Below are 53595 nucleotides of genomic sequence, written 5' to 3'. Positions count from 1 at the left end.
CCCTGCCGGCCAGCAGGCCCAGGTGCAGACCGCCTCCCTGACACAGCAGGCGGACGCCCAGGCCTCGCAGGCGAACGCGGCGGCGAAGAAGTCCGCCGAGGAAGCCGCCCGCGTCCGAGCCGCACAGGACGCCAAGGCCAAGAAGGACGCGGCCGACAAGAGCAAGGCGGACGCGGACAAGGAGAAGGCCGACAAAGAGGCCAAGGACCGCGACCTGAAGACCCAGGCCGCCAGCCGCTCGGCGGACCGGACCACCTTCCAGACCCAGAGCTCCTACTCGGTGTCCGACGTCCAGGCGATCGCCCGGCAGATCATCCCCGCCGACCAGTTCCAGTGCTTCAGCAACATCGTGAACAACGAGTCGAGCTGGAACTACCGTGCCACCAACGGCAGTGCCTACGGTCTCGTCCAGGCGCTGCCCGGCTCCAAGATGAGCAGTGCGGGATCCGACTGGCAGAGCAACCCGGCCACCCAGATCAAGTGGGGCCTCAACTACATGAACCAGCGCTACGGCAGCCCGTGCGGCGCCTGGTCGTTCTGGCAGTCGCACAACTCGTACTGAGACGCTCCGGCGGGGCGGGACACGAGGCGCGGGCTTCAGGCGTCCAGGCGGCGCGTGGCGAGCCAGGTGACCATCTCGGGGTCGCGGTGGTCGAAGAACAGTGAGCTGCCGGTGTCGAGGGTGGCGATCCGGGCCAGCTGTTCCTCGGTGAGCCGGAAGTCGAGGACGTCGAAGTTCTCCGCCATGCGCTCGGCGCGCACCGACTTGGGGATGGCCACGACGCCGCGCTGGGTCAGCCAGCGCAGCACGATCTGGGCGACCGTCCTGCCGTGCTCCTGGCCGATCTCGGCCAGGAGGGCACCTGCGGGACCTCGCCGCCCGAGCCGCGCGCTACGCGCCAGACCCGCCGCCCGCACCCAGCCGTGCCGTACGCCCCCACCTCAGGCCGCTGCTCGACTCACTGCGCCCCAACCCGGCCTGCGTCATCAGCCGCAGCTTCGACGTGTCGGCACCCCGCGCACGCGCCCGAGGCGACCACCCTTTTCGGAGTCGGGGATTGCCGACCGGCCGTAAGCAGGCGCCTCATGGCTCAGCGCGCGACCCCCGTGTGAGGGTTGCGCGCTAATCGGGTCGGTGGGTTTCCCTTGTCCTGGCTTGGTGTCGGCGCGCCTTGAGCCGGTTTCCGCAGGTCTTCATGGAGCACCATCGCGCGGTGTTGGCACGGCTGCGGTCCAGGAGGAAGAGGCGGCATTCAGGGTTTTCGCAGGGCCGCAGACGGCCGGGCATGCGCTCTTTGACGTCCGCCCACGCGAGAACCAGTTCCACCGCGAGCCGGCGCTCCGGCGCCACGTCCAGGTGCCAGACGATGCCTGCCGCGCTGGGCTCCGGCGTCCTGCGAGCACCGGCCAGCACGCGACGCAGACGGGACTCCGCCGCCGCGCCCGACTCCACCGCCTGGAGCGCGTCCCGGGCACTGCGAAGCCACCGGCGCTCCTCTTCGCCGCCATGACCGCCGTGCTTCCGCGCCCACCCGTCCACGTCATGGTCCGCGCGCCACAGATCCTGGCCTTGGCCATCCACGACAGGAGTGCTGTTCAGCGCCTCCATCAGGGCCTGGTCGTCCAGCACGGCCTCCACCTTCCCCACTAACTCCATCAAGTCGATTGACAGGTTACTCCTCCAGGCGTCTACTGGACATGCACAGGTAACCGCCATAGGTGACTGAAGGGGTTAGTCATGGTTGAGATCCGGCACCACTACGCGACCGTGGATGGACATCGCGTCTTCTACCGCGAGGCAGGTTCCCGCGAAGCACCCACCCTCCTCCTCCTGCACGGGTTCCCCACCAGCTCACGCATGTTCCGCCGGCTCATTCCGGAGCTGGCCGACCGGTTCCACGTCATCGCGCCGGACCACCTCGGGTTCGGCAACTCCGATGCCCCGTCCGTCGACGCGTTCACGTACACCTTCGACTCGCTCACCGACATCACCGAGGCCCTGCTGGCCCAGCTCGGTGTCAGCCGGTACGCCGTGTACGTCCAGGACTACGGCGCGCCCATCGGCTGGCGCCTCGCGCTGCGGAACCCGGAGGCGATCACCGCGGTGGTCACGCAGAACGGCAATGCCTACGAGGACGGCTTCGTACCGGATTTCTGGAAGCCCGTGCGGGCCTACTGGGAGAACCCGGGCCCCGACACCGAGCCCGCCGTCCTTGGCGCCCTCTCACTCGACGCGATCCGCTGGCAGTACCTCAACGGAGTGGACCGGCCCGAGCTGGTCGACCCCGACACCTGGGCCGCCGACCACCGCGAGGTGAGCCGACCGGGCAACGACCGCGTACAGCTCGCACTGTTCGGCGACTACGCCACCAACCCGCCTCTCTACCCGCAGGTGCACGCCTACTTCCGCGAACGCCAGGTGCCGCTCCTCGCGGTCTGGGGCGCGGGCGACGAAATCTTCGGCCCGGCCGGAGCACGCGCCTTCTCAAGGGACCTGCCGGACGCGGAAGTTCACCTCGTTCCCGGCGGCGGCCACTTCCTCCTGGAGAGTCATCTCGACACCGTGGCCGGGTACATGCGGGGGTTCCTGAGCACCCATGTCCCCACTCCCTCGGAAAAGCCTTCGGTTTGAGAGGGAGCGCGGGCCGGGAGGATGAGACCCATGGCGGCTCCGTCCACCGTCGCGAGGGCCCGGACCTCCCGCTGTGTACGGCCGTCATGCCCGACAACGACGGCGTGGTGCGGGCGCGTTGGCGACCCGCACCGGAAGCGGGCTGACACCCCTCGGCCCCCTAGGAGCCGGAAGGCGTGCCGGACTTGTGGGAGGTCTTGCGCAGGCGGCTGAGCCAGGAGCCTTTTGGCGCCGGCAAGTCATCGGTGGGGCGTGGCTCTCGGGCGCTCTGGCCGCGGGCCTCGCGCCACTCGCGCAGGAACGCGTCGATGTCGATCGCCGCGCGGCCCAACGGCGGCCCCGGCGGCGGCATCCGCAGATTGGCCGCGATCTTCTCGTTGACCGGCTCCAGGATGGCCCGCACCCGGCGCTCCGAGGGGGCGGCGGCCGCCTCCGCCAACGCGTCCTCGGCCTCCTTCCGCAGGCCGAGCGAGCCGGAGGCCACCACGGAGAGACCCTCTTGGGTCATCTTCCGCTTCATCCACCACAGCTCGTCGTACGGCGCCCGTTCGTCGGGCAGGGGCTCACCGATGCCAGGAAGGCGGGTGAAATCGCCGCGCTCCTCCGCCTCCCGGATCTGCCGATCGACCCAGGACTCAAAACTCATCCCCGAAGGCTTGCGTTGAGTCATGAAGCCATTTTCTCACGGGCCGGATTCAGCGCGCGGGCCCCTCACCTTGCGCCAGTCGGCGGCCGCGGGCGTCCCGAGAAAGTTCCGACTCGATGCAACCCGGCACCGAACTCGTGCGTATAGGAGGCGATACCGCACTTCACCTGGGGGAACCTCATGCACCTGGACCGTTCGAACGCCCGGACCGCCGGCCGTCTCGGCGCCGCCGTCACGGCCTCTGTCGCCCTGCTCTCGGCCGTCGGGTGCTCGGCCGGACAGGGCGCCGGCGTTGCGGCTGCCGCCGGCCCAGCCGATGTCCGGGCCTCGGCGCCCGTCCAGGCCAAGGCGGACCAGGCATCCGACGACCGTCCTGCCGCGTCCGCACCGGAGCCCGCCGCGCTCGCGGGGGCGCAGGTCCACATATCCGACGGCCAGACCGTCGGCGTGGGCATGCCGATCTCCGTCACCTTCCCCCGGCCCGTTCCCGTCACGGAGCGCAAAGCCGTGGAGGGCGGGCTGCGCGTCCAGACCTCGTCCGGCACGACCGGCGCCTGGAGCTGGGTGAAGGACCAGAACCTTCTGGACGGGCAGCGGGTCGACTTCCGGCCGAGCACCACGTACTGGTCCCCCGGAACCAAGGTCACTCTTCACCTCGGCTCGCACGGCGTCCGCCGGTTCAGCATCGGCCGGTCGCTGATCGCCACGGTCGACACCAGCACGCACACGATGACCGTCAACACCGAGGGGAAGACCCGGCGCATCCCCATCACCGCCGGACGTCCGGGCCTCGACACGTGGAACGGGACGATGGTCGTCATGGACAAGGCACCCAAGGTGCACATGGACTCCCGCACGGTGGGCCTCGGCGACGCGTACAACGGCGACTACTACTGGGCCGTGCACCTGACGACGTCAGGTACGTATGTGCACCAGAACGAGCGGGCCGACACCGAGGCCGGGCACCGCAACGTCACTCATGGCTGCGTCGGCCTCGCCACCGACGGCACGGCCAAGAGCTTCTACGACGAGGTTCAGGTCGGTGACGTCATCACCGTCACCGGAACCGACAAGGCCGTCGTCGCGACCGGAAACGGCTACGGCGACTGGAACCTGACGTGGGCGAAGTGGCTCTCACACAGCGCGGCCGGAGTGACGACGACCGCCTGACCACGGCAGCCAGGTGACCGCGGCCGCGTGCCCCTGATCAAGCGGCCACCGCTTGATCATCACCGGCCTCCGTCCCAGGCCCTTCCCCGCACGACTTCACCATCGCACCGACGACACCACGCGCCCCGCGCCGTAAGAAGAGAGCACGACAGGGTGACCGAGGACGAGTTCGACCTCTTCTACACGGCTGCCTACCCACGTCTGGTCGGCCAGCTGTACGCCCTGACGGGCGACCACGCCGAGGCCCAGGACGTGGTGCAGGAGGCGTTCGTACGCGCCTGGGACCGGCGTTCGTCCGTCCTGACCGGCGAGCAGGCTCCGGAGGCGTGGATCCGCACCGTGGCCCATCGGCTCGCGATGAGCCGTTGGCGGCGGACACGTCGCTGGTGGGAGCTGGTCCGGGACGGGCACACGGCCCAGGCCGCGCCCGAACCCAGCCCCGATCACGTGGCCCTGGTCTGCGCTCTGCGGCGGCTGCCCGAGGCCCAGCGGACCGCCATCGTGCTGCACCACCTGTGCGATCTGAGCGTGGAGCAGATAGCCGCCGAGACCGGTACGGCCCTCGGCACCGTCAAGGCCCGCCTGTCACGCGGCCGTTCGGCGCTCGCCGCCCATCTGGCGAGCGAGGAACCCCACCCGACGGAGGAAACCCGTGTCTGATCAGCCGTCACCCCCCGCACTGACCGGGGCGGAGCTGACCGCAAGGCTCCACGGCCTGGCCGAGCACGCCGCGATGCCGGCCCCCAACTCGGGTTCAGGGGTGCGGAGCCGGGCCGTACGGCGTCGTCGCGGTCGACACCTTCTGCTTTCCGGAGGCGCGCTGGCCGCAGCGACCCTCGCCGTCCTCACCTCCGGAGCCCTCGATCCCCATGCGGCACCGGCAACACCCGCAACTCCCGCTTCTCCCAAGCCTGTTCAGCAGGTGACGGTCGATCTGGACGCCCACACCCTGACCATCCAGGGCCGGACCGTGCCCATCGCCTCGCCGAACCCGCACTGCCCGATCGGCGAGACGGCGGTGACGGTCACCGGTAAGTACCCCGTCGCGAACATCCCTCCCGGCAAGCAGGACATCGGGCGCTGGGGCCCCCGGAGGTGGGCGGTCACCTTCACCGGTCGCGACCACCAGCAGCGGCTGCTGCTGTTCGCCCTGGACGCGGCCGATCCGCCCTCCGTCGGCAAGGACCTCATCCTCGGCGCCATCGCCCTCACCCCCGATTCCGGCAAGTGGGTGTACGACGCCATCAGGCTCGGGGCGCAGGTACGGATCGAGGGCCACCAGTCCGAGCGCACGCTCTCGGACTCCGCGTGCATCGACCGCCAACCGGTGTCCGTCGCCCGCTGACGCCGGATCCGAAGCCGAAGCCGACGCCGACGCCGGCCGACCGGTACGGCCATCGATCCCATCGCGTGCGCGACGCACGCATCCAGTGCTACAGTTAAGCGAAGCGTGCGTGGAGCACGCATCTTCGCTCCCTAATGCTCGCCCCGAAAGGAACTCCCATGAACCGCACCGGCATCGAGGCCGCCCTCAACGACCTGCTCTTCAACCGCGACATCACGCTGGACGAGGCCGCCGACCGGCACTTCGCCCCCGACTACCGCCAGCGCACGGACGGCGAGTGGGCCGACCGCGCCGAGTTCCTCGACCACATCGGCCACCTGCGCGGCATCGTCGCCGACGGCCGTGTCGACGTGCACGAGGAGCTGTACGAGGGCGACAAGTACGCCGACCGTCACACGTGCCACATCACCAAGACCGACGGCACCACGGTCGCCATGGAGGTCTACGTCTTCGCCAACCTCGCCGCCGACGGCCGCTTCCGCCGCATCGAAGAGACCACCCTCATGCTCCAGGGCTCCGACGCCGACCGCGGCCTCGGCAGCGCACGCTGACCACCACCCGCCGAACACCCACGACGCCGCAAGACGTCGAGCACTCCGTGTACGCCTCCCCGAGCGGAAAGGCCTTCCCATGAAGCCGCTGCTGTTCCCCGAGAACCCCCAGTTCTGGTACGAGACCCTGCGCTCGATGAGCCACATCGCCTACGGCGGAGCCGACTTCGGCGAGGTGGTCTCCACGAGCGAGCGCATCAAGGAAGGCGACTACGACAGCTGGCACGACGAGTGGCTGGCCACCGCCGACCGCGTGGCCGCCGAGGCCCAGCGCGCCCTGGACGCGGGCCACCGGGTCAGCGCCCGGGACGGGTTCCTGCGGGCGTCCAACTACTACCGCTCGGCCGAGTTCTTCCTGCACGGCAACCCGTGCGACCCCCGCCACGACCACGCCTACGACCGCAGCGTGGCCTGCTTCCAGTCGGCGGCGGCACTGTTCACCCCCACCATCGAACCGGTTCGCATCCCCTACGAGGACACCACCCTGCCGGGATACCTCTACCGGGCCGACACCTCCGGTGAGCCGCGGCCGACGATCATCATGCACAACGGGTTCGACGGCACCGCCGAGGAGATGCACTTCTCCGGGGCGATGGCCGGCGTCGAGCGCGGCTACACCGTGCTGGTCTTCGACGGGCCCGGGCAGCCGGGGCCCCGCCACCACGAGGGCCTGGTCTTCCGTCCCGACTGGGAGAACGTCATCGGGCCCGTCGTCGACTTCGCCGAGAACCTGCCGGAGGTCGACAACAGCCGCATCGCGCTGCTCGGCGCCAGCATGGGCGGCGTACTCGCCCCGAGGGCCGCCGCCTTCGAACACCGACTGGCCGCGCTCGTGACGATCGACGGTGTGTACGACCTCGGCGCGACAACGACCCGGTTCGTCCCCGGTGACCGCGCCGAGGCCGAGCGCCGCCTGCGCGCGGACTCCGACCCCCAACTCGACGCGCACTTGGCCCAGTTGATGACCGAGAACGCGACCTCCCGATGGGCGATGAACCACGGGATGTACGTCATGGGCGTGGACACCCCGCGAGCTTTCAGCGCCTCCTACCTCGACTATCACGTCCGTGACGGCATCGCGGAGCTGATCCAGTGCCCCACGCTCGTGTGCGATGCCGCCGAGGACGAGTTCTTCAAGGGACAGCCCCAGGATCTCTACGACCACCTGACCTGCCCCAAGACCCTGATGCTTTTCACCCCCGAGGAAGGCGCCGGCGCCCACTGCCACCCCGGCGCGATGCGCACCGCCATGGCCCGCATCCACAACTGGCTCGACGACACCCTCGCGTAGCCCGGGGCCGCCGTGGTCATCAACCCGCCTTCCCGCAGGGGGAGTTCGAGTGGTGTCAGAGGATGATCCCGCAGCTGCGGACCGCGTCGAACACGAACGGGTGCGGTACTCCCCCGAACGGGTCCATGTGGTCGGGCAGCCGGCCCCACGGGCGTGGCGCGATGACGTGGCGGGCAAGGGATGGCAGGCGACGTAAGTCGCGGCCCGCCTGCCCGCACACCCTTCGAGCGAGGCTCCGATGAACACCGAGGACACCCTGGCCGAGCTGCTGCGCGAGCACGGCCGCAGCTATGCCGACGAAGCCGGGATCACCCTGCGCGACAAGCCGTCGCCGCTCTACCGGCTACTGGTGCTCGCCGTGTTGTGCTCGACGCGGATCAAGGCGGACATCGCGACCGATGCCGCACGCGAACTGTTCCGATCCCGGCTGCGCACCCCCAGAACCATGGCGGCCACGGACTGGCAGACGATCGTGGACGCGCTCGGCAGGGCCCACTACCGCCGCTACGACGAGAGCACCGCCACGGCCTTGCTGGAAGGGGCCGAACTGATCCTGCGGCGCTGGCGAGGTGACCTGCGCCGACTGCGGGACGAGGCGGACGGAGACGCGGAGCGGGTGCGCGAACTGCTCCAAGAAGTCCCGCGGATCGGCCCTGTCGGGGCCGGCATCTTCTGCCGCGAGGCGCAGGGGATCTGGCCCGAACTCCGCCCGTTCTTCGACGAACGGGCCCTGGAGTCCGCTTCCGAGCTCGGCCTGCCTTCCACCGCCAAGGGGCTGGCACGGCTCGTCCCGCCGGACGAGCTGCCACGACTGGCCTCGGCGCTGGTCCGCTCGGGCCTGAAGCACTGAGCGGAAACCGGTGCGCCGCCAGGCGCCCCTGCCTCAGGGGCGATCGTCCTCGGGCCAGGCGCTTTCGGCGTCGTCGATCAGATGCACCGCTGCCTCCTCGGCCGAGGCGCCCGCGCCGTCGATGCCCATGTCCGATGCGAGCATGTCCTTCTCGGCGTCCTCATGGGCTCCCTCGTCGGGGGCGACGAGCCGCCCCGCCCGCTCGTCGCCCACCTCGGCGTCGGCGAGCTCTTCGTCCTCGTCCGCCAAGTCGAGTTCGGGCAAGGCGAGTTCGGGGTCGGGTACCTCCTCCGCGAGCCGCTGGTCGAGGCTCTCGCCGTCGTGCTGCTCCTGCGCGGTGGTGCCGGCGTGGTTCACGGCCAGCGGCCGCTCGGGCGGGGACCAGCCCTCGTCGTACGGGTCGGCTCCCCGGTCGTTCAGCGTGTCCTCGGGGTCCAGGATGCCGGTGTCCTCCACGACCTCGTCCCCGCCGTCCGGCTGGTAGACGTCGTCGCCCCGCCCGTCGTTGGCTGCCATCAGACACCCTCCTTCTTCATCCGCGACTCTGCGCCGCTCCGCCTCCACGGCCCGTGAACGGCCCGCGACCCCGCCTCCGTGCGCGGGGCCCGTGCGGAACGCCTGTCCACCTTCGTCCAGTTCACACCCGTCCCACCTTCCGCAACCGCGCCCGGGCCGCCTCCCGGCTCTCGGTGCCGTCCGGCAGCGGCTCGGACGGGGCTGCGGGACGTGTCGCCGGCCCGGATCCGGGGGTGACCGCGCCGCGGCCGTCGGCGCCGTAGTGGTGGTACAGCTCGCGTTCCTCGTCGGCCGTCAAGTGCTGGTGCACATCGTGCCGGGGCGCGTCCTTCACCACGCTCTTCGCGTGCGCGATGTGCAGGGCGTTGCCCTCGCGGCGAGCCCCGGCCAGCGGCACGACGGACTCCTCGGTCCCGAACAGACCGGTCTTCACGGTGACCCACTCGGGACGCCCCACGGAGTCGTCGACGTAGACCTGCTCGACGCCGCCAACCCGCTCACCCTCCGGGTCGTAGGCCACCAGGCCCTTCAGGTCATCGGGGCGGTGGAAGCTGTGACCCTTGCCCATGCGGCTCACTCCTCGCTCGTGGTGCCCCTTGGCCGAAGGCGCGCGCTCGCGAGGCCGGGGCGTTCATTCCAACACCGCCCCATCGGGGCCGCTCGGGCAACTTGAGCCACGACCGGGCGGGCCGCTCCGGGCTCGCCCTGGGGGGCCGTGCCTCTGCTTCCGCGAGGCATTCACACGGGCTGGGCCGAACGGGGAACGGGATCGCGAAAGCAGCGGCACAGAAAGCAACTCCGCCAAGGGCAGCGACAAGGACCGGAGCGGCTGCCGTTGCCTGTGGAGGCAACCGGTTCCCGACTGCGGCACCGGCAACCACCCCGGCATCCGGACGCGTACCCGGATATGCGGGAGTTGCACCTGCGGATTCCCCTGCCGATCACGATGGTGGCCGGGCACGACTGTGGGGCCCGCACTTTTTCGGCACGGGCCCCACAGCTACGCGATAGACGCTCTACCAGCGATACCAGCGGCCGCTTCCACCCTTCGGGCGGGCGACGAAACCGATGAGCCAGAGCACCAGCACCACGATCGCGATCCACCAGAGGATCTTCACCGCGAAACCGGCGCCGAAAAGAATCAGCGCGAGCAGAAGAACGAGAAGCAGGGGAACCATGATTATCAACCTCCAGAGCTTCGTGTGCCCTTCACCCGCAGTGCCATGCGCGCCCATTTGATATTTCTTTTATCCCCGCAGGTAGTGCGTCGAAAAAGGCTCGATGATGAGCGATGGAGGGACCGGCTCGCCAACGGGAGCCGTTTCTACGGGGTGCTGGGCAGCCGGACCGTGACGACGAGACCGCCCGAAGGGCCCGCCGCGAGGTCGAGGGTTCCCTCGTGGGCACGGACGATGCTGTGCACGATGGCCAGGCCCAGGCCTACGCCGGCGTGTTCGCCGGTCCGTACCCGTTCCGCTCCGCGCTGGAAGGGCTCGGTGAGGGTCGGCAGCAGTTCCGGTGGGAGCGGGCGGCCCGTGTTCTCGACCCGCAGCACGCTCATGTCGCCCCGCGCCTCGGTGCGGACCGTCACGGTGCCGTCGGCGGGGAGGTTGTGGACGATGGCGTTCTGGACGAGGTTCGTCACCATCCGCAGCAGCAGCTCGGCGGAACCGTGGGTCCGGGCCGCGTCACCGGTGACGTCGAGTGTGGTGCGGCGCTGTTCGGCGAGGGGAAGCAGGGTCTCGGCCGCTTCTTCGGCGACGAGGGAGAGATCGACGACGTCGTGGGTGAAGTTTCCGCGGTCGCCGCGGCTGAGCAGCAGCAGGGCCTCGGTCAGCTCGATCGCCCGCGTATTGACGGCGTGCAGACGCTCGATGATCTCGCCCCGGTCGCGCTCCGGGTCCGTGCGGGCGACGTCCAGGAGGGCCCGCGAGATCGCCAGCGGGGTGCGCAGTTCGTGGGAGGCGTTCGCCGCGAACCTCTGCTGCTCGGCGACGTGGGATTCGAGCTGTTCGAGCATCGAGTCGAAGGCGTCGGAGAGCTCACGGAATTCGTCCTGGTGGCCCGTCATACGGATGCGGTGGGACAGCGATCCGTTCCCGGCCAGCCGTGCCGCGTCCCTGATCCGGGTGAGCGGCGCGAGCATCCGGCCGGCGAGGATCCAGCCTCCCAGGAGCCCGAACACGAGCAGGCACGCCATTGCCACGGCTGCGGCGGGGACGAACGTGCGCACCAAGAGGTAGCGGTTGGGTGCGATGCCGAGAAGCCCGCGCGAGTTGTCGGGTACGTACCGCAGCAGATACACCCACACCACGGCCATCAGGAGGGCGCCCGCGATGAGCAGGAATCCGGCATAGCTGAGGGTGAGTTCCAGTCGGGCGCTGAGGCCTCGGCGTCTAGGCATGCTTACTGCCGTGTTCGCCTGCGTCCCCGCCGGTCCTGGTGACGCCCGCGCCGGGCTCGGCGCCGCCCCCGTCGGCGCCGGGGGCGGTACCGGTGTCGATGCGGTAGCCGACGCCGGGCACCGTCGCGATGATCCATGGTGCGCCGAGCCGTTTGCGCAGTGCGGAGACGGTGATGCGTACGGCGTTGGTGAGGGGGTCCGCGTTCTCGTCCCAGGCCCGCTCTAGGAGCTCCTCGGCGCTGACGACTCCGCCCTCGGCGGCGGCCAGGACTTCGAGCACGGCGAACTGCTTCCGGGTCAGCGCGACATAGCGTCCGTCGCGGAAGACTTCGCGGCGGAAGGGGTCGACCCGCAGGCCCGCGATCTCGCGGACCGGGGGCCGGGCGTACGCGCGTCTACGGTCGAGCGCTCTCAGGCGCAGGACGAGCTCCCGCATCTCGAAGGGTTTGGTGAGGTAGTCGTCGACGCCGAGCCCGAAAGCGGAGGCCTTGTCGTCGATCCGGTCGGCTGCGGTGAGCATGAGGATCGGGAGGCCGCTGCCGGAGGCGACGATGCGCCGGGCGACCTCGTCGCCGGAAGGGCCGGGGATGTCGCGGTCGAGGACGGCGAGGTCGTAGGAGTTGATGCCGAGCAGTTCCAGGGCGGTGTCTCCGTCGCCCGCGATGTCGGCGGCGATCGCCTCGAGCCGCAGGCCGTCACGGACGGCTTCCGCCAGGTAGGGCTCGTCCTCCACGATCAGTACGCGCATGGGCGAAGCCTAAGCAGCGCGACATATCGCCGCCGTATGCAAAGGCGCGCCGGCGCACGGGGGGTGCGGATCAGGCCGCCGTGACCGGCGCGGGGCGGGCCCTGTCCGCGGGGGCGTGTGCCGTAGTGCGCCACCAGCGGCGCGACGCCACTGCGGCCAGCGCGGCGCCAACAGCGTTGACCAGTACGTCGTCCACGGAGGAGACCCGGTCGAGCCGGAAGACGTACTGCGCGGTCTCGACCAGGGCCGAGCAGCCCGCCCCGAGGGCCAGGACCCGAGGCACGGACGCGAGCGCCGCGAACCGCATCGGAGCGAAGAACCCCAGCGCCGCGAAGACCAGCAGATTGCCGATGATCCCGAGCGCCCCCATCGTGACGAGGTCCCGCAGCGGTACCAGGCTCAGCCGGCCGGGGACCAGGCCGGCCGCGGCGCCCGGCATCAGCGTCAGCCAGAGGAACGGCACCGTTCCGTGGACCATGCCGACCTCGGCCAGCGACTTCCGGCAGGCCCATGGCCCGTCGGCCGCACGCCGACGGCTCGCCAGGGCCCACGCCACCACGGCGGACACCGGCACCGCGACCAACGTCATGAGCACGACGCCGTTGAACGTGTCGTAGCAGCCGTGCCACCGCCCGGCCATGCACGTCGGGGCGGACATCATGAGCGGCCGCCGCAGGACGTAGGCGCCGCCCGCTACGCCGAGGACGGCGAGGCAGAGAAGCACGATGCCGCGGCTGCGGTGGGGCGGTGCTGCCCGGGACGCGTTGTGGTTCATGACCTCATTGGAGCCGGGAGGCCGTTGCTGGGGCGTATGCGGTTTTCGATACGCCCGCGATACGCGGAGTGCGTCCCCAACAGCGTCCCGACCACGTCCCGGCCGCGACTGCTCCAAACGGGGCTTCAGACCACTCAAATCCAGTCATCCGGCCCCAGTTGGAGATGTTGATCTAGAGAAGTTACGCTAGCTTTGGTTGCCTGTAGCAACCATATTGCCAAGTGACATCACCGATGCGTGACCGCCGCGCGGCCCCCGACCGCCGCGCGGCCCTCAGGAGGAACCACCCCGCCATGTCATCAGCCCCCCACGCCTTCCGCACCTATGTGGCGGAGAACCTCGACGCCCTGCAGAGCGACCCGGGACGCGAAGTCCTCGTGCACCAGGAACGGAGGGTCACCGCAGGCGAGTTCCGCGATCTCGTCCACCGCCTGGCCCGGGCGCTGCGCGCCCACGGCATCGACCGCGGGCAGACGGTCACGCTGCTGTGCGGCAACCTCCCGGAGACCATCGCCGTGCGCTACGCGGCCCATCTGATCGGCTGCCGGGTCAATCACCTCTACAACAAGCTTTCGGCCGAATCGCAGGTCGCCATCGTCCGCGATGTCGAGACGCGCGCCCTGATCGTCGATCCCCGCTACCTGGAGCGGGCCGTCGAAATCACCGAGGCGACCCCTATACCGGCCGTCCTCGTGCTCGGTCCCGCGAAGGTGGGCGCGGACCTCCTGGAGTCGGCGGCCGAGCAGTCCGCCGAGCCGCTCGCGGGCAACGCGCGGCCGGACGACGTGTGCACGATCCGCCACACCGGTGGCACGACCGGCCATCCCAAGGGCATCTGCACCACCCATGAGCAGGTGCAGGCGTTCCGGGGATCGGTCGTCGACCCCGAGGAGGAGGCACCCCGGCTGCTGGTGTGCACCACCCTCGCGCACGCCGCCGGGATGATCACGGACTCCGTGCTCCGCGGCGGCGGCTCCGTCGTCCTCCTTGAGGAGTTCGACCCCGCCGCCGTGCTCGACGCCATCGAGCGGCATCGCATCAGCCACCTCTTCCTGCTGCCACCGCTGCTGTACCAGCTGATGGACCACCCGGACTCGGCCGTGCGCGACACCTCCTCGCTGCGCAGCATCTCCTACGGCGGCTGCCAGTCCTCCCCCACGCGGATAGCCGACGCCATCCGGCGGTTCGGCCCGGTACTGGTCCAGTTCTACGGCCAGAACGAGGCCGGCGGCATCAGCCTGCTCATGCCCGAGGACCACGACCCGCAGCGTCCGGACCGACTGCGGTCCGCCGGAAAGGTGCTGCCCCAGGTCGAGGTGGCCATTCGCGACGAGAGCGGCCGCGACCTCCCGGCGGGTGAGCACGGCGAGATCTGCGTACGCTCCGCCATGCTCATGAAGGAGTACTGGAAGCAGCCCGAGCTGACCGCCGAGGTGCTGCGGGACGGGTGGCTGCACACCGGCGACATCGGATTCCTCGACGGCGAGGGCTACTTGACGGTCGTCGACCGGATCAAGGACATGATCGTGGTGGTCGGCGGCCATGTGTACACCACCGAGCTGGAGGACCTGCTCAACTCGCACCCGCAGGTGCTGCAGAGCGCCGTGTTCGGCGTCCGCGACGCCGACCGCATGGAGCGGGTGCACGCCGCGGTCGTTCCCGTGCCCGGCAGCGGAATCGACGCGCGGCAGCTGCGCGACCTGGTACGTGAGGAGCGCGGGGCGATGTACGAACCGGCTGATATCACCTTCGTGGACGCGCTGCCGCTGACCGACGCCGGCAAGCCCGACAAGAAGGAGCTCCGCCGGAAGGCCGAGCGCGAACACGGCGCGGCCTGACGCGAGGCCGTAACCGAGCGGCCGGGGCGACCGCCCCGGGCTCCGTCACGGCGTACGCGACGCAGCCCCCGGCGGGAGAGCCGGGGGCTGCGAGGGGATCAACCTGTCGGATCAGAACGCGCGGCCGCCGAAGGGGCCGCCCAGAGGGGCGCCGGCCCCGTAGTAGGTGCCCAGCTCCGCCCGGTAGGCGGGATCGCCGAGGTGCTTGTCCCGGTGGAATTCGGGGGCGTCCTTGATTTGGTCCTTGGTCCGGTCGACGAAGACCTTCTGCTCGTCGTGATCGATCCGGACGACCGTGCTCGCGGGCAGGAGCACCTCCTTGCCGAAGATCCACACGCCGGTGTCCACCACCAGATAGGCGTCCGTGGCCTCGTCGGAGTGCTTGTCGACCTTGCCGATGCTCCCGTCGGTGGCCTCGACCTTGTAGCCGGTCAGATCCGCACCCGCCAGGTAACCCGCGGTCGGCTTGTAGCTCCACACCTGCTCAGTCACGCGAGAACAACTCCTTCGGTGCTCGGAGAGCGGAGAACGCGGCAGAGGTGACGAGCAATTGCCCCTCCTCCGCCCGCCTCCCATTCCGTGCGTCATTCATGTCCCGTGTCCGGCGGATCTTGCGTTCCGCCTGGAATCCGAGTGCCCCGCATACCTTTTCCCATTCGCCCCGCAGCGCCCCGTCCGCAGTGGCACCTTCGCCGGCTCACGAACACCATGAACTGACGAACACTCCCGCACCCAGCCTCCACCCCCGCACGTGAATGTTTCCGCGACTCCGGCCGGAATGAGTGCGCATGCGGGCGGGGCGAGGGGGAATGCGGTGGTCATAAGCCAAGACGAGAGGCCCTGCTGCGATGCTCGAACCTCACCCCAAGACCCTGCGGAACCTCCTCGCACGCTATGCGGAGGCACGTATCGCCCACGCTCACAACGGTGACCCGAGCGCCGCCAGGGACCTGGAGGACGTCGCCTACACGCTGTGCGTGCTGACCGCGACGGCCTGCGTGGAGGACGCGATCGTGGTCGCGGACACGCTTCTCGCGACGGCTCGCGACAGCCGCGCCGTCGGTACGGACCAGGCCGAGACGGACCTCGCGGCGTAACGCGCGCGGCGCCGGTTCGGCCAGGCCGCCGACCGGTTGGTTCTCCGTCTCCGTTCGAGTCGCCGGCGTCTCCGTCCGAGTCGGCGGCCATGCCCGGCCGCCACCCGCTGAAGAGCACATGTCGCGGGCCTCGGCGTGCCCACACGGGCATCGGCGCGCGCCCGGACAGCGGCACGCCCCCTGGAGTCGGCGGTGTCTCCAGGCAGCAGGCCGGGGAGAAGGCCCGCCTCATGCGAGGCCCGCCGGTTTGCAGCACAGTAGGGAAGAACCGCCAACCAGGAGGTATGCGCCGATGTCCGGTGGTTTGTCGCCCTCAGCCGCACTCGGCGCCCTCGCGGTGCCGTCCGGGGACTCCGCCGAAGGGCCACTTCTCGACTCGGCCCGGCACGAAGCCGCCCAGGTCTTCGCCGGCGTAGTCGAAGAGATCTCCGCGGGGAAGACGGACTTCCCGCTGCCGGGCTCGGGCCGGACCGCACTGCGGTTCGCCGCCCTGCGCGACGTGGCAGAACGCGACCTGTGCGCGGCGCGTCTCGTCGAGGGACATGTGGACGCGGCCGCCATCCTCGTCGAACTCGGAGCCTCACCCCCGGCCCCCGGCGAGCGGTGGGGCGTGTGGGCTGCCGAGCCACCGGGCGAGGGGCTCACGGCCACGGAGACGGGTGCCGGGTGGGAGATCAGCGGGCGCAAGCAGTACTGCTCCGGTGCCCACAGCTGCACCCACGCCTTGGTCACCGCACAGACCTCGGACGGGAAGCGCCTGTTCGCCGTGGAGACGAGCGCCGCGGGCTGCCAACCCGTTCCGGGCACGTGGCAGGCGCTCGGTATGGCCGGCAGCGACACACCCGACGTCCGCTTCACGAAGGTGCCGGCCGTCCCCGTGGGACCCGTCGGCGCCTACCTTGAGCGGCCCGGCTTCCAGCACGGCGGGATCGGTGTGGCGGCGTGCTGGTACGGCGGTGCCGTCGCCGTCGCGCGTACGTTGCGGGAGGCGGCCCGGCGGCACGCCGATCCGCACACCGATGCGCATCTGGGCACCGTCGACGTCCAACTCCACGCCGGATGGGCCCTGTTGGAGCAGGCAGCCGCCGAGATCGACCGGGATCCCGAGGACGTGGCGGGCGGCGCGCGGGTACGCAGCCTCCGCGTGCGCGCGTTCGTCGAGTCCGTCTGCGCCCACGTCCTCACCCACGTGGGCCGGGCGACCGGGGCCGGCCCCCTGTGCCATGACCCAAGGCACGCCCGGAACACCGCCGACCTCTCCGTCTACATCCGTCAGCACCACGCCGAGCGGAACCTGGCCGAACTCGGCGCGCTCCTGGCGCGTCCGGAGGAGCGGCGATGAGCACTCCCCCGACGGAGGAGCAACCGGCGCAGGAGCACTTCGACAATGCCATTCAGGCGCCGGGAACCGACGAACGTCTGTGGCGGGCGTGGTCCGGCTGGAACCGGCTGCCGGGGGCGGCCCTGCCCCGGTCGGGCCGGGTGGTCGTGGTGGCCGCCCACCCCGACGACGAGGTCCTCGGCTTCGGCGGTTCCCTCGCCCTGCTCGCCGCATCGGGCGTCGACGTGACGCTGGTGATCCTCACGGACGGCGAGGGTTCCCACCCGCACAGCGGGAGCGTCACCCCCGAAGACCTCGTACGGATACGGGCGGCGGAGACCGAGGAAGCACTGTCGGAACTGGGCATCTCCCCCGCGCGGAGCGTCCGTTGGGGCATCCCGGACACTCAGGTCGCCTTGTACGAGGACCGGGTCGGCGCCCAGCTGCGTCCGCTGGTCGCCGGTGCGGACCTCGTCGTGGCCCCCTGGACGGGCGATCTGCACGGCGACCACGAGGCCGCCGGCCGGGCCGCGCTGACGGCAGCCCGCGACGCGGGGGTTCCCTGCTGGCTCTACCCCGTATGGATGTGGCACTGGGCACGGCCGGACGACCCGGCGGTCCCCTGGCACACCGCCTCGCGCATCGCCCTGCCCGACCATGCCCAGTCCCGGAAGCGTGCCGCGATCGCGCGGTACGTCAGCCAGATTGAGCCCCTGGGACCGGATCCCGAGGACGCCGCGATTCTCCCGCCGGAGGAGATCGCCCATCACACGAGGAACTGGGAGGTGGTCTTTCGATGAGCACACCGTCGTCGTACTTCGAGGACATGTACCGCGAGTCCGCCGACCCGTGGCATCTCGCCGAGCGGTGGTACGAGAGGCGCAAGTACGACCTGACGGTGGCTTCGCTGCCTCATCGGCGCTATCGGCGCGCGCTCGAACCCGCTTGCTCCGTAGGGGAGTTGACTCTGCTCCTGGCCGAACGCTGTGACGAGGTCCTGGCCTGTGACCGGGTGGCGTCGGCGGTCTCGACGGCGACTTCCCGTACCGCGCACCTGCCGCAGGTGACGGTACGTCAACTCACCCTGCCGCAGGAGTGGCCGACCGGCTCCTTCGACCTCGTCGTGCTGTCCGAGGTGCTCTACTACTTCGACCCGGACACCCTCGACGAGGTGCTGCGGCGCGCGACGGCCGCACTCGAACCCGGCGGGACCCTGGTCACCGCACACTGGAACCACCCCGTCCCCGAACACCTCTGTACCGGCGACGAGTTGGCGGGGGTGGTCGCTTCCGTACCCGGTCTGACCCTCCTGGCCGATCACCGCGAGGACGACTTCGTCCTCCAGACCTTCGGTCGCCGCTCTCCCGACGGCGCCCCTCCCCTGTCCCCCGCCGCCGCCGAGGGACTGGTATGACGTCCCGTCAGGGGCCCGCCGGCAGACCGGCGTCGGTCGCGGTCATCATCCCGGCGCACAACGAGGCACGGCTGCTCCCGGCGTCCCTCGACGCGGTCCGTACCGCCGCCGGACATCCCGGCGTCGCGGGGAGCCGGGTGCTCGTCGTGGTCGCCGCGGACAGCTGCACCGACGGCACGGCCGAGGCGGCCCGGCGGGCGGGTGCCCTCACGGTCACCGTCGACGCCCGCAGCGCGGGGGCCGCTCGGGCGGCGGCGGCACGCGCGGCGCTGGACGTGCTGGGCCACGACGACGTGTGGATCGCCTCCACCGACGCGGACAGCCTCGTACCCGCGCACTGGCTCGACTTCCAGCTCTCGCGCGCGGCACGGGGCTGGGACGCCGTCGTCGGTACGGTCGTCCTGGGCCGTCCGGCCCCGGGCTCGCGCCAACTGGCCGTGCTCCACCAGCACTTGTACGAAGCCTCCCGGCCGCCCGGAGCCCTGACGTGGCGCCACCCCCACGTCCACGGCGCCAACCTCGGCCTGACCGGCCGCTCCTACACCGAGGCAGGCGGATTCCCTCCCCTACACGTCGGCGAGGACCACGCCCTGGTGCGATCGCTCCAGCGGGCGGGCCGGCGCATCCTGCGCACGCCCGACTGCGCCGTCACCACTTCGGACCGACTCCACCCGCGCGCCCGTGGAGGATTCGGCGACTACCTCGCGCGGCTGGCCGCCGGAGAACCCGCGTGAACGGGTCGGGCTCCTCCGAAGCCCACAGTGAGGCCCGCGCAGGCACGCTGAGCGGTCCGGGAAAAACCAGTGGAACGACGCCACCACGCACCACTACCTTGCTGCCGAGCCAAGTCGTCTAGGCAAGGACGTCCCGTTGTACACCGTGTGAGACCCGCCGAACGCTGATCTGTCGCGCGTCGCGCATCCGCGCCGCGCTCCTTTTTGCTGCGGACTTCTCACACTGAAACCGGTGTACTTCTGTGCTGCTCAACAACTGGGTGGTCGCACCCACCTGCCTGCCCCTCGTCCGTCGGCGTTGTCACACGTGCGCGTCCGAACGCTTCCGGGCCGACGGGAAATTCCGCGTCAACGCCAACCACAAGGTGATCGACGCCTGGCTCCTCGTGCTCTGTACGGGCTGCGGGGAGACGGCGAAGCTCACGCTGCTGGAGCGGGTGAATGTGCGCTCCGTACGAACCGGGCTGCTGGACCGGCTGCACGGCAACGACCTCGGCCTGGCAGCCGAGTTGCTCCAGGATCCGGTGGTGCGGCACCGCAATCGCATCGCCCTCGACTGGGCCGGCGCCTGGCGTCTGGACACCAGCGGACCGGATCACCTGGACCAGGAGGTCATCGACGTCTCGGTCCGCTTCGCGGCGCGCATTCCCGTCCGCCCGGAGCGGCTCATCGCCGAAGGCTGCGGTCTCTCACGGGCCGAGGTCGCCAGGCTGATCGCGGCGGGGAACCTCGTGTCGGCGGTCCGGCTGAGCGGCAGGCTCTCCGGCGACTTCACGTTCACGCTCAAACGCTGATCCCCTCGGGGCCGAGCGGCCTGCCCGGCACTATGCGCCGGGCAGGCCGGCTCACGCCGCCCTGCACTCGCGGTAGCCGGAGGCCCGTGGCCTGGCGGGCCGTGCGCGGCCACACCCCTGGGACGGCCGCGCACCGGCGGCCGGGCCGACCACGAACGGGCTGCTGTAGGAGAGCAGTTGACCGCCTTGGGACACCTGGATCCAGTAGGTGCCCAAGGGGAGTGCGGGGACCGTGACCGTGGCGCCGCCGCACTGGGGGTCGACCTCCGTGGCCAACTCGGCGACGGCGCCCTGCCATTGATCGGCGGTGACGAGCTTCAGACTCACCGGACGCGGATTCCGGCCGAGCTGGTGGAGGCGCCACAGGACCTTGCGACGAGTGCCGCAGGGCCAGGCCGTGGCGCTGCCCGGCGTCAGTACGTGCAGGGGCTCGGGTTCGGGGTTCCAGTCGGGCAGGCGGCTGGGGGTTGTGGCCAGCTCCCAGGCCCGGTCGAGCCCGTGACGGGTGGGTGCCATGATGCTCCCTCCTTCCGGCGGCCGGCCGTGCCGGACCGGTCGCCCGCGTCCTCTTCCCATGCTCCTGCCCGACATTCCGCGAGAACAACGGGCCCATCGGCCCCCGTCCCGTGACTTTGGTCCCGTACGCCACCGGCTCCCGCCGCGATCCGGATGTCAGCCCTGCGCGGTCGGCCTGACGACGATCTCGCTGATGTCGACGCCCGCGGGCTGCTCGATCGCGTAACCGATGGCGGACGCGATGGCGGACGGCGGGATGGCCATCGCGTCCCGCTGCCGGATGAACGCGGCCGCCACTTCGGGGCTCGCCCCCTTGCCCACGCCTTCGGTGTTGGTGAACCCCGGCGAGACGAGCGTGACCCGCAGATCGGGACCCGACTCCTGCCGCAGCCCCTCGGTCAGCACCTTCACCGCCGCCTTGGTCGCGGCGTAGACGGCCTGGGGGGACTTCACGACGTAGGCGGCGGTGGAGGCGACGTTGACGAAGTGGCCGGAGCTCTGCCGCCGGAAGACGGGCAGCGCCGCCCCGATGCCGTTCAGGAGGCCGGTGATGTGCGTCGCCACCATGGCGTCCCAGTCGTCCTGGCGCAGCTCGTCGAACGCCGACACCGCCATCGTGCCGGCATTGGAGACCAGGACGTCGAGCCGCCCGAACCGCTCGACCGCCGTGTCGGTCAGCCGCCTGAGGTCGTCGCGGCTCGTCACGTCGACGACGACGCCGATGGCCTCGCCGCCCCGCTCCTCGATCTGGTCCACCACGTCCCTCAGCCGGTCCCCGCGCCGGGCCCCGAGCACGAGCCGGGCCCCCTTCTCGGCGAGATGGACCGCGGTTGCCGCGCCGATGCCGCTACTGGCACCTGTGATCGCCACGACTTTTCCCTCGACACCTGACATGATCAACAGCCTTCCAAAGAGGGATACGCACAGGTCAGAACAGCGTCTGCGCCGCAAGTGGGGGCGTCACCACTTACTTGAGACTAAGTGGGGTAGCCTCCGTTTAGCAAGCGAGGAGAAGGGTGGCCGCTCATGGCCGACAGTGCACAGCGCCCGTTGCGGGCCGACGCGCGGCGCAACAGGGACAAGATCCTCGCGGCCGCGGCACGCGCGTTCGCCGACGAGGGGCTCGACGCGCACATGGAGCGCATCGCCAAGGACGCGGGTGTCGGCAGCGCCACCCTGTACCGGAACTTCCCCACGCGGGAGGCGCTGATCGAGGCGGTCTACCGCAACGAGGTGGCCCAACTCTGCGACGCCGTGACCGACTTGCTCGCTTCGGAGCCGCCCTTCGAGGCGCTGCGCGCCTGGACCCGCCTCTTCCTGGACTACGTGAGTGCCAAGTACGGAATGATCGACGCCCTGCGCGCCATCGCCGCGACCGGAAGCAATCCCTACGGCCACAGCCGGGAGATGATCCACGACGCCATCAGTGCGCTGATGGACGCGTGCGTGGCCGCCGGTGCGATCCGCGCGGACATCGGCGCCGCCGACATCGCCGCCGCCCTCGAAGGCATCGCCCTCACCTCGGCGGGCCCCGAGCACCGGCCGCGAGCGGAACGCCTGCTCGACCTCACCCTCGACGGCCTGCGTACACGTCCGTAAGGGGCGGCGGCGACACGTTACGACGACGCGGCATTTACGAACCTCAATAGACGAATTCGGTTTCGTGTATCACTTGACGGGTACAGCGGCGAAGCGGAACCTGTCAGCGGAGGACGGACGAGCCGGCGAGAGCCCTGGGGAGCGGTTGTCATGTCAAGCCCAATACTGCCCACCCACCCGAGCGGCGACGCCGCACCCACCCAACGGCCCCTCGACGAAGCCCTGCCCGGACTCCGGATCACGTCCTACGCACGCGCGGGCCGGGTGACCGTCGCGGTCGGCGGTGAGATCGACCTCGACACCGCCCCCCAGCTCCACCACGCGCTCATCAACGCCCTCCGCCGCTCCCCCTGCGGGGTCGACGTAGACCTGGGCGGGGCCCCCTTCTGCGACTGCGCCGGCGTCAACACCCTGCTCCACGCGCGCCGTTACGCACTCGACCACGGCAAGACCCTCGTCGTCCGCAACGCCGTCGCGCCCGTCGTGCGTCTCCTCACCCTGACCCACACCCTCGGGCCGCTCACATCCGGTGCGGTCGCCCCGACCGCCGTCCTCCGGCAGCGGCAGTTGGACCAGGCGCGGCCACACAGCGAGCGCGGACCTCGCAACACCCCTTGCCGGCTCGCCTAGGTCCCGCTCGCGCGGCGGCGGTCAGCTCGACTTGAGGCAGCTCCGCAACTCGGCGAGCTCGTAGAAGTAACTGCCCTTGCCGGCCGGGCTGCAGGCGGCCTTGAAGGCCGTCTCCTTCTCGTTGTAGAGCATCCGGACCAGGTACTTGGCCGGCTTGCCCTCCTTCGGCCTGCTCGCGTAGACGTCCCACTGGACGTTGGCGGCCATCGGGGCCACCCGGGCGCCGCGCCAGGGGTTGTTGCCGTAGGCGTACGGCTCGTCGGGCCGCGCGGGGCTCGTGCTGCCGGGCAGGCCCATCAGGGCGGCCAGCGGCTCGATCTCCTCGGCGTGGGTGAACCGGAACACGGCACCACTGCCGCCGGCGCCGCCGGCCTTCGCCTCCGCCTGGGCCAAGAGGTCGTCCAGCAGCACCCCGGCCATCTTGTAGGTGATGGTCCGTCCCGCGAAGGCGGGGCCCTTCTCGTAGAACTCCTCCGCGTCGTCGAGGTACGCGAACCATCGCGCGTCCTCGGGCGTCAGGAACGGACGGAGGTCCACGGTCGGCGCCTCGACGGCCAGGTCGGGGGCCGCGCTGAAGAGCTGGTGGAGGGACCGGGCGAAGGAGATCTCGTCACCGGGGGACATCGTCGCGGCGAAGTCGGCGCGGAACAGACGCGAGACGACGTGCTGGGCCGTCCTCTCGGTGCGGGGCTTGCCGTCGATCCGCTGGAGGACGGCCGCCAGCTGAGGATCCTTCGCCACATAGGCCTGGTAGTCGGCGTTCTGCGGCTGCTTGTGGAAGTACAGGAGGTCCTTGTCGGTGACGGGATCCTTGATCAGGCCGGCCACCTCGGGATCGGCGGCGGCCAGAGCGCCCGTGAAGGCGTGGGCGCTGTCCACGGCGCGCGTCACGCCCGACGTCTCGATCTCGATCGGCTCCCCCTTGGCGGCGATGGCGTGGAACAGGTCGGGCAGGCGCTGTTCCGTGCGCCGCGCGATCCCCCGCTGCTCCTGGACGCCCCGTCCCGAAAGGTTTCCGTAGCCGATCTCGGCAGCCGCGCTCAGCAGGGCCCGTACCTGGGGAGCGAGCTTCGAGCCGAGGCCGGTCATCGCGTTCTGCTGCTGCGCGCGCCGCAGAACGGCCAGCACCGCGTCGCCGTCGCCGCTGTCCGTCATGGCACGCGAGCCGTGGCGGGCCACGTTCTCGGTGAAGACCGCGGTGAATCCCTTGGGCACGCGCTGGTACCGCCCGGCCGGCTCCTGCGGGGCGTACGGCGCCTTCGTCCCGTAGAGGTCCCGTACGGCCCGCACGGAGGGGGATTCTCCGTCCCGGGCGTGCGCGGAGGCGCTGCCGGAGAGGATCACGGTGGCGGCGAAGGACATGGCCAGGGTGGCGGCCAGGGAGCGCTTCACGTCGGGGCCTTTCGGGCAGTTCGCGGGAGTCGGCGCCCCGCAGGCTCGCACCACGAGGGAAATCACGGCCGCCGTACGCACGACGGTGAGGTGAGGAGCCGGTGAATGCCCGAGCGCGGAGGCCGGGCGTTCAGGCCGTCGCTGGGGCGTGGAGCTCGCGGAAGCGGTCGGGTCGGGCGGGGTCGCGGTCGACGACCTGAACGGGCGGCCAGGCCCATTGCCACACGCCGATGCCCGGCACCCGGGAGAACTGGATCTTCCCCCGGGTGCCCTCCACCGAGACGCGCGACCAGGCTTCCGCCGTACGCACCCGGTCCGTGCCGTGGGAGCGCAGCACGTCGGCGAGGACGGCGATCGCGTCGTACCCCTCGAAGGCGACGAAGGAGGGCGCCTCCGCCAGACGCTCGCGCAGGGCCTTCTCTATCCGTACGCCGAGGGCGGTGAGCCGCTCGGGCAGGTAGCGCAGGAACGGGATCCCGGTGCCGTCGTCGCCGAGCAGGGCCGCCCATTCGGCGAACTCCGGCTGCCCGGCCGGAGCGCCGACCAGGATGTCCGCGAGGCGCTGGTCACGGCGCAGGGCCCTGACGATCGGCACGGCCGGTTCCGGATGCCCGGCCAACAGCAGGACGGCCGTGGCGTGTTGGGCCGCGAGGGCGTCGCACACGGCCCCGGGAGTGAGCGCACGCGCGTCGAGTTCGATGAGGGTGGCGCCGCGTGGAGCGAGGTGGTCCCGCAGTATGCGGGTGCCGGACCGCCAGTACACGGTCGGTTCGGCCGCCACGGCTATGCGGCTGTGCCCGGCGGCGAGGAGGAAGTCCGCGTAGATCCGCCAGCCGTGGGACTGTGCCGGGGCGAGGCGTGCGACCCACTCCGTGGGGTGTTCGGTGAGCGCGTCGAGAACCGCCGACGAGCACAGGAACGGCACCCCGAGAGCGTCGGCCCGGGCGGCCGCGCCGCGGGCGACCACGCTGTGGTACTCCCCCACCAGGGCCGCCACCCCCATGGCCGCCAGTTCGTCCACGGCCGCCTCGGCCTTTCGCGGATCGGCCGCGGTGTCCCGGACCACCAGTTCAAGGACCGCCCCTCGATCCCACCGGCGTCATTGGCCTCTCGTACGCCCAACTGGAGCCCGGCGAGCAGGTGTTGACCCGCCTCGACCCAGCCGGGCCGGCTCAGCGGGACGAGAGCGCCGATCCGAACGGAAGGCCCGTCGGGCCGCGCGGCTTCAGTCGGAGTTGACGGCGTTGCCGGCGTGTTCATGCGCTGGTCTCTCCCGTACGGCGAATCGGTTGCGGCCCACCTGGTGGCATGAGCCCATCCTGCAGCACGGTTCCGGGCCTTCCGTCGTCGGGCCGGGACGCATTGGTCCCGAACCAAAGGGACTTATGGCTCAATAAAGTCAAGTAACCACCAAGAAGGGAGATATAAGAGCAAAAGCAACTTAGGTGTACCTAAGCTCGTGGGCGAGCCTGTCGCTGGATCGCCGCATGAGAGAAGGACACCCGAGATGAACCTGCTGGAGAGTCCCGTCGGCCAGTCGCTGGCGCTGCTACGCGTGGAGGCCGACCCGCGGTGCCGGCTCCGCCTGCTGGAACTCGGGTTCGTGCCGGGCGCCGCCCTGCGCGTGGTGGGGCGTGGTGCGACCGGCGGCCTGCTGATCGCGCACGGTGACGCTCGTACCGCTCTCGACAGCGCCACGGCCGCCGGTCTGCTGGTGGAGGCGGTCCGTGCTTGACAGTGCCAGGAGGAGGCCCAAGTCCTGTTGTGGGGAAGGCCGTTCGGCCGGGTCGGAACCGGGCGCACGCGCCGCACGCGTGGCGCTGGTCGGCAATCCGAACACGGGCAAGTCGACGCTGTTCAACGCACTCACGGGCGCTCGCCAGCGGGTGGGCAACTGGCCCGGCAAGACGGTCGAAGTGGCGCGGGGCAGCTGGCGTACCGGCGAGGGGACCGGGGCCCCGGTCGACCTCGTCGACCTGCCGGGCACGTACAGCCTGGTGCCCCGTTCGCCCGATGAGGCGCTCACCAGGGACCTGCTCGTGGAGCGCGATGCCGGGGGCCGTCCGCAGGTGGTCGTGGTCACGCTCGACGCCGCCAACCTGGCGCGCAATCTGTATCTCCTGGCGCAGGTCAAGGACACCGGCATCCCCCTGGTCGTGGCTCTCACCATGACGGACACGGCCGCGGCCCGGGGCATCGAGGTCGATCCGGGGGCGCTGTCCGAAGCGGTCGAGGCACCGGTCGTGCCGGTCCTGCCCCGCGAACGAAAGGGCCTGCACGCCCTCGCCGCCGCCGTGCGGGAGGCCGTGTCCGAGCCCCGTCCCTGCGCCCCGGCGGATCTGGGGCCGGCCGTGGAGGACGCCGTACGCAGCCTTGCCGACCGTATCGACGCCGAGGAACCGCACCTGGCGGCGAGCCGTCCGACACGCTGGACGGCGATCTCCCTGCTGAGCGGCGACGGGCCGCCCGGAGCCCCCGCCGGCCTGCGCGAGGCGGCCGCCGCCCGGGCCCGCCTCCTGGTCTCCGGCCCCGCATCGGCCCCGGGCTCCCCGCACGCGGCGGCCGCGCAGCCCGACGTCCCGTACGAGGACGTGGAGATCGCGCTCGCCGAAGGGCGCTACCTGTGGGCGCACCGCGTTCACGCCGCCGCCGTACGCTGCCCGGCGCGATCCCGCGCCACCTGGACCGACCGCGTCGACCGGGTACTGACCTCGCGCTGGGCGGGGCTGCCCCTCTTCCTCGGCGTCATGTGGGCGGTATTCCAGACGACCACTACGTTCGCCAAACCCCTCCAGGACGGGCTCCAGGACTTCTTCGGGGGGCCGGTGACCTCGCTGGCCGTCAGCCTGGTGGGCGACCCCGATCAAGGCGGCTGGCTGTCCGGTCTCGTCGTCGACGGGCTGATCAGCGGGGTCGGTCAACTCCTCTCGTTCGTACCGCTGATGGCGATCATGTACGTACTCCTCGCTCTCCTCGAGGACTCCGGCTACTTCGCGCGCGCCGCGTTCGTGGCCGACCGGCTCATGCGGGTGCTCGGGCTGCCCGGCCAAGCGTTTCTGCCGCTGATCGTCGGCTTCGGCTGCAACGTGCCCGCGCTCTCGGCGAGCCGGGTTCTCAGCAACCGACAGCACCGGCTGCTGCTCGGCATGGTCATCCCGTTCGTGACGTGCAGTGCCCGGCTGACCGTGTACGTCCTGCTGGCCGGTGTCTTCTTCGGCAGCAGCGCGGGCACCGTGGTCTTCCTCATGTACGTGCTGTCCGTCGTGCTCGTCATCGTCATGGGGCTCGCACTGCGCCGCGTGCTGTTCCGCGACAGCGCGCGCGAGCCGCTGATCCTGGAGCTGCCGCCGTACCGGATGCCGACCCTTCGGGGGGTCGCGCTCCAGACGTGGCAGAAGCTCGCGGGCTTCCTGCGGACCGCCACAGGCATCGTCGTGCTCACCGTCACGGCCGTCTGGCTGCTCTCGTCGGTGCCCGCGGGCACCGGCAAGGGCGGCTTCGGGGGCGTGTCCGTGGCGCAGAGCCTGTTCGGCGCGGTGGCGCGCTTCATCGCCCCGGTCTTCTCCTGGGCCGGGTTCGGCGAGTGGCACGCGTCCGCGGCCCTGGTCACCGGCTTCGTCGCCAAAGAGGCGGTCGTCTCCACCATGGTGCAGAGCTACCAGACCCAGGGGGCGGCCACCGGGCCGCAAGCAGGCGAGCTGGGACCGCAGTTGCGGGCCACGTTCGAGCAGGCTTCGGGCGGCCACACCCTGGCCGCCGTGCTCGCCTTCATGGTCTTCCTGCTCGCCTACACCCCCTGTATGACCACCATCGCCGCTCAACGGACCGAAATCGGCGGCAAGTTGACCGCCGTGAGCACGGTCCTGCAGCTCGCGGTCGCCTGGGCCCTTGCCGTACTCGTCTTCCAGGTGGGGAGCCTGATCGCATGAGCCTGCTGCGACAGGTGCTCGCCCAGATCGAGGACGCGGCCCGTACCGGTGCGGGCCTCGACACCGTGGCCCGGGCCCTGGGGCTCAGCCGCACCGAGGTCGACTCGATGGCGGAGTACTGGGTCCGCGAGGGGCGGCTGACCCGCGAGGAGATCGGTGGCGGCTGCCCCACGTCGGGCTGTGGCGGCTGCCCCATCGCGAGCAGCGGCTGCACCACCGCCCCAGGCCGGGCCGCCCCCCGCCTGGTGGCGCTGCGCGTCCGCCGCCCCTCCGCTTCGGGCGGCGAAGGCGCGAGCGGGGCACACGGGGGCTGAGGCCCCCGGCCGCACCCGGACCGAATGCGGCGTGCCAGAATCGCTACCGGACAGTAGCTTCGCGCGTGCTGATGAGAGGTACTGCTATGACTCGGATATTCGCGGTGAGCAGGAGCATCGACATCAGCGTCCCGCCCGGCGACGCCTACGCGGCGGTGAGCCGCCCCTCGGACATGGGCCGCTGGAGCCCGGAGAACCAGGGCACGACCTCGTCCGCCGGCGAGGAGGGCTCCGCCGCGCTGGGTTCGACGTTCGTCGGACGCAACAAGCGAGGGCATTTCCGCTGGGTGACCCGGTGCACGGTCACCGCGGCCGATCCAGGCAGCCGTTTCGCCTTCCGTGTCCACGCGATCGGACTCACCCGGCCTCGGCTGCGCGGGCCCATCGCCACGTGGGAGTACCGCTTCGAGCCGATCGACAACGGCACGCGTGTCACGGAGACCTGGATCGACGACCGCACGAAGTGGCCCGCCTTCGTGGCCGGGGTCTTCGACCGCATCGCCACCTCGGGCAGCACCTTCGCGGCCTTCCAGGACCGCAACATCAACGCGACCCTGCGGAACCTCAAGCGCGAGCTGGAGGCGAACTCGCAGCCCCCTCAAAGGAATTGAGCTTCCTGGCGACCGCGCCCGGGTCGACCCGCCGCTCCGCTCATACAGGGTGCGGACGCTCCGCTCGTACAAGGTGCGGGCGGACCGCAACCAGCCGGTGAGCAGCCCAAGTTGGGCACGTGGCTCTCAGACGTGCGAGATCTCGGCCATGTCGACCCTTTCGGAGTCCTCCCGCCGCATGCGCTCGCTCCCCCAGTCGCCGAGGGGCGCGAGTGCCCGGTTGAGCGTGTGCCCGTGCTCGGTCAGCGAGTACTCCACCTTGGGTGGCACCTCGGCGTACACCGTCCGGTGCACGAGGCCGTCCGCCTCCATCTCCCGCAGGTGCTGCGTCAGCATCTTCTCGCTCACTCCCGGCAGTCCGCGCCGGAGCTGGGCGAAGCGGCGTACGCCATGGGCGTTGAGCTCCCACAGAATCAGGCCCTTCCACTTGCCGCTCACCACATCGAGCGCGGCGTCGATGCCACAGATGTAGGGCCCGCTCCTCGGCGCCTTCGCCATCCCAAGTCCCCTTACTCAAAGGTAAGTACCGCAGAAAACAGTAGGTACTTCCGAGACTACCCGTCCTCTTCGATCATGGAGGGGTGAACGGACACCAGCACCTCACCACCCACCCGACCAACAGGGAGAACCCTCCCGTCACCGTGATCGGTCTCGGCCCCATGGGCCAGGCGATGACGCGCACCCTCCTCGCCGCCGGCCACCCGGTCACCGTCTGGAACCGCACCGCGGGCCGGGCCGATGACGTGGTCGGCGAAGGGGCGGCCCTGGCAGCCACACCCGCTGAAGCGGTCGCAGCCAGTGACCTCGTGATCCTCAGCCTCACCGACTACCGAGCCATGTACGACATCCTCGACGGCGGCACCGCATCCCTCGCCGGACGGACTCTCGTCAACCTCAGCTCCGACACTCCGGACCGCACACGCGAGGCGGCGGCCTGGGCCGCGAGGCACGAGGCGGGTTTCCTCACCGGCGGTGTCATGGTTCCCGCGCCGATGGTCGGAACGGAGTCGGCCCACGTCTACTACAGCGGGCACGCCCAGGTGCTCGAGAACCATCGGGCGACGTTGACACTGCTCGGGACGCCGAGGTACCTGGGTGAGGACCCGGGCCTCGCACAGATGATGTATCAAGCCCAACTCGCCGTTTTCCTAGGGACGTTGTCCGCGCTGATGCATGCCACCGCGATGCTCGGCAGCGCAGGGATGAAGGCCGGACGAGCGCTGCCGGAGCTGCTCACGTTCACCGACACGATCGGCCCCATCGTGCGGGCGGGCGAGGACGTCCCCGGCGCAGCGCTGGACGCGGGACAGCACCCCGGTGACCTCAGCACGGTCACCATGATGGGTGCGACCGCGGACCACATCGTCGAGACCAGCACCTCGCTCGGACTCGACCTCACCCTCCCGCTGGCCGTACAGGGGCACTACCGGAACGCGATCGAGAACGGACACGGCGGCGACAACTGGACCCGCATCATCGACGGCATCCGCGCACCGCGCTGACCCGGGACCGCGATCGGCACCGAGGCCGCCCCGCTCACGGCTGGGGCGGCACCTCCGTGATCTTTCCGCTCCCGTCGACGGTATGGGTCTGCCAGTACTTGTCCCACTTGTCTCCCACGTGTTCCGGCACCTTGCCCTGCGGGAAGCGCACATAGCCCTTGGGCGGATCCTGATGCTTGTCCACACAGGCCCGGCCCGCCGAGCCCACGTTCAGGACGGGGTATTCGCCGCCCCCGCAGATCGCGTCCTGCGTCGAGCATCCGGTGACGACGAGGCACGCGACCGCCGAGCTCGCCGCCCAAGCCGCGAGACGCCCGAGGCGCCGGGCGCCGGACGTAGCCTTGCCTGCGCGCATCGGTCGAGGGGACTGGCGCACGGTGACCTCCGAGTGAGTAGTCGCTTGTACCGACCCTGCCCAGAATGCGGCAAACCGATCACGGCGCTCGCCCTGGTCCGTCGGGCGCCGGCGATGGCCATCTCGACGTCCACACGCGCGAGATGTCACCGGCGCACTCAACTCTCTTATGGACAAGCGGAGTTAGAGACAATGCGAAGTCAGCACCCGCCGGCTCGCCCGGCCGCGCTCAGTCCTGCTTGAGGGCCTTCGCCAAGTTCTCCATCTCGTTCTCGCGACCGGCGACCAGGCGCCCGGTCCACTCCTCCGAGTGCAGGGGCTGAATCGTCATGGTCACGTCGACGCCGTCGGCCGTCGGCCGCAGCGCGACCTCGGTCGGGAACTCGTAGGGCTCGACGCCGGGCACGAAGTCCACCAGCGTCGAGTAGCAGAGCCGCGCCGCAGGGGTGACCTCGGTGAACGTCTTGTGCGACCTCGTCTCCAGAGGCATGCCGGCTGTGCGCATGAAGTCGATCTGGTCCGGTCCGGTCGCGGTCATCGTGTAGACCAGCTCGCCGCCGGGCCGCAGGTCGAGGGTCTCGACGCGCACGGTGAAGCCGTCCGGCGCCCACCAGCGTTCGATGCCGGACGCGGTCGTCCACAGTTCCCACACCCGCTCGGGCGGCACCGGGTAACCGCGCTCGATACGGATCGGCGATGCGGAGTTGCTGGTCATGTCCATTGCTCCTGTTTCGGTACGGCACGGGGGCGAGTGGGGTGCCGCCGGAACGATAACCGACGGATGCGCGCCCACTCGATGCCGCTCGCCGCCGTGCCGCGCGGGGCCGAACTTGCCGCACTTTCGGCCCAGTTGGCCCGCCCGGCGAAGCAGGCGGGCCGCCAGGGCCTCGTCAGGCGAGGGTGACCAGATCCCGGTAGTCCTCGCTCCAGAGGTCCTCGTCCGCGTCCGGCAGGAGCAGGACCCGCTCGGGACGCAGCGCGTCGATGGCGCCCTCGTCGTGCGTGACCATCACGATGGCACCCGGGTAGGCGTCCAGAGCGCCCAGGACCTCGTCGCGGGAGGCGGGGTCGAGGTTGTTGGTCGGCTCGTCGAGGAGCAGGACGTTCGCTCCGGAGTGGACGAGGCAGGCCAGGGCCAAGCGGGTCTTCTCGCCGCCGGACAGGACCCCGGCCCGCTTCTCGGCTTCGTCCCCGGTGAACAGGAACGCGCCGAGCACCCCGCGTACTTCACCGTCGGTGAGGTACGGGGCGGCAGCGGCCAGGTTCTCCCTCACCGTGCCGTTCAGGTCGAGGGTCTCGTGCTCCTGGGCGAAGTAGCCCAGGCGCAGCCCGTGGCCGTGGACCACCCGCCCGGCGTCGGGCCGCTCCCGCCCGGCGAGCAGACGCAGCAGGGTGGTCTTCCCCGCGCCGTTGAGGCCGAGGACGACGAGGCGGCTGCCACGGTCCACGGCCAGGTCGACACCGGCCAGCACCCGGTGGTCCCCGTAGGACTTGTCCAGGCCGATCGCGCCCAGGGGCATCCGCCCGCACGGCGCCGGTTCGGGCAGCCGGATCCTGGCGACCTTCTCCGTGCGCCGGGCCGGTTCCAGTTCGGCGAGCATCCGGTCGGCGCGCCGTGCCATGCTCCTGGCCGTCACGGCGGTGGCGGAGCGGGCCTTCATCTTGTCGGCCTGGGCGTGCAGGCTCGCGGCCTTGCGCTCGCCGTTGGCCCGCTCCCTTTCCCGGCGTCGCTCGTCCGCGTCGCGCTGGGCGAGGTAGGTGGCCCAGCCGGTGTTGTGGACGTCGATCGTCGCGCGTGTGGCGTCCAGGTGGAAGACGCGGTTGACGGCGGCGGCGAGCAGCGAGGTGTCGTGGCTGATCACGACCAGGCCGCCTTGGTGCCCCTGGAGGAAGGTGCGCAGCCAGGCGACCGAGTCCGCGTCCAGGTGGTTGGTGGGCTCGTCCAGGAGCAGCGTGCCGCCGTGTCCGGCGAACAGGATGCGCGCCAGCTCGACCCGGCGCTTCTGACCGCCGGAGAGACTGCCGACGGGCTCGCCCATCACCCGGTCCGGCAGCCCGAGCCCGGCCGCGACCCGGGCGGCTTCGGCCTCGGCGCCGTACCCGCCACCGGTCTGGAAGGCGGCTTCGGCGCGGGCGTAGGCGTCCATCGCCCGCTGGAGGGCGGCCGGCGAGCCCGCGTCGGCCATCGCCGCCTCGGCCTCGCGCATCCTGCGCGGGGCGTTGTCGAGGCCGCGGGCGGACAGGATGCGGCCGGTGACCGTGACGGCCGGGTCCGCGGCACGGGAGTCCTGGGCGAGGAAGCCGACGGGGCCGGTCGGCGTGATCGTCCCGCCGGCGGGACGTGTCCGTCCGGCCAGCGCGGTCATCAGGGTGGTCTTGCCCGCGCCGTTACGGCCGACCAGGCCGATCCGGTCGCCGGGAGACACGGTGAAAGAGAGGTTGGAGAGCAGCAGGCGGGCGCCCGCGCGCAGCTCGACACCACGAACGGTGATCATGGGAAACGCTCCGAAAAAAGCAAAAGGACACACTTCTGGCGTGGAAGCGGGTCCTCAGCTAGGAAATTCGGGGCGTAGACATGGGGACAACGGTAACCGACACGCCGTGGCCGACGCATCCGGTTTACCTCGGGCGTGGGGAGGCGGCGTTCCCCTGTGTGCGGTTCGCGTCGACCGGGCGGCAGTGCTCGGTGATCGTCGAATCTCCGTCAACTACCGCACCAGCAGGGCGAGTTCACCGCCATCCACACCCACCGCTCAGTCCTCGAAGTACGCGTCGAGCACCGCTTCGAGCTGTTCGGTCCACTGCTTGAGGGTGGCTCGGTCGGGGGCCTCGATGTCGTGCGAGAACCTCCGGTGCGTAGGCGTGTACACGACGACCTCGAACCGGCGGGACCACCACGGTGTCCGGTACTCGACCGCGCTGATCTCGTCCCACCGGAAGTCGGCCTCTTCGTCGAGGAGGCGAAGCCGCACGCCCCCGCGGCCGGCGACGAGCGACCCCACCCGGTCCGAGATCTCGCAGGCGGGCCCTTCGCCATCGTCCGGTTCGGCGTCGACGTCCACTGCCTCAGCGTCGGCCTCGTGCGCCCCGCCGTCGGCCGCTTCGGCTTCGGCCGTCACGGCGACCCGGCCGTCCTCGTCCGCTTCGGGTACGGCGTCGTCCGCGACGGGTTCGTCGGACCGAGGCTCCGGCGCCTGCGCAACCGCACGCGCCGGCACGAGGCCGGGGACGTACGAGGGATCCGTCGCGGCGCCGCCCAGGGGCATGTACTGGTGTTCTGATCGCTGCTCCACGGGCGCAGTATGGCCGAGGACACTGTGAACTCGCTCGCCAGGGCCCCTATTTCCAGCCCCCTTCGACAACTCTGCGACCCACCGACGGACACCACCGCCGTGGGCTACTGTCGGGTAACACTCACGACCCACCCCTACGCCCGACCCCAAGGAGACCCCGTGGCCCCCTCCCCCACTTCGCACCGGCTCCTCGCGGGGCTGCTCGCGGGCGCCAGTGCCGCGCACGTGGCGAATCCGGATCTCTTCGACTCGATGGTGCCCCGCGCCCTGCCCGGCACGCCGCGCTTCTGGACCTACGCCAGCGCGGCGGCGGAACTCGCCCTCGGCGTCGGCGTGGCGCTGCCCGCGACGCGCCGGCCCGCCGCTCTCGCTGCGGCCGCGTTCTTTGTGGGCGTGCTCCCGGCCAACGTCAAGATGGCCTACGACTGGCGCGATCGCTCTCCGGCGCTTCGCGCGGCGGCGATAGCCCGGCTGCCCCTGCAAGTCCCGCTCGTCCTCTGGGCGTACGGCGTCGCGCGGAAGGCCGACGCCGGCTGAGCCGTCCGGTCAGGCGGCGCTCTCCAGCGCCGCTGCGGCCCGGCCCCGATAGGCACGGAAGCGACGCAGGTACGACCGCGCCATGGGGCCGGCAGGGACACCTCGGGCGAAGGCGCGCATGTTGCGCTCGCCCGCGTTGTAGCCCAGGGCGAGGAGTTCGTCGCGCGCGTAGCGGCGCACGTGCCGTTCCGGGAGCCTTCGGTCCAGGTCCTTCAGGTGCAGGGCCGCCGCGCGGATGGCGAAGGCGGGATCGTCACGCAGGTCCTGCCAGCGCTCCGTCAAGCCGTGCGAACGCCGGACCTGCTCGAAGGTCGCGCTGTGCATGTTCGCCACCCCGAAGGACGCCCCCGGCTTCCACCACTGCCACAGCCGTTCCCACAGCGGGTGGTGCGGCTTGTACGCCTCGTTGTGCAGCACGGTCATGACCAGCAGGGGCGACACCCCCGCCTCGGCGGCGCTGCGCACGACGCACTCGGCGTAGTCGGCCGGATCGTAGGCGCCCGGCCGCAGCGGTGGGGTCGGAGCGCCGCCGCCTTCCAACGATGCGGACTCCTGCTCCGGCGCCGACGGCGACAACTCGGCCATCCTGACCCGACCTTCCCCTCTGGCCTGCTCGTACGGCAGGACATCCACCATCTCAGGCCCCGCTTGCCCCCGCGAAGCGGGCTCAATCCGGCGCGTCGGTCCGGTACGCCCTGAGGCGGCTCGGGTGGCGTCACCTGCCGGCGACGACTTCGGCCAGGTGGCGGAGCGAGTTGGTGAGGTGCTCCGGGCCGAACGGCGGGAACTGGATGTACTCCCGGATGGACTGCGGCACCGCCGACCAGTCGTAGGTGAGCGCCACCTCGGTCTCGTCCGGGCCGAGCGGCACCAGGTCGTAACGCCAGATCCAGCCGCCGAACTCCAGCTCGCCGCTGTCGTCGCGGGAACCGGTCAACCAGCCGATGGCGCGCGGCGGTTCGAGCACCTGGACCTTGTTGACCACCTGGTAGTTCCCGTTGGGATGGTTCGGGTGATACATGTCCATCCGGAAGAGCTGCCCGGCCTCGGTCAGGGGCGCCCTGTCGACGGACTCCTGCACCCAGCCGGTTCCGTCGATCGCCGCGTGGGTCGTCGGGTCCGCCAGTACGGCGAACACCGTCGCGGCGGGTGCGGCGACCGTCAGCTCGGCGCTCACGTTGTCCTCGGCCTCGGTGTGCGCGCTCTTCGTCATGGCGGCTCGTCTCATGTCGTCTCGGTCGTCCGGCAGGCACGCGGCGGCGTGCCCTCGATGGGCAGACGGTTCCGAGAGGCGAAACTCATCGGTCACATGGGGCGGCGGGGGCTCCGGCTCCTGTGAAAGGCTGCGTCGACGCGTGTGCTGGACGTCGGTGCGTGTGCCGCCCGTCGTTCGGTGCCGTCCGTCGGTGAGGTGAACAGACTTGGACAGGGACATGAGGGAGACGCGGATGCCGGAGAAGTTCGCGCTGGCGGCGTGGCCCACGCCCATGGAGCCCGCGCCCCGGCTGGCCGAGGCGATCGGGCTGCGCGCGGGTGACCTGTGGATCAAGCGTGACGATCTGACGGGGCTCGGCGGTGGCGGGAACAAGGTGCGCAAGCTGGAGTGGCTGGTGGCCGACGCGCTGCGGCAAGGTGCGGACACCCTGGTGACGACCGGCGGACCGCAGAGCAACCACGCCCGTCTCACCGCCGCCGCCGCTGCCCGCGTCGGCCTCCAGGCGGTGCTGGTGATGCCCGGGCCCGAGGACCCGCCGGCCATCGCGGGGAACCTGCTGCTCGACGCCCTGCTCGGCGCCCGTGTCGTAGCGGCCGAGGGAGCCTCCGCCCCGGCCGAGTTGGCCGAGGCGGCACAGAAGACGTGCGCCTCGCTGCGCGAGCGGGGCGCCCGGCCCTACCTCGTACCCTTCGGCGGCTCCAGTCCGCTCGGCGCCCGGGGCTATCTGGAGGCGGGCACCGAGATCCTGGCTCAGCAGCACGGCGTGCGCCATGTCGTCACCGCGCTCGGGTCCGGCGCCACCATGGCCGGCCTGGTCGCCGCTCTCGGCTCGGAACGGGTCCTCGGCGTCGACGTCGGCGCCCTGCCCGACCCGGCACGTACGGCAGCCGCGATCGTCGGTGAACTGACCGGAGACGAACAGCCGGCCGAGGCGCTGCGGGTCCGCTCCGATCAGATCGGTGAGGCCTACGCGGTCCTGCACCAGCCTGTCCTCGACGCCATCACGACGGTCGCGGCCGCCGAGGGCGTGATCCTGGACCCCGTCTACACCGGCCGCGCCGCCGCCGGGCTCATCGCCGCCGTGCGCGACGGCGACATCCGACCGGGCGAGCGCACCGTCCTGCTCCACACGGGCGGCCTGCCGGGACTGTTCGGCCATGCGGAAGCGGCACTCCGCGCGGGGCGGATCCTGCGCACTGAGCGCTGATCGAACGGGGCGTCACCTCGGGGCCGTCTGCCGGAATTCCGGCAGGCGGCCCTTATCGTGCGAACGGCCGTGGCGGGCGGCGACAGGCCGGTTGGTCCGTTCGGGCCAATTCGGCGTGCGGGACGAGGACGGCTGTTTGGGGTGTGAAGTCGAGGGCAGGCGGATCGTGTGCTTCGGACCGGAGGCACGCCCGCGGGACCCGTGCGTCCTGGGCGTGTCATCTCCGGACGCGGCCTGGACGCTTGGGGTTCAGCGGCGGTCCCTACAGCTACCTCTGACGTCCAGGAGCCCCAAGAATGACCACCGCCGTTCCGCGTACGCGGAACCATGACGACGCCCCTGACACCGAAGCCGCCTTCGCCCGCCTCAACTCCCTTGACGAGGGCCCGGAGTACCACGCGCTGCGCGACGAGCTGGTGGCGCGGTGGCTCCCGATGTCGGCTCGGCTGGCAGGCAAGTACCGCAACCGCGGGGCCGAGATCGACGACCTGTACCAGGTGGCCGCGATGGGACTGATCAAGGCGGTGGACCGGTACGAGGCGGCCCGGGGCGCGTTCGAGGCGTACGCGATTCCGACCATCAACGGGGAGATCAAGCGGCACTTCCGGGACTCCCTGTGGGCGGTCCATGTACCGCGCCGGGTCCAGGAGTTCCGCAACAAGGTCCGGGTCGCGCGCAGCGAGCTCCAGGCCGGCCGGCCCGGCGAGCCCACCATCGCCGAGCTGGCCGCCCAGTGCGGGCTCGACGAGGACGAGGTCCGGGCCGGCATGGAGGCGATCGAGTCGTTCAGGAGCCTGTCCCTGGAGGCGGAGTCCGGCGGCGCCCAGAGCGAGGGGGCCGGGGCGTCGCTTGCCGACAGTCTCGGTACGACGGAGCCCGGCTTCGACCACGTCATCGACCGGGAGGCGGTCAGGCCCGCGCTGCGCGCGCTGCCGGAGCGCGAGTCGCAGATCCTCTACATGCGGTTCTTCAAGGACATGACCCAGAACCAGATCGCCGTGGAACTCGGGCTCTCCCAGATGCACATCTCGCGGCTGATCACCCGCGCATGCAGTCGTGTACGCCAGCAGACCCTCGCCGAGCACCTCGACGCCGCCTGACCCGGGACCGCCCTGGCGCCGGACCGCTAGCGCGCTCGGCCCTCGTCCCCGAGGGCCGAGCGCGCGTTCGCGGGGCGCGGGGCGGGGATCGCGTCGGCCCTTCCGCACGAACGCCGTAGCCCGAAGCCGTTCGACGTGCACGGGGGGCGCGGCACTGGTTCTCTGAGTGCACCCTCGCCCCTCCCTCGGACATCTGGAGGACTCCCCCATGAACATGGCAGACGAAGTCCGCGAGCGATCCGCCCGGCAGCTGCGCGTCCATGTGAACGCGCTGCGTGCCGCCGCGGCGCGTGCTTTGGACCCGGAGCTGCGCCAGCGCCTCCATGACAAGGCCCTGCGCCTGGAGGAACAGAGCGAGCAGCGCCCCGGCGCCGGTCGGGCCTCCTCCGTGTGACCGCTGCGGCGAGCCGCGTGCCTTGCTCGCGCCGGTACGCGGCAGTTCACCCTGTCCTCGCCGCCGATCGTCCATAGTGGACGGGTGATCACACGAGACGCTGGTGCGGGGAGCGACGGGCCCGAAGGGCCACTGCGCAAGGACCGGTCGGACGGTGACGAGGCGCAGGTCCTGGTGGTGGGGGCCGGTCCCGCGGGCTCGGCGGCCGCGCTCCATCTGGCTCGGGCGGGTGTGGACGTCCTCCTCCTCGAGAAGAGCGGGTTCCCCCGCGACAAGGTGTGCGGGGACGGCCTGACGCCACGAGGCGTGCACCAGCTGGTGCGGATGGGCATCGACATCAACGCCCCTGGCTGGATGCGCAATCGGGGCATGCGCTGGGTGTGCGAGGGCCGCCAGGTCGAGATCGACTGGCCGCGCCTCGGCAGCGGCCCCGACTTCGGACTCACCCGTACCCGCCGTGACTTCGACGACCTGCTCGCTTCGCACGCGGTCGCCGCCGGGGCACGGCTGCGTACCGGAGTCAGGGTCACCGCGCCGGTGACCGACCGCGCGGGGCGGATCATCGGCGTGACCGCTGTCGCCGGGCCCGGCAAGGAGCCCGTCCGCTTCCGGGCTCCGCTGGTGGTCGCCGCGGACGGCGCATCGGCCCGGACCGCCCTGCAGATGGGCCTTGAGCGGGATCCCAAGCGCACCATCGCCACCGCCGCCCGTCGCTACTACCGCAGCGAGGAGCGTTCCCGGGACCCCTATCTGGAGCTCTGGGCCGACCTCCTGTGCAGCAGGACCGGCCGCGATCTTCCGGGCTACGGCTGGGTCTTCCCGCTCGGGGACGGCCGGATCAACGTGGGTCTCGGCGCGATGCCCCATCGCCGGCACGGTCCGGTCGATCTGCGCGCGACCATGGACCGGTGGCTGACCCGCCTCCCGGGCGACTGGGGCGTGACCGAGGAGAACGCCGCCTCCCCACTGCGCAGTGCCGCACTGCCCATGGGCTTCAACCGTCATCCGCAGTACCACCGCGGACTGCTGCTCGTCGGGGACAGCGCGGGCATGGTCAGCCCCTGGAGCGGGGAGGGGATCGGGCAGGCCATGGAGGCCGCCGAAGTCGCCGCCGAGACCATCGCCCTGGCTCTGGCCCGGCCCGCCGGGCCCGGACGTGAACACGCGTTGCGGCAGTATCCGGCGGAGATCAACCGCCGGTGGGGGCGTCACTACCGCCTCGGTAACCTGGCCGGCGATCTCGTCCTCGGCCGCTACGGTTACCGGCCCGTGCTGCACCCCCGGGTCATGGCGTCACCGCCCCTGCTGCGGACGCTCGCCCGCCTGCTCACCCACGTCGCCGACGAACCGCCCCGGGACACCATCGACGCCGTTCTGCACACGCTGATGCGCGCGGTGCCCCGCACCCGGACGCGGGCCCGCAGTGCTCCCCCGTCGTGACGGGATCAGGCAACCGTGACGGGATCAGGCAACGCTGTCGCTGCTGGGGCGCATGGTGAAGACCTGGTCGAGGCCGACGATGCGCAGCACGCGCAGGGTGTTGGACGGTACGGCGGCGAGGGCGATGTCGGCGCCCGCGGCATGGGCGTGGTGGCGGGCCACGATCAGGGCGCTGATGCCGCTGGAGTCGCAGAAGTCCATGCCGCCCAGGTCCAGGACGAGGCACTGGCCGGGCCGCAGGGGCGTGTCGCTGATCAGTTCGCGCAGTTCGGCGGCGGTGGCGTAGTCGAGCGCGCCGAAGACATCCAGAACGGGACCGGTAGCGGCGTCTCGGGTGGTGATCTTCAGCTGGCTCATTCTGCTTTTCTCATCTGCGAGTTGGCGGCTGGGACGCCAAGGGCGAGCAGGGCGGTGTCGTCGTCGAGGCCGTCGCCGAAGCTGTCGAGCAGTCCGGTGAGCGCCTGGATCACGGCGTGCGGCGAGGCGCCGGCCTGGCCGGCGGCGAAGTCCAGCAGGGCTTCGTCCCCGTACAGGCCGGCGCGGTCCTCGCCGGTACGGGCCTCGGTGAGACCGTCGGTGTAGAGCAGGAGGGTGTCCCCGGGCGCCAGGACGGTGGTGGCGGCGGTGAAGGGTGCCGAGGGCAGGATGCCGATGAGCAGGCCGCCTGGGGTGGGCAGGAAGGCGGCCGTGCCGTCGGTGCGGAGCACGAGCGCCGGGGGGTGGCCGCCCGAGGCGAGGTGGACGGCCACCTCGCCGGTGTCGGGATCGGGTTCGAAGGTGCCGAAGACGGCGGTGCAGTAACGCGGGTCGCCGCCGCCCGTATAGCGCTCGTGGAGCACGTGGTTGAGCGTGGTGAGGGCGGAGACCGGGTCGGGGTCGTGCAGGGCCGCCGCGCGCAGGGTGTAGCGGGTGAGCGAGGTGACGGCGGCGGCCTGGGGGCCCTTGCCGCAGACGTCGCCGAGGAAGAACGCGAAGCGTTTCCCGTCGAGCGGGAAGACGTCGTAGAAGTCGCCGCCGAGCCGGTCTGGGGAAGCCGTGTGGTAGTAGGCGGCGGTCTCCACGCCGGGAATCGACGGCAGGGCGTGCGGGAGCAGCGACTGCTGGAGCACGGCGAGCGCGTCCTGCAGCCGGGCGCGGTCCGCCTCCGCCTGCCGGTGTGCTTCTTCGGCGGCTCTTCGGCCGCGCAGGAGTTCCTCCTCGTAGGCCCGGCGGTCGCGGGCGTCGAACAGGGTGGTCCGGATGAGCAGGGGGTCGCCGGCACTGCTCTGCTTGACCGCCGAGGAGACGAGGACCGGCATGGGGCCTCCGTCGGCCTGCTTGATCTCCAGCGCGATCCCGTTGATCTCACCCCGCATGCGCAGCAGCGGCGCGAAGTGCGTCTCGTGGTAGAGCTTGCCGCCGACGCTCAGCAGGTCGGTGAACCGCATGCGGCCCACCACGGCCTCCCGCTCCAGGCCGAGCCAGTTCAGGAGCGTCTCGTTGGTCTTCGCGATGGTGCCGTCCATCAGCGTGGAGAGATAGCCGCACGGCGCGCGCTCGTACAGGTCCTCGGCGCTGTCCTCCAGCAGTGCGGCGAAGGCGGCGTCCGGCGCCTGTCCGCGGTGGCGGTCCTCCGACTCGCTGGGGTCGGGCTGCTGATCGGTTTGGCCCATCATCGGCGCCCCGCAAGGAAGTTGAGGATCGCGTCATTGGTGGCTTCGGGCGCCGACATGTGGGGGCAGTGGCCGGTCGCGTCGAGCGTGACCAGCTGCGAGCCGGGGATGGCCCGGTGCACGAACGCGCCGACTTCCCGGGGCGCGATGGCGTCCTGGGTGCACTCGAGGATGAGAGTCGGCACCTTCACGCTCTTCAGCTCGTCCCTGGAGTCGGACAGGAAGGTGGTGCGCGCGAAGACGCGTGCCATCTCGGGGTCGGTGGCGCAGAAGCTGTTCTTCAGTTCGTCGCCGAGCTCGGGACGGTCCGGGTTCCCCATGATCACCGGTGCCATCGCCCCCGACCAGCCGAGGTAGTTCGCCTCCAGGGACGCGAGCAGCTCGTCGATGTCCTCGGCGCTGAACCCGCCCCGGTAGCCGTCCTCGTCGATGTAGCGGGGCGAGGGGGCGACCATCACCAGGGAGCCGATGCGCTCGGGAACCATGTCCGCGGCGAGCACTCCGACCATCGAGCTGACCGAATGCCCCACGAACACGGCGTCGCGCAGGTCGAGCGCCTCACACACGTCCACCACGTCCTGGGCGTAGCCGTGCAGCGAGGAATAGCGCCGTTCCGAGAAGGCGGACACGTCGGAGCGGCCGGCGCCCACGTAGTCGAAGAGCACCACCCGGTAGTCCTCGGCCAGCGCCCGCACCGTCGAACGCCACATGTTCTGATCGCAGCCGAAGCCGTGCGCCAGTACCACCGTGGGCCCCTGCGGGTTACCGGTGACGGTGACGTTGTTCCTGCGGACGGTATCCATACGGCTGAGTGTGTCAGGTCCTGTCCAATCTCCCGTGGCGGGCCCAACTAATCCACAGCCCGGCCGTCAGCTTCACAACACGGCCGTGACCAGCGATGACACCCTCCCGCGCGTCAAGTCGCGGTTTGTCGCCCCGCGGCGGTCCGTGCCTATCCGGCGGCTCCGTGCGCGTCGTCCCGGGCGGCCTCGTCGTCCGGCTCGCGTCCCGCGATCGACGAGAGGTCGCTGAGCAGTCGGATCGTGTCCGCGGTGACGGCGGCGAAGGTGTCGAGGTACTCGTCGCCGCGCTCGCGGAACATCGAGTTCAGCTCGCTCTGGGCGGTGTAGGCCCTTTGCAGGGCCGCCCGTCGGTCCCGGCCGCGCCGGCGCCGCGACTCGTCCGCGCCCGGCTCCCCCGGGTCGGAGTGCTCCAGTGTGTCGTCGAGCTCACAGACGTCCCCCGCCGCGCGCAGCAGCTCCGCCACGATGGCGGGCGCCGCGTCGGGCAGGGCGGCGCGGCCGGATCCGCCCGCCGATTCGGCGAGGGTTCGGGTGATCGCCTCGATGTGGTGGGTGATGCGGTCCCAGGTGAAGTCCCAGTCGGCGGCCGGGGGCAGCGGAGCGGAGCGGCGCAGCTTCCGGCCGGGGTTGAAGCGGTAGCTCTCGTCCGACCAGCTGCGGGCCGTGCGGAGCTCGGTGACCCGGTCGGTGAGCCGCCAGGCCCGGTCGTGCCAGGTCTGCGCCCCCTCCTGGGTGAGGCCGTCGTCGCTGAGCCCGTCGGCGACCGTGTGCAGCAGTGCGGCGCTTTCCTCGGGCAGGTGCGAGCGCAGATGGCGCACGCTGCGGGAGTGCACCGGAGGCAGCACGAGCGCGTTGACCGCGAGCCCGATGGCCGCGCCGAGGAGTGTCTCAAGGAACCGGTGCAGGATGTCGAAGCCCGAATACGTGCCGTAGACGAGGACGAACAGGGCGGCGGTCGGCGCGTTGAGGCCCTGGGTGCCGAACCGGGCGTACGAGCCGAAGAGCATGGCCACCGGCAGCGCGATGATCATGGCCAGCATGGCGTTGCCGGTGAGGACTCCCGCTCCGGCGGCGAGAAGGGTGCCCATGACCACGACGACGAACTGCTGCAGCGCCGATTTCAGCGACCGGTAGACGGTGCTCTGCACCAGGAAGATCGCTGTCCAGGGCGCGAGCATCGCCATCGGCGCCTTCCACCACCAGCCCGCCAGTGCCCAGGCGATCAGCGCCGCGGCCGCCGCCTTCAGCGCCTGGACGGCGGTGTCCCGCTCGGGACCCGGCCCGCCCAGCGCGCGCCGCGCCGACCGGCCCACCGCCGCGCCCTCCCAGAGCGCCCACTGCTTCCACTGGCCGACGGCCTGACTCAGATCTCGCAACGTTCCATTCCCTGCCCTCGCACCTGCCGTCCACCACGGCCGGGAACGACGCGACGGGCCCTCACGGGCGCCTCGCGCCGGACCGCCGACGTGGACACATTTCCCCGTACCCAGATGACGGCGGATATGCGGACGGAACGGGGCGCGCCACTCCGTCGGCCCGACGACACGACATCGGGATCGCCGACGCACCGATGCGGCAGCGGTCGACGCGGAACGCGTGCGACACGCACGTTATTGTTACGGGGTGGAGAACGAACTGGGGCACGAGATCGCGGAGGCGCTGGGCGTTCTGCTGCGGCGCACCACCCGCGCACACCTGCACAAGCAGCTCACCGAAGGCATGGGCGAGGGGGTGGACGAGGTGACGTATCCGGTGCTCAGCGCGCTGGCCCGCACTGGTCCGCGCAGTGCGGCCGACCTGGCCCCCGAGGTCGGCATCGACCGCTCCGGTGTCACGCGGCGCGCCTCACGCCTGGAGGCCGCCGGACTCGTCCGGCGCGAGGCGGACCCCAACGACCGGCGGGCAACTCTGCTCGTCCTCACCGAGCGGGGAGAGCGGACGGTCGCGGAGCTGCGGACCCGCCTCGCCACCCACATCACGGCCAGTCTCTCCTCCTGGCCGCCGGGCGAGGCGGAGGCCTTCGCCCAGCAACTGCGCCGCTTCACGCTCGACGGCCCGTTCGCCTAGAGGCGCCGGGCCATCCGCCTTCAGGCGCCCCCGTCGCCCACCGGGCTTTCCGGGAGCCGCCAAGCCCCGCCCCGGTCCTGCTTCGCGTGCCGCGCGACGAGGTCGGGGACGCGCAGGAGGCAGGCCAGCGCCGCGACGGAGCGGACGGCGCCGATCGCCGCCCGGCTCGTGGGCATGCCCATGCGCAGGAGGCGAGGCTTCACCGTGGCCTGGATCTCGTCGACGAACGGCCGTAGCGCGGCTTCGTAGTTGGCGAACGCCGTGGGCAGGTCGTCGGCGTGCCGGTTGATCTCGCCGGCCAGGACGTAGGCGCCGACCAGACCGCCCGATATGCCCATGCCGCTGTAAGGAGAGGCGCAGTGCGCCGCGTCTCCGACCAGCACCACACGGCCACGGGACCAGGTGTCGGTGCGCACCTGGACGACTTCCTGGGAGTAGAAGCTCTCCGTCGCCTTCATCCCGTCGAGAAAACGCACGGTCTGCCATCCCGCGTCGCGGAACCTGCCGGTCCAGAACTCCTTCTGCCGTTCGACCGGTTCCCGATGGACGGCCGAGGCCTCGGCGGACTCCTCGCGCAGCATGAAGTAGGCCTGGGTCTCGGCCGGGTTGTGGCTCCTGCGCATGATCATCCGGCCGCCGGGGGCGAGGTAGGTGTCCCGGATGTCGCCGTCGGAGGCGATGCGCGGAACGAACCAGTACGCCATGTGGATGCCCGTCCGCCAGTACGGGTCGGGCGTGCCCGGCGGCAGGATGGCGCGGCGGACGCGCGAGCCCTGCCCATCGGCGCCGACCAGGACGTCGAACGCGCCGGACGAGCCGTCGGAGAAGCGGGCGACGACCTGCTCGTCGCCCTGCTCGAAGCTCTCCACGCTCACCCCGAAGACGTGGTCCACGCCGTCCTTCGCCACGTCGTGCAGGATGCGCACCAGATCGCCGCGCATGATCTCGTACTCGGACGTGAGCGTCTGCCGGCCACGTCCGGAGGTGTTGGCCATGATCGTCGCCCGCGCCTTGCCCCGGGCGTTCACGAGGGCGACCCCCGGCTCGTCCACGAGCTTGCTCCGGACGGCGTCGAGGAGCTCCATGCGCCTGGCCGCTTCGATTCCCTGCCCCCGTAGGTCGACCTGGGCGCCGTTCGCCCGCAGCGCCGGGAAGCGTTCGACGACGGTCACCTGGTGACCTCCGCGCGCCAGCCAGTAGGCGAGCGCCTCCCCCGCGACGCCGCCGCCGCAGACGAGGACCTTCAGCGAGGTGGTGCCGGACTTGAGCGTCATGCCGCGCTCCGTATCTATCAGCGATAGGTTCCTTTGCAGAGTCATCTATCGGCGATAGGTTGTCAAGGTGAGGAAAATGAACCGCGAGACCGTTCTCGCCGAGGCGCTCGACCTGCTCGACGAGGTGGGGCTCGACGCCGTCAGTACGAGGCAGCTGGCGAAGCGCCTCGGCGTGGAACAGCCGTCGCTCTACTGGCACTTCAGCAACAAGAAGGAGCTCCTCGGCGCCATGGCGGAGGCCGCGATGGCCCCCCATGCGACGGCTCCGCTGCCGGCACCGGGCCAGGACTGGCGCGCGTGGTTCCTCGACAACAACCGCAGCTTCCGGCGGACCCTGCTGGCCCGCCGCGACGGCGCACGGCTGCACGCCGGAAGCAGCCCCGGCGTGACCGACCTCGACCGGGTCGCGCACAAGGTGGACTTCCTGGTCGGATGCGGCCTGCCGGAGCGGGACGCCCAGATGGCGATGCTGGCCGCCGGGCGCTTCACGATCGGCAGCGTCCTGGAGGAGCAGGCGGAGCTCGCCCTCGGCGGCGCCCCGGACCGGCCGGCCGGCCTTCCCCCGATCGACCACGAATCGGCGTTCGAGGCGGGGCTCGCCCTCATCCTGAACGGCCTGGAGCAGCGGGCACCTCGCACGTGAGCGCCGGCGCGGCGGCCGCCCAGGAACCCCAACATGCGTGCGGGACAAGCGAGTTGAGGCCCAGCGAGGGCCACCCCGAAGCACCTCGGGCCATTACCGGCCGAGGATTCCCGCGCCGAAGGCGCCCGCACGGGCGCCGGGCAGCGATGGGCTTGACCCCACGGGTCACGGCGGCAATCGTGGGTCTTCGCCGGGTGGATCGATCTCCGGCGGCACTCACTCCGACGGAGTTCGACAGAGACCGCGCCCCGGCGTCGGTCCACGGAAGGAAGATCCGCCATACCTACCAAGACGTTCCAGATTCCCACCGCCGACGGCCAGGCCGACGCGTTCGCCGTCTTCCCGGACGACGGCGAGCGGCACCCAGGGGTGCTGCTGTACATGGACGCCATCGGCGTGCGGCCCGTCCTTGAGGAGATGGCCCGCGAACTGGCCGGGCACGGGTACTACGTACTCGTCCCCAACCTCTTCTACCGGCACCGCCCCGCCCCGGTGATCGACCTTCCCGAGCACATCGGCGCGGAGACCCGGCAGGCCGTCTTCGCCCAGCTCATGCCGCTGATCGACGCGCACACCCCGGAGCTGGCGCTGCGTGACGCCGACGCGTACCTGAAGTTCCTCACCGCCCAGCCCGAGGTCGGCGACGGCCCGGTCGCCGCGATCGGCTACTGCATGGGTGCCGCTCTGGCGATCCGCGCCGCGGCCGCCCACCCCGACCTGGTCGCCGCCGTCGCGGGGTTCCATCCCGGCCCGCTGGTCAAGGACACTCCCGACAGTCCGCACCTGCTCGCCCCCGAACTCAACGCCCAACTCCACCTGGGCTTCGCCGAGGGCGACGTGCCGAACATGGCGATCGAGGAGCTGGAGCGAGCCCTGGACGCCGCCGGCGTCGACCACACCTGCGAGGTGTACCCCGGCACCATCCACGGCTTCACCATGTCCGACACCAGCGCCTTCGACGCCGATGCCCTGCGGCGCCACTGGGACCGGCTGCTCCCGCTCCTCGACCGGGCACTGAACAAGGGCTGAACTCCCTTCTTAAGCAAGGGACTTGACGTACATCCCTGCGGAGCCCGGCCTGCCCGGTCGGCGATCGAGCCACCCGACCGGGCAGGCCTCACACGTATCCCCCGATCCCCCGCACGACCGGGCAGGCCCCGCTCACGTCACCCCCTCCGCGCGGTTCGCGTCAGCCGGCAACGGCCTCGATGAGGGAGTACGTGACCTCATCGCCGCCCCGGGCTCCGGCGTCGGCACCGACGCCTTCGGGAAGCACGGGCTCCACGATCAGGACGCGGCCGCCCGACGGCAGCGCCTCGCGGCAGTGCGTGAGGATCGTCGAACGCGACGCCGCCGCTGCGGACGCTGGTGTCCAGGTGCTCCCAGGACGGAAGGCTGCGCGCACACCCGCTTGTCCAGGCCGGCGGCGATCCGGTCGCGGAACCCCGCCATCCGGACGCCGCCGAGGGACGTACCGCCGAGGGGGCGGGCGACCTCCCAGCCCCTCCCGGCATCGTGGTCCGGTGCGGCGGGTCCCGTTTCGTAGCTGCGCACGCCCCTACGGGCGCCGGCTTCGACGGCCCTGTCTTGGACGAAAGTCCCCGGCTGCCCCGGAGGGCGCGGACAGGGCCGTCGGGGGCCGAACTACTTCGGCATCAGGACGGTGTCGATGATGTAGACGGTGGCGTTGGCGGTGGGCACGTTGCCGCAGACCACGTTGGCGCTGTCGTTGACCTTGTACTCGGTGCCCGAGCCGGCCGTGGTGACCTTGCCCTTCTCCAGGGTGTCGAACGAGCCGTTCTCCAGAGCCTTGGGGGCGACCTTCTGGCCGACGACGTGGTACGTGAGGATCTTGGTGAGCATCGCCTTGTCGCTGAGGACCTTGTCCAGGTCGGCCTTCGGGATCTTCGCGAAGGCGTCGTTGGTGGGGGCGAACACGGTGATGTTCTGGGCGTTGTTGAGGGTGTCGACCAGGCCGGCCTTCTTGACCGCGGCGACCAGGGTGGACAGCGCCGGGTTGTGCGAGGCGGCGGTGGCGACCGGGTCCTTGGCCATGCCGTCGAAGGAACCCGCACCGTCCTTCGGCACGGACGCACACGCGGTGCCGAACGGCTTGTCCGTCATCGACGCGTCACCACCGGCGGAGGACTGCGCCGCCGGGGGCGCGGCGGCCTCGGAGGGCGAGGACGAGCTGTCCTTCTTGCTGTCGTCGCCTCCGCAGGCGGTCAGGACGAGCGGGAGGACGGCGGCGGCGGTGACGGCGATGGTGGCACGGCGGATACGCAGGGCGTTCATTGACTTCTCCTATGAGGTGATGCGGTGGTGTGTGGGCGCGTTCGGCGCCCCGGTGGGGGTGGGAAGTGAGCGGTCAGTCCACGGTGACCACCACCGAGTGCCAGCCGCTGGCGCCGTCCGGAATGGTCTGGGTCCGCTGCTCGGTCTGTACCTGACCGGTGCGGTCGGTGGCGCGGACCGTCAGCGTGTGGGCGCCGGAGGTGGCCTTCCAGGGCAGGGACCACTGGCGCCAGGTGTCCGTGGTGTCCTCGGTGGCGAGGTCGGCCCGCGTCCAGGCGCCGTCGTCGACCCGCACCTCGACCCGGTCGATCCCCCGGTGCTGCGCCCAGGCGGCCCCGGCGATCATCACCGTGCCGGGCTTCGGGCGCGCGAACGGTTTCGGGGTGTCGATGCGCGACTCGGTCTTGATCGGCGCCTTCCGGGCCCAGGACCGCTTGACCCAGTACGAGTCGTAGGAGTCGAACGTGGTCAGCTCCAGGTCCTGGAGCCACTTGCACGCCGAGACGTAGCCGTACAGGCCCGGGACGACCATCCGCACCGGGAAGCCGTGCACGAACGGGAGGGGTTCGCCGTTCATGCCGACGGCCAGCATCGCGTCCCGGCCGTCCATGATGTCCTCGACCGGCGTGCCGATCGTCATGCCGTCCACCGAGCGCGCCACCAGCTGATCGGCCGGGCCGCCCCGGGACGGCGGCTTCACCCCCGCCTCCTTGAGGAGGTCGGCCAAGGGCACCCCGATCCAGCGCGCGTTGCCCACGTAGGGACCGCCGACCTCGTTGGAGACACACGTCAGCGTGATGTCACGCTCGATCAGCCGACGTCCCAGGAGGTCCTGGAAGGTGAGCTCCAGCGGACGGCCCACGCCCTTCCCGTGGATCTTCATCCGCCAGGAGGTGGCATCGACCTTCGGGATCACCAGGGCGGTGTCCACACGGTAGAAGTCGGCGTTGGGGGTCACGAACGGGCTGATCCCTGGCGTGTGCAGGACCGCTCCGGGCGGGACCGGCTTCGCGGGGGACGCGGGGTTCGGCAGCGACACCTTGGCGCGCGAGGCGACCGCTCCTTGACCACGGGAGGCATTCAGCGACCTGCCGAGGAGGCCCGCGCCGGACGAGGCCGCGGCCGCGGCACCGGCGGCGATCACGAATCCGCGCCGGTCCCAGCCGGGAGAGCCCTCACCATCACCGGTCTTGGAGACCTCAACATCCTTGTCCGGGGCGGCAGTTGGGCTGCCGGCTCCCAAGGTCAGCCGTCCGATCAGGAAGTACAGCAGTCCCGCGCCCGCCACCGCGCCGACCACCGAAGGCAGCGCGTCGGCCGCGCTCGTCGAATCGGGCCGGCTGGTCGCTGCCAGCGCTCCCACGAGTCCGAACAGCAGCACACCGGCGGCCCCGGAACGGCGAAAGCGCAACGCCAGCACACCGAGTGCGAGGGCGAACAGGGCCAGGACGGCGAGGATGCCGAGCTGCAGGACGAGCTTGTCGTTGGTCCCGAAGTGCCGGATCGCCCAGTCCTTCAGGGCAGGCGGCGTGCGGTCGATGGACGCACCGCCCACCGCGATCACCGGACCGGACTCCGGCCGTACGGCGGCGGAGACCAGCTCCGCGACGGTCAGTGCGGCGAACCCGGCGAGCAGTCCGGACAGGGCTGCGAGCGGAAGGCGAATCCCTCTGCTCAGAATTTTCATCACGGCTCCTATTCGGAGCGGGTGGGCAGCCGGATTGGCCACTCACCCTTACGAGTTACTCGCGGCGGTTCCCGGCGGGCAGATCGGGCCAGGCCGCGCCGACCGCGAGGTTCGCGGGGACTCCCCTGAAGTGCCTGGCAGACGGGGTTGTAGCCTGCCGCCCATGACCTCTGCGCAGACCCCCACGCCCCGTGCCGCCCTCGAGATGCTGCTGAGTGGCAATCAGCGATTCGTCACCGGTTCTCCGGACCACCCCAACCAGGACGCCGCGCGTCGTACGGAGGTCGCGCCCGGCCAGAACCCGTTCGCCGTGCTCTTCGGGTGCTCCGACTCCCGGCTGGCCGCGGAGATCATCTTCGACCGTGGGCTCGGTGACCTCTTCGTGGTGCGCACCGCCGGGCACGTCATGGGCGCGGAGGTGTTGGGGAGCATCGAGTACGGGGTGAGCGTGCTCGGCGCCCCGCTGGTCGTGGTCCTCGGCCACGACGCGTGCGGCGCCGTGGCGGCCGCTCGCTCCGCCGTGCAGAGCGGCACGACCGCGGCCGGTTACGTCCAGGACGTCATCGAGCGGGTCACGCCCAGCGTGCTGGCCTCGCAGGCCGCGGGCCACACCGAGGACGAGGAATTCATCGCCGAGCACATAAGGCACAGCGTGAGCCTGCTGCTCGACCGCTCCCGGGTCCTCTCGGACGCGGTCGCGGCGGGTACGACCGCGGTGGTGGGTCTGTCCTACCGCCTGGTCGACGGCACGGCACGCCTCGTCACCGCCCACGGTGTCGAGGTGCCGCAGGGCGCCACGTCCTGACGCACCGCGGCCCCTGACCGGTCACGGTCAGGGGCGGGGCTTGTCCGAGGTGGGCCGGCGGCGGGGCGGCAGCGGAACGAAGCCGCTGGTGCGGGCCGCGTAGGCGGTGTACCCGGGGCGGTCCTTCATGTGCTCCTCCAGGAGCCGCTGCCCGCTGCCCCGGGTGAGCAGGAACGACATCAGGAGCGGCGAGAGGACGGACACCGCCGCCGCCTGCCAGGAGCCACAGGCCAGGGCGAAGAGGCCCCACCAGACGAGGAAGTCCCCGAAGTAGTTGGGGTGGCGGGTCCAGGACCACAGGCTGCGGTCCATGATCCGGCCCTGGTGTGCCGGGTCGGCCTTGAACCGGGCGAGCTGGTAGTCGCCCACGGTCTCGAAGACCAGCCCGGCCGCCCACAGCAGACCCCCGACCACGGCGGTCGGCACGAGTGGTCCGTGCGTGTACTGGGCGGCCTGGACGGGCAGCGAGACCAGCCAGATGAGTCCGCCCTGCAAGAGGTAGACCATGCGCAGGGCGTAGGCGTTGCGGCTGCCCGGGGCCTTGGACAGCATCCGGTCGTAGCGGGGGTCCTCGCCGTGCCCCCGGCCGCGCCAGGCGATGTGGGCGGCAAGGCGCACCCCCCAGATCACGGTCGCCGACGTCACCAGGAGCCGTCGCGCCTCGTCACCGTGGCCGGCGGAGGCCGCGTAGGTGACCACGGCCACCGCGCCGAACCCGAGGCCCCACGCGATGTCGACGATGCGGTGACGGCCTTTGACCACCGCGACGGCGAAGGTGACGAGGACGACGGCGAGCGCGGTAACGGCGGTCAGGGCCAGGTTGTTGGCGAAGGCCTGCCACGGGAAGCCGGTCATGTCGTCTCCCTCGGCCGGTACCAGTCGTGCAGGGTGGCGGGCATGCGGGCCGTGGCGTCCGTTGCCGGGCGTACGGCGAGGATCTGGTCGACGCCCATGCGGCGCTCGGCGAAGGCGAGGCCGCCTCCGGCCAGATACAGGCGCCAGACCCGGGCCGTCTCCTGCCCGGCCAGCGCCACGAACTCGGCCCAGCGTGCCTCCAGGGTGGCGTACCAGGAGGCGATGGTGCGGACGTAGTGCTCGCGCAGCGACTCCACCGCCCACACCTCGAGACCGGCGTTCTCCAGGAGCCCGACGGTGGCGCCCAGGGGCCGCATGTGCATGTCGGGGGCGATGTAGGACTCGATGAACGCGCCGCCGCCGGGGGCGGTTCCGGTGCGCGACATCTGCTGGATCAGCAGCCGGCCGCCGGGGCGGAGCAGGGCGTGCAGGCGTGCGGCGAAGCCCGGGTACTGCGCCTCGCCGACGTGTTCACCCATCTCGATCGCGCAGACGGCGTCGTAGTCGGCGCCGGCGATGTCCCGGTAGTGCCGCAGGTGCACCTTCACCAGGCCGTCCAGGCCTCGTTCGCGGACGCGGGCGGCGACGAAGTCGCGCTGTTCCCGGGAGAGGGTGACGGCGGTGACGCGGGCACCGAAGTGCTGGGCGGCGTGGAGGGACAGGCTTCCCCATCCGCAACCCACGTCCAGGAGGCGGGCGCCGGGGGCCAGCGCCAGCTTGCGGCAGATCAGTTCCAGCTTGTCGCGCTGGGCCTCGGCCAGTCCGTAGTGCGGGTCGTCGGGGCGGGTCCAGTAGGCGCAGGAGTACGCCATGGATTCGTCCAGGAGCAGCGCGTACCAGTCGTTGGACAGGTCGTAGTGGTGGCTGATCGCCGCCCGGTCGCGCTCGGTGGTGTGCGGTCGGCCGCGCAGGCGGGCCTGCCGGGCGCCGGGGGCGGGCGGGCGCGGGCCGACGGCACCGCAGCGCAGCGCGGTGAGGGCGGCGGCCAGGTGCCGGTGCGGTACCCGGCGGCCGGGGTTCGGATCGCGTTCGCGCACCGAGCGCCACACGGCGCCGAGTCCCGTGGTCAGATCGCCCTCGATGTCGAGGTCGCCCGCGATGTAGGCCTGGGCCAGGCCCAGTTCACCGGGCTGCCAGAGCAGTCGGCGTACCGCGCGCGGCGAGCGCAGCACCACCGTCGGGGCCTCGGCCGGCCCGGCCTCGCTGCCGTCCCAGGCGCGCAGCCGTACCGGCAGGTCTCCGAGGTATCCCTCGACGGCCTCGGCGAGCCGAGGCGCCAGCGGCCTCATCGCGCACCTGCCTTCGTCAGCACCAGTTGGTGTACGTCCAGGTAGCGGGCCCTGAACCCGGCCT

Annotated in this window: 61 protein-coding genes and 3 pseudogenes (2 of these 64 cut by a window edge); 32 read left to right on the top strand and 32 right to left on the bottom strand. The window is 71.1% G+C overall.

What is annotated here, in order from left to right; translation table 11 throughout:
• Positions 1 to 562, top strand: partial view of a transglycosylase SLT domain-containing protein gene (locus ACFYZA_RS05050; RefSeq protein WP_388487286.1) — the 3' portion only. The gene continues 122 nt to the left of window position 1, outside the view; 562 of the gene's 684 nt are visible here — the last part of the coding sequence; its start codon lies off the left edge, out of view; its stop codon occupies positions 560 to 562.
• A gap of 35 nt (positions 563 to 597) precedes the next feature.
• Here ACFYZA_RS05050 and ACFYZA_RS05045 read toward each other — a convergent pair.
• A pseudogene (locus tag ACFYZA_RS05045) lies at positions 598 to 858 on the bottom strand (aldo/keto reductase); the annotation flags it as partial.
• A 2-nt stretch (positions 859 to 860) separates the two neighbouring features.
• Here ACFYZA_RS05045 and ACFYZA_RS05040 point away from each other — a divergent pair.
• A pseudogene (locus ACFYZA_RS05040) lies at positions 861 to 1013 on the top strand (transcriptional regulator); the annotation flags it as partial.
• Positions 1014 to 1123: 110 nt separating this feature from the next.
• Here the strand turns inward: ACFYZA_RS05040 and ACFYZA_RS05035 are convergent.
• Positions 1124 to 1630: a CGNR zinc finger domain-containing protein gene (locus ACFYZA_RS05035; RefSeq protein WP_388487283.1), complete on the bottom strand. Its 507-nt coding sequence runs from the start codon at positions 1628 to 1630 to the stop codon at positions 1124 to 1126.
• A 108-nt stretch (positions 1631 to 1738) separates the two neighbouring features.
• Between ACFYZA_RS05035 and ACFYZA_RS05030 the strand changes: the two genes are divergently transcribed.
• Complete coding sequence (locus ACFYZA_RS05030) at positions 1739 to 2632, top strand: alpha/beta fold hydrolase (RefSeq protein ID WP_388487281.1); 894 nt, start codon at positions 1739 to 1741, stop codon at positions 2630 to 2632.
• 160 nt (positions 2633 to 2792) lie between these two features.
• Here ACFYZA_RS05030 and ACFYZA_RS05025 read toward each other — a convergent pair whose 3' ends face one another.
• Positions 2793 to 3278, bottom strand: coding sequence for a DUF1992 domain-containing protein (locus ACFYZA_RS05025; protein ID WP_388487279.1), 486 nt, complete (start codon positions 3276 to 3278; stop codon positions 2793 to 2795).
• A 180-nt stretch (positions 3279 to 3458) separates the two neighbouring features.
• On the opposite strand from ACFYZA_RS05025, the gene ACFYZA_RS05020 reads away from it, so the two are divergent.
• The 6 genes from ACFYZA_RS05020 to ACFYZA_RS04995 all read left to right on the top strand — a co-directional run bounded on the left by ACFYZA_RS05020 (position 3459) and on the right by ACFYZA_RS04995 (position 8485).
• Positions 3459 to 4448: a L,D-transpeptidase gene (locus ACFYZA_RS05020; protein WP_388487277.1), complete on the top strand. Its 990-nt coding sequence runs from the start codon at positions 3459 to 3461 to the stop codon at positions 4446 to 4448.
• A 153-nt stretch (positions 4449 to 4601) separates the two neighbouring features.
• Positions 4602 to 5108, top strand: coding sequence for a SigE family RNA polymerase sigma factor (locus ACFYZA_RS05015; protein ID WP_388487275.1), 507 nt, complete (start codon positions 4602 to 4604; stop codon positions 5106 to 5108).
• A complete protein-coding gene (locus tag ACFYZA_RS05010; RefSeq protein ID WP_388487273.1) occupies positions 5101 to 5793 on the top strand; it encodes a L,D-transpeptidase in 693 nt (230 codons plus the stop codon). Before ACFYZA_RS05015 ends, ACFYZA_RS05010 begins: the two co-directional genes overlap by 8 nt.
• Positions 5794 to 5951: 158 nt before the next feature.
• Entirely contained in the window at positions 5952 to 6344 is a 393-nt protein-coding gene (locus tag ACFYZA_RS05005; protein WP_388487271.1) for a nuclear transport factor 2 family protein, read from the top strand.
• 79 nt (positions 6345 to 6423) lie between these two features.
• The gene (locus ACFYZA_RS05000) at positions 6424 to 7635 is read left to right on the top strand and encodes an alpha/beta hydrolase family protein (protein WP_388487269.1); all 1212 of its coding nucleotides are present in this window, start codon (positions 6424 to 6426) and stop codon (positions 7633 to 7635) included.
• 238 nt (positions 7636 to 7873) lie between these two features.
• The gene (locus ACFYZA_RS04995; protein ID WP_388487266.1) at positions 7874 to 8485 is read left to right on the top strand and encodes an endonuclease; all 612 of its coding nucleotides are present in this window, start codon (positions 7874 to 7876) and stop codon (positions 8483 to 8485) included.
• 33 nt (positions 8486 to 8518) lie between these two features.
• Here the strand turns inward: ACFYZA_RS04995 and ACFYZA_RS04990 are convergent, their stop codons facing one another.
• The 6 genes from ACFYZA_RS04990 to ACFYZA_RS04965 form a co-directional block, all read right to left on the bottom strand.
• A complete protein-coding gene (locus ACFYZA_RS04990) occupies positions 8519 to 9001 on the bottom strand; it encodes a DUF5709 domain-containing protein (protein WP_388487264.1) in 483 nt (160 codons plus the stop codon).
• A 121-nt stretch (positions 9002 to 9122) separates the two neighbouring features.
• Positions 9123 to 9569, bottom strand: coding sequence for a PRC-barrel domain-containing protein (locus ACFYZA_RS04985; RefSeq protein WP_388487261.1), 447 nt, complete (start codon positions 9567 to 9569; stop codon positions 9123 to 9125).
• 448 nt (positions 9570 to 10017) lie between these two features.
• Positions 10018 to 10179, bottom strand: a complete 162-nt coding sequence (locus tag ACFYZA_RS04980) for a hydrophobic protein (protein WP_382588107.1) — start codon at positions 10177 to 10179, stop codon at positions 10018 to 10020.
• Positions 10180 to 10325: 146 nt separating this feature from the next.
• Positions 10326 to 11405, bottom strand: a complete 1080-nt coding sequence (locus tag ACFYZA_RS04975) for a sensor histidine kinase (RefSeq protein ID WP_388487259.1) — start codon at positions 11403 to 11405, stop codon at positions 10326 to 10328.
• The gene (locus tag ACFYZA_RS04970) at positions 11398 to 12153 is read right to left on the bottom strand and encodes a response regulator transcription factor (protein ID WP_388487256.1); all 756 of its coding nucleotides are present in this window, start codon (positions 12151 to 12153) and stop codon (positions 11398 to 11400) included. Before ACFYZA_RS04970 ends, ACFYZA_RS04975 begins: the two co-directional genes overlap by 8 nt.
• 70 nt (positions 12154 to 12223) lie before the next feature.
• Positions 12224 to 12928 carry a VanZ family protein gene (locus ACFYZA_RS04965; RefSeq protein WP_388487253.1) on the bottom strand — a complete coding sequence of 235 codons (705 nt, stop codon included), beginning with the start codon at positions 12926 to 12928 and terminating at the stop codon, positions 12224 to 12226.
• Between the two features lie 293 nt (positions 12929 to 13221).
• On the opposite strand from ACFYZA_RS04965, the gene ACFYZA_RS04960 reads away from it, so the two are divergent.
• On the top strand, positions 13222 to 14766 hold the full coding sequence (locus ACFYZA_RS04960; RefSeq protein ID WP_382588101.1) for an AMP-binding protein: 1545 nt from the start codon (positions 13222 to 13224) through the stop codon (positions 14764 to 14766).
• 111 nt (positions 14767 to 14877) lie between these two features.
• Here the strand turns inward: ACFYZA_RS04960 and ACFYZA_RS04955 are convergent, their stop codons facing one another.
• Positions 14878 to 15258 (bottom strand): PRC-barrel domain-containing protein, encoded by a 381-nt coding sequence (locus ACFYZA_RS04955; RefSeq protein ID WP_382588098.1) that lies wholly within the window; start codon positions 15256 to 15258, stop codon positions 14878 to 14880.
• Positions 15259 to 15614: 356 nt separating this feature from the next.
• On the opposite strand from ACFYZA_RS04955, the gene ACFYZA_RS04950 reads away from it, so the two are divergent.
• From ACFYZA_RS04950 to ACFYZA_RS04925, 6 genes are all read left to right on the top strand, one after another.
• Positions 15615 to 15863, top strand: a complete 249-nt coding sequence (locus tag ACFYZA_RS04950; protein WP_388487250.1) for a DUF5133 domain-containing protein — start codon at positions 15615 to 15617, stop codon at positions 15861 to 15863.
• 292 nt (positions 15864 to 16155) lie between these two features.
• Positions 16156 to 17205 (top strand): acyl-CoA dehydrogenase family protein, encoded by a 1050-nt coding sequence (locus tag ACFYZA_RS04945; RefSeq protein WP_388487248.1) that lies wholly within the window; start codon positions 16156 to 16158, stop codon positions 17203 to 17205.
• Positions 17202 to 17984, top strand: coding sequence for a PIG-L deacetylase family protein (locus ACFYZA_RS04940; protein WP_388487246.1), 783 nt, complete (start codon positions 17202 to 17204; stop codon positions 17982 to 17984). The genes ACFYZA_RS04945 and ACFYZA_RS04940 overlap by 4 nt, the downstream gene beginning before the upstream one ends.
• A complete protein-coding gene (locus ACFYZA_RS04935; protein WP_388487244.1) occupies positions 17981 to 18598 on the top strand; it encodes a class I SAM-dependent methyltransferase in 618 nt (205 codons plus the stop codon). The genes ACFYZA_RS04940 and ACFYZA_RS04935 overlap by 4 nt, the downstream gene beginning before the upstream one ends.
• Positions 18595 to 19332: a glycosyltransferase gene (locus ACFYZA_RS04930; RefSeq protein ID WP_388487241.1), complete on the top strand. Its 738-nt coding sequence runs from the start codon at positions 18595 to 18597 to the stop codon at positions 19330 to 19332. Before ACFYZA_RS04935 ends, ACFYZA_RS04930 begins: the two co-directional genes overlap by 4 nt.
• Positions 19333 to 19577: 245 nt before the next feature.
• A complete protein-coding gene (locus ACFYZA_RS04925; RefSeq protein WP_382588319.1) occupies positions 19578 to 20126 on the top strand; it encodes a DUF1062 domain-containing protein in 549 nt (182 codons plus the stop codon).
• Positions 20127 to 20177: 51 nt separating this feature from the next.
• Here ACFYZA_RS04925 and ACFYZA_RS04920 read toward each other — a convergent pair whose 3' ends face one another.
• A complete protein-coding gene (locus tag ACFYZA_RS04920; RefSeq protein ID WP_382588086.1) occupies positions 20178 to 20642 on the bottom strand; it encodes a Ser-Thr-rich GPI-anchored membrane family protein in 465 nt (154 codons plus the stop codon).
• 156 nt (positions 20643 to 20798) lie between these two features.
• Positions 20799 to 21536 (bottom strand): SDR family oxidoreductase, encoded by a 738-nt coding sequence (locus ACFYZA_RS04915; protein ID WP_388487238.1) that lies wholly within the window; start codon positions 21534 to 21536, stop codon positions 20799 to 20801.
• 132 nt (positions 21537 to 21668) lie between these two features.
• Here ACFYZA_RS04915 and ACFYZA_RS04910 point away from each other — a divergent pair, with 132 nt between their 5' ends.
• Positions 21669 to 22241 (top strand): TetR/AcrR family transcriptional regulator, encoded by a 573-nt coding sequence (locus ACFYZA_RS04910; protein WP_388487237.1) that lies wholly within the window; start codon positions 21669 to 21671, stop codon positions 22239 to 22241.
• 150 nt (positions 22242 to 22391) lie between these two features.
• Positions 22392 to 22871, top strand: coding sequence for an STAS domain-containing protein (locus tag ACFYZA_RS04905; protein WP_388487234.1), 480 nt, complete (start codon positions 22392 to 22394; stop codon positions 22869 to 22871).
• 21 nt (positions 22872 to 22892) lie between these two features.
• Here the strand turns inward: ACFYZA_RS04905 and ACFYZA_RS04900 are convergent, their stop codons facing one another.
• Together ACFYZA_RS04900 and ACFYZA_RS04895 are read right to left on the bottom strand one after the other, a co-directional pair.
• Positions 22893 to 24263, bottom strand: a complete 1371-nt coding sequence (locus ACFYZA_RS04900) for a histidine-type phosphatase (protein ID WP_388487231.1) — start codon at positions 24261 to 24263, stop codon at positions 22893 to 22895.
• Positions 24264 to 24393: 130 nt separating this feature from the next.
• Positions 24394 to 25523 (bottom strand): annotated as a pseudogene (locus tag ACFYZA_RS04895) (ABC transporter substrate-binding protein).
• Between the two features lie 247 nt (positions 25524 to 25770).
• On the opposite strand from ACFYZA_RS04895, the gene ACFYZA_RS04890 reads away from it, so the two are divergent.
• The 4 genes from ACFYZA_RS04890 to ACFYZA_RS04875 all read left to right on the top strand — a co-directional run bounded on the left by ACFYZA_RS04890 (position 25771) and on the right by ACFYZA_RS04875 (position 29117).
• Complete coding sequence (locus ACFYZA_RS04890; RefSeq protein WP_388487228.1) at positions 25771 to 25998, top strand: ferrous iron transport protein A; 228 nt, start codon at positions 25771 to 25773, stop codon at positions 25996 to 25998.
• A 79-nt stretch (positions 25999 to 26077) separates the two neighbouring features.
• On the top strand, positions 26078 to 28192 hold the full coding sequence (gene feoB, locus ACFYZA_RS04885; RefSeq protein ID WP_388487226.1) for a ferrous iron transport protein B: 2115 nt from the start codon (positions 26078 to 26080) through the stop codon (positions 28190 to 28192).
• Positions 28189 to 28506, top strand: a complete 318-nt coding sequence (locus tag ACFYZA_RS04880) for a FeoC-like transcriptional regulator (RefSeq protein WP_388487223.1) — start codon at positions 28189 to 28191, stop codon at positions 28504 to 28506. Before feoB ends, ACFYZA_RS04880 begins: the two co-directional genes overlap by 4 nt.
• A gap of 86 nt (positions 28507 to 28592) precedes the next feature.
• The gene (locus ACFYZA_RS04875) at positions 28593 to 29117 is read left to right on the top strand and encodes an SRPBCC family protein (protein ID WP_388487222.1); all 525 of its coding nucleotides are present in this window, start codon (positions 28593 to 28595) and stop codon (positions 29115 to 29117) included.
• 126 nt (positions 29118 to 29243) lie between these two features.
• On the opposite strand, the gene ACFYZA_RS04870 is transcribed toward ACFYZA_RS04875, so the two are convergent.
• Positions 29244 to 29615 (bottom strand): winged helix-turn-helix transcriptional regulator, encoded by a 372-nt coding sequence (locus tag ACFYZA_RS04870; protein ID WP_382588066.1) that lies wholly within the window; start codon positions 29613 to 29615, stop codon positions 29244 to 29246.
• 83 nt (positions 29616 to 29698) lie between these two features.
• Between ACFYZA_RS04870 and ACFYZA_RS04865 the strand changes: the two genes are divergently transcribed.
• Positions 29699 to 30619 carry an NAD(P)-dependent oxidoreductase gene (locus ACFYZA_RS04865; RefSeq protein WP_388487220.1) on the top strand — a complete coding sequence of 307 codons (921 nt, stop codon included), beginning with the start codon at positions 29699 to 29701 and terminating at the stop codon, positions 30617 to 30619.
• Between the two features lie 34 nt (positions 30620 to 30653).
• Here ACFYZA_RS04865 and ACFYZA_RS04860 read toward each other — a convergent pair whose 3' ends face one another.
• The 4 genes from ACFYZA_RS04860 to ACFYZA_RS04845 all read right to left on the bottom strand — a co-directional run bounded on the left by ACFYZA_RS04860 (position 30654) and on the right by ACFYZA_RS04845 (position 34267).
• Complete coding sequence (locus ACFYZA_RS04860; RefSeq protein WP_382588062.1) at positions 30654 to 30974, bottom strand: SCO0607 family lipoprotein; 321 nt, start codon at positions 30972 to 30974, stop codon at positions 30654 to 30656.
• A 229-nt stretch (positions 30975 to 31203) separates the two neighbouring features.
• On the bottom strand, positions 31204 to 31689 hold the full coding sequence (locus ACFYZA_RS04855; protein WP_388487218.1) for an SRPBCC domain-containing protein: 486 nt from the start codon (positions 31687 to 31689) through the stop codon (positions 31204 to 31206).
• Between the two features lie 175 nt (positions 31690 to 31864).
• Positions 31865 to 33469, bottom strand: a complete 1605-nt coding sequence (locus ACFYZA_RS04850) for an ABC-F family ATP-binding cassette domain-containing protein (protein ID WP_388487216.1) — start codon at positions 33467 to 33469, stop codon at positions 31865 to 31867.
• A gap of 258 nt (positions 33470 to 33727) precedes the next feature.
• Positions 33728 to 34267 carry a hypothetical protein gene (locus ACFYZA_RS04845; protein WP_388487214.1) on the bottom strand — a complete coding sequence of 180 codons (540 nt, stop codon included), beginning with the start codon at positions 34265 to 34267 and terminating at the stop codon, positions 33728 to 33730.
• Between the two features lie 159 nt (positions 34268 to 34426).
• On the opposite strand from ACFYZA_RS04845, the gene ACFYZA_RS04840 reads away from it, so the two are divergent.
• Positions 34427 to 34804 carry a hypothetical protein gene (locus ACFYZA_RS04840; protein WP_382588054.1) on the top strand — a complete coding sequence of 126 codons (378 nt, stop codon included), beginning with the start codon at positions 34427 to 34429 and terminating at the stop codon, positions 34802 to 34804.
• A gap of 9 nt (positions 34805 to 34813) precedes the next feature.
• On the opposite strand, the gene ACFYZA_RS04835 is transcribed toward ACFYZA_RS04840, so the two are convergent.
• Complete coding sequence (locus tag ACFYZA_RS04835; protein WP_382588052.1) at positions 34814 to 35389, bottom strand: lytic transglycosylase domain-containing protein; 576 nt, start codon at positions 35387 to 35389, stop codon at positions 34814 to 34816.
• 130 nt (positions 35390 to 35519) lie between these two features.
• Entirely contained in the window at positions 35520 to 36017 is a 498-nt protein-coding gene (locus ACFYZA_RS04830; RefSeq protein ID WP_388487212.1) for a polyketide cyclase, read from the bottom strand.
• Positions 36018 to 36252: 235 nt separating this feature from the next.
• Here ACFYZA_RS04830 and ACFYZA_RS04825 point away from each other — a divergent pair, with 235 nt between their 5' ends.
• The 4 genes from ACFYZA_RS04825 (at position 36253) to ACFYZA_RS04810 (ending at position 40161) form a co-directional block, all read left to right on the top strand.
• Entirely contained in the window at positions 36253 to 37227 is a 975-nt protein-coding gene (locus ACFYZA_RS04825) for a D-cysteine desulfhydrase family protein (protein ID WP_388487209.1), read from the top strand.
• Positions 37228 to 37523: 296 nt separating this feature from the next.
• On the top strand, positions 37524 to 38327 hold the full coding sequence (locus ACFYZA_RS04820) for a SigB/SigF/SigG family RNA polymerase sigma factor (RefSeq protein ID WP_388487208.1): 804 nt from the start codon (positions 37524 to 37526) through the stop codon (positions 38325 to 38327).
• Between the two features lie 208 nt (positions 38328 to 38535).
• On the top strand, positions 38536 to 38721 hold the full coding sequence (locus tag ACFYZA_RS04815) for a DUF6381 family protein (protein ID WP_382588044.1): 186 nt from the start codon (positions 38536 to 38538) through the stop codon (positions 38719 to 38721).
• 132 nt (positions 38722 to 38853) lie between these two features.
• The gene (locus ACFYZA_RS04810) at positions 38854 to 40161 is read left to right on the top strand and encodes a geranylgeranyl reductase family protein (RefSeq protein WP_388487998.1); all 1308 of its coding nucleotides are present in this window, start codon (positions 38854 to 38856) and stop codon (positions 40159 to 40161) included.
• Between the two features lie 24 nt (positions 40162 to 40185).
• Here ACFYZA_RS04810 and ACFYZA_RS04805 read toward each other — a convergent pair whose 3' ends face one another.
• From ACFYZA_RS04805 to ACFYZA_RS04790, 4 genes are all read right to left on the bottom strand, one after another.
• Positions 40186 to 40518 carry an STAS domain-containing protein gene (locus ACFYZA_RS04805; protein ID WP_382588042.1) on the bottom strand — a complete coding sequence of 111 codons (333 nt, stop codon included), beginning with the start codon at positions 40516 to 40518 and terminating at the stop codon, positions 40186 to 40188.
• Positions 40515 to 41816 carry a PP2C family protein-serine/threonine phosphatase gene (locus ACFYZA_RS04800; RefSeq protein ID WP_388487206.1) on the bottom strand — a complete coding sequence of 434 codons (1302 nt, stop codon included), beginning with the start codon at positions 41814 to 41816 and terminating at the stop codon, positions 40515 to 40517. The genes ACFYZA_RS04805 and ACFYZA_RS04800 overlap by 4 nt, the downstream gene beginning before the upstream one ends.
• Positions 41813 to 42616 carry an alpha/beta fold hydrolase gene (locus ACFYZA_RS04795; protein ID WP_388487203.1) on the bottom strand — a complete coding sequence of 268 codons (804 nt, stop codon included), beginning with the start codon at positions 42614 to 42616 and terminating at the stop codon, positions 41813 to 41815. The genes ACFYZA_RS04800 and ACFYZA_RS04795 overlap by 4 nt, the downstream gene beginning before the upstream one ends.
• 149 nt (positions 42617 to 42765) lie before the next feature.
• Entirely contained in the window at positions 42766 to 43992 is a 1227-nt protein-coding gene (locus ACFYZA_RS04790; protein ID WP_388487201.1) for an aromatic acid exporter family protein, read from the bottom strand.
• Positions 43993 to 44239: 247 nt separating this feature from the next.
• Here ACFYZA_RS04790 and ACFYZA_RS04785 point away from each other — a divergent pair, with 247 nt between their 5' ends.
• Positions 44240 to 44683 (top strand): MarR family winged helix-turn-helix transcriptional regulator, encoded by a 444-nt coding sequence (locus tag ACFYZA_RS04785; protein WP_382588034.1) that lies wholly within the window; start codon positions 44240 to 44242, stop codon positions 44681 to 44683.
• Between the two features lie 20 nt (positions 44684 to 44703).
• Here ACFYZA_RS04785 and ACFYZA_RS04780 read toward each other — a convergent pair whose 3' ends face one another.
• A complete protein-coding gene (locus ACFYZA_RS04780) occupies positions 44704 to 45957 on the bottom strand; it encodes an FAD-dependent oxidoreductase (protein WP_388487199.1) in 1254 nt (417 codons plus the stop codon).
• A gap of 76 nt (positions 45958 to 46033) precedes the next feature.
• Between ACFYZA_RS04780 and ACFYZA_RS04775 the strand changes: the two genes are divergently transcribed.
• Complete coding sequence (locus ACFYZA_RS04775) at positions 46034 to 46600, top strand: TetR/AcrR family transcriptional regulator C-terminal domain-containing protein (protein WP_388487196.1); 567 nt, start codon at positions 46034 to 46036, stop codon at positions 46598 to 46600.
• A 279-nt stretch (positions 46601 to 46879) separates the two neighbouring features.
• Entirely contained in the window at positions 46880 to 47629 is a 750-nt protein-coding gene (locus tag ACFYZA_RS04770) for a dienelactone hydrolase family protein (protein ID WP_382588315.1), read from the top strand.
• A 160-nt stretch (positions 47630 to 47789) separates the two neighbouring features.
• On the opposite strand, the gene ACFYZA_RS04765 is transcribed toward ACFYZA_RS04770, so the two are convergent.
• From ACFYZA_RS04765 to ACFYZA_RS04755, 3 genes are all read right to left on the bottom strand, one after another.
• Positions 47790 to 48005 (bottom strand): hypothetical protein, encoded by a 216-nt coding sequence (locus tag ACFYZA_RS04765; protein ID WP_388487194.1) that lies wholly within the window; start codon positions 48003 to 48005, stop codon positions 47790 to 47792.
• A gap of 239 nt (positions 48006 to 48244) precedes the next feature.
• Entirely contained in the window at positions 48245 to 48895 is a 651-nt protein-coding gene (locus tag ACFYZA_RS04760) for a fasciclin domain-containing protein (protein ID WP_388487192.1), read from the bottom strand.
• A gap of 73 nt (positions 48896 to 48968) precedes the next feature.
• Positions 48969 to 50582: a molybdopterin-dependent oxidoreductase gene (locus tag ACFYZA_RS04755; protein ID WP_388487190.1), complete on the bottom strand. Its 1614-nt coding sequence runs from the start codon at positions 50580 to 50582 to the stop codon at positions 48969 to 48971.
• Positions 50583 to 50745: 163 nt separating this feature from the next.
• Between ACFYZA_RS04755 and ACFYZA_RS04750 the strand changes: the two genes are divergently transcribed.
• Positions 50746 to 51387 carry a carbonic anhydrase gene (locus ACFYZA_RS04750; protein WP_382588024.1) on the top strand — a complete coding sequence of 214 codons (642 nt, stop codon included), beginning with the start codon at positions 50746 to 50748 and terminating at the stop codon, positions 51385 to 51387.
• 27 nt (positions 51388 to 51414) lie between these two features.
• Here ACFYZA_RS04750 and ACFYZA_RS04745 read toward each other — a convergent pair whose 3' ends face one another.
• The 3 genes in view from ACFYZA_RS04745 to ACFYZA_RS04735 are tightly spaced (each overlapping or abutting the next) and all read right to left on the bottom strand, a layout consistent with a single transcriptional unit that may run on beyond the window.
• Positions 51415 to 52242, bottom strand: coding sequence for a DUF1295 domain-containing protein (locus tag ACFYZA_RS04745; RefSeq protein ID WP_388487188.1), 828 nt, complete (start codon positions 52240 to 52242; stop codon positions 51415 to 51417).
• On the bottom strand, positions 52239 to 53531 hold the full coding sequence (locus tag ACFYZA_RS04740) for a class I SAM-dependent methyltransferase (RefSeq protein ID WP_388487186.1): 1293 nt from the start codon (positions 53529 to 53531) through the stop codon (positions 52239 to 52241). Before ACFYZA_RS04740 ends, ACFYZA_RS04745 begins: the two co-directional genes overlap by 4 nt.
• Positions 53528 to 53595, bottom strand: partial view of a class I SAM-dependent methyltransferase gene (locus tag ACFYZA_RS04735; protein WP_388487183.1) — the end only. The gene runs 1210 nt beyond the window's last position; only the last 68 of its 1278 coding nucleotides appear in the window; the start codon falls outside the window, past its right edge; the stop codon is at positions 53528 to 53530. The genes ACFYZA_RS04740 and ACFYZA_RS04735 overlap by 4 nt, the downstream gene beginning before the upstream one ends.

Source organism: Streptomyces sp. NPDC001828 (genome assembly GCF_042892175.1).
Taxonomy (GTDB): domain Bacteria; phylum Actinomycetota; class Actinomycetes; order Streptomycetales; family Streptomycetaceae; genus Streptomyces.
Note: the sequence above shows the minus strand (reverse complement) of the source record. Positions and strands in the feature narration are given on the sequence as shown.

Bases quoted from the DNA above. Each gene is read 5' to 3' on its own strand.
- ACFYZA_RS05005 (WP_388487271.1), top strand. From the start codon at position 5,952: ATGAACCGCACCGGCATCGAGGCCGCCCTCAACGACCTGCTCTTCAAC.
- ACFYZA_RS04890 (WP_388487228.1), top strand. From the start codon at position 25,771: ATGAACCTGCTGGAGAGTCCCGTCGGCCAGTCGCTGGCGCTGCTACGC.
- ACFYZA_RS04795 (WP_388487203.1), bottom strand. From the start codon at position 42,616: ATGGATACCGTCCGCAGGAACAACGTCACCGTCACCGGTAACCCGCAG.
- ACFYZA_RS04835 (WP_382588052.1), bottom strand. From the start codon at position 35,389: ATGGCCGAGTTGTCGCCGTCGGCGCCGGAGCAGGAGTCCGCATCGTTG.
- ACFYZA_RS04760 (WP_388487192.1), bottom strand. From the start codon at position 48,895: ATGAACGCCCTGCGTATCCGCCGTGCCACCATCGCCGTCACCGCCGCC.
- ACFYZA_RS05025 (WP_388487279.1), bottom strand. From the start codon at position 3,278: ATGAGTTTTGAGTCCTGGGTCGATCGGCAGATCCGGGAGGCGGAGGAG.
- ACFYZA_RS04860 (WP_382588062.1), bottom strand. From the start codon at position 30,974: ATGCGCGCAGGCAAGGCTACGTCCGGCGCCCGGCGCCTCGGGCGTCTC.
- ACFYZA_RS04950 (WP_388487250.1), top strand. From the start codon at position 15,615: ATGCTCGAACCTCACCCCAAGACCCTGCGGAACCTCCTCGCACGCTAT.
- ACFYZA_RS04960 (WP_382588101.1), top strand. From the start codon at position 13,222: ATGTCATCAGCCCCCCACGCCTTCCGCACCTATGTGGCGGAGAACCTC.
- ACFYZA_RS04745 (WP_388487188.1), bottom strand. From the start codon at position 52,242: ATGACCGGCTTCCCGTGGCAGGCCTTCGCCAACAACCTGGCCCTGACC.
- ACFYZA_RS04750 (WP_382588024.1), top strand. From the start codon at position 50,746: ATGACCTCTGCGCAGACCCCCACGCCCCGTGCCGCCCTCGAGATGCTG.
- ACFYZA_RS04830 (WP_388487212.1), bottom strand. From the start codon at position 36,017: ATGACGAAGAGCGCGCACACCGAGGCCGAGGACAACGTGAGCGCCGAG.
- ACFYZA_RS04965 (WP_388487253.1), bottom strand. From the start codon at position 12,928: ATGAACCACAACGCGTCCCGGGCAGCACCGCCCCACCGCAGCCGCGGC.
- ACFYZA_RS05030 (WP_388487281.1), top strand. From the start codon at position 1,739: ATGGTTGAGATCCGGCACCACTACGCGACCGTGGATGGACATCGCGTC.
- ACFYZA_RS04820 (WP_388487208.1), top strand. From the start codon at position 37,524: ATGACCACCGCCGTTCCGCGTACGCGGAACCATGACGACGCCCCTGAC.
- ACFYZA_RS04800 (WP_388487206.1), bottom strand. From the start codon at position 41,816: ATGATGGGCCAAACCGATCAGCAGCCCGACCCCAGCGAGTCGGAGGAC.
- ACFYZA_RS04910 (WP_388487237.1), top strand. From the start codon at position 21,669: ATGGCCGACAGTGCACAGCGCCCGTTGCGGGCCGACGCGCGGCGCAAC.
- ACFYZA_RS04975 (WP_388487259.1), bottom strand. From the start codon at position 11,405: ATGCCTAGACGCCGAGGCCTCAGCGCCCGACTGGAACTCACCCTCAGC.
- ACFYZA_RS04850 (WP_388487216.1), bottom strand. From the start codon at position 33,469: ATGATCACCGTTCGTGGTGTCGAGCTGCGCGCGGGCGCCCGCCTGCTG.
- ACFYZA_RS04775 (WP_388487196.1), top strand. From the start codon at position 46,034: ATGAACCGCGAGACCGTTCTCGCCGAGGCGCTCGACCTGCTCGACGAG.
- ACFYZA_RS04740 (WP_388487186.1), bottom strand. From the start codon at position 53,531: ATGAGGCCGCTGGCGCCTCGGCTCGCCGAGGCCGTCGAGGGATACCTC.
- ACFYZA_RS04870 (WP_382588066.1), bottom strand. From the start codon at position 29,615: ATGGCGAAGGCGCCGAGGAGCGGGCCCTACATCTGTGGCATCGACGCC.
- ACFYZA_RS04985 (WP_388487261.1), bottom strand. From the start codon at position 9,569: ATGGGCAAGGGTCACAGCTTCCACCGCCCCGATGACCTGAAGGGCCTG.
- ACFYZA_RS04755 (WP_388487190.1), bottom strand. From the start codon at position 50,582: ATGAAAATTCTGAGCAGAGGGATTCGCCTTCCGCTCGCAGCCCTGTCC.
- ACFYZA_RS04880 (WP_388487223.1), top strand. From the start codon at position 28,189: ATGAGCCTGCTGCGACAGGTGCTCGCCCAGATCGAGGACGCGGCCCGT.
- ACFYZA_RS04945 (WP_388487248.1), top strand. From the start codon at position 16,156: ATGTCCGGTGGTTTGTCGCCCTCAGCCGCACTCGGCGCCCTCGCGGTG.
- ACFYZA_RS04855 (WP_388487218.1), bottom strand. From the start codon at position 31,689: ATGACCAGCAACTCCGCATCGCCGATCCGTATCGAGCGCGGTTACCCG.
- ACFYZA_RS04970 (WP_388487256.1), bottom strand. From the start codon at position 12,153: ATGCGCGTACTGATCGTGGAGGACGAGCCCTACCTGGCGGAAGCCGTC.
- ACFYZA_RS05000 (WP_388487269.1), top strand. From the start codon at position 6,424: ATGAAGCCGCTGCTGTTCCCCGAGAACCCCCAGTTCTGGTACGAGACC.
- ACFYZA_RS04940 (WP_388487246.1), top strand. From the start codon at position 17,202: ATGAGCACTCCCCCGACGGAGGAGCAACCGGCGCAGGAGCACTTCGAC.
- ACFYZA_RS04915 (WP_388487238.1), bottom strand. From the start codon at position 21,536: ATGTCAGGTGTCGAGGGAAAAGTCGTGGCGATCACAGGTGCCAGTAGC.
- ACFYZA_RS04930 (WP_388487241.1), top strand. From the start codon at position 18,595: ATGACGTCCCGTCAGGGGCCCGCCGGCAGACCGGCGTCGGTCGCGGTC.
- ACFYZA_RS04780 (WP_388487199.1), bottom strand. From the start codon at position 45,957: ATGACGCTCAAGTCCGGCACCACCTCGCTGAAGGTCCTCGTCTGCGGC.
- ACFYZA_RS04980 (WP_382588107.1), bottom strand. From the start codon at position 10,179: ATGGTTCCCCTGCTTCTCGTTCTTCTGCTCGCGCTGATTCTTTTCGGC.
- ACFYZA_RS04920 (WP_382588086.1), bottom strand. From the start codon at position 20,642: ATGGCACCCACCCGTCACGGGCTCGACCGGGCCTGGGAGCTGGCCACA.
- ACFYZA_RS04990 (WP_388487264.1), bottom strand. From the start codon at position 9,001: ATGGCAGCCAACGACGGGCGGGGCGACGACGTCTACCAGCCGGACGGC.
- ACFYZA_RS04905 (WP_388487234.1), top strand. From the start codon at position 22,392: ATGTCAAGCCCAATACTGCCCACCCACCCGAGCGGCGACGCCGCACCC.
- ACFYZA_RS04995 (WP_388487266.1), top strand. From the start codon at position 7,874: ATGAACACCGAGGACACCCTGGCCGAGCTGCTGCGCGAGCACGGCCGC.
- ACFYZA_RS04935 (WP_388487244.1), top strand. From the start codon at position 17,981: ATGAGCACACCGTCGTCGTACTTCGAGGACATGTACCGCGAGTCCGCC.
- ACFYZA_RS04875 (WP_388487222.1), top strand. From the start codon at position 28,593: ATGACTCGGATATTCGCGGTGAGCAGGAGCATCGACATCAGCGTCCCG.
- ACFYZA_RS04825 (WP_388487209.1), top strand. From the start codon at position 36,253: ATGCCGGAGAAGTTCGCGCTGGCGGCGTGGCCCACGCCCATGGAGCCC.
- ACFYZA_RS04815 (WP_382588044.1), top strand. From the start codon at position 38,536: ATGAACATGGCAGACGAAGTCCGCGAGCGATCCGCCCGGCAGCTGCGC.
- ACFYZA_RS04805 (WP_382588042.1), bottom strand. From the start codon at position 40,518: ATGAGCCAGCTGAAGATCACCACCCGAGACGCCGCTACCGGTCCCGTT.
- ACFYZA_RS05020 (WP_388487277.1), top strand. From the start codon at position 3,459: ATGCACCTGGACCGTTCGAACGCCCGGACCGCCGGCCGTCTCGGCGCC.